The sequence below is a fragment of the Cytobacillus sp. NCCP-133 genome, assembly GCF_026011715.1.
Taxonomy (GTDB): Bacteria; Bacillota; Bacilli; order Bacillales; family Cytobacillaceae; genus Cytobacillus.
On sequence record NZ_BRVM01000003.1, the window covers coordinates 60968 to 118638 of the forward strand.

The 57671-nt window shown below is 43.8% G+C and carries 64 protein-coding genes (1 of these 64 cut by a window edge); 5 read left to right on the forward strand and 59 right to left on the reverse strand.

Going from position 1 to position 57671, the window contains the following annotated elements; genetic code table 11:
- Positions 1-41: 41 nt before the first annotated feature.
- Positions 42-497 carry a YwpF-like family protein gene (locus tag NCCP133_RS05945; RefSeq protein WP_264804022.1) on the forward strand — a complete coding sequence of 152 codons (456 nt, stop codon included), beginning with the start codon at positions 42-44 and terminating at the stop codon, positions 495-497.
- Between the two features lie 47 nt (positions 498-544).
- Here NCCP133_RS05945 and NCCP133_RS05950 read toward each other — a convergent pair whose 3' ends face one another.
- From NCCP133_RS05950 to spoIIID, 11 genes are all read right to left on the reverse strand, one after another.
- The gene (locus tag NCCP133_RS05950; protein ID WP_264804023.1) at positions 545-718 is read right to left on the reverse strand and encodes a hypothetical protein; all 174 of its coding nucleotides are present in this window, start codon (positions 716-718) and stop codon (positions 545-547) included.
- Entirely contained in the window at positions 718-1119 is a 402-nt protein-coding gene (locus NCCP133_RS05955; RefSeq protein ID WP_264804024.1) for a hypothetical protein, read from the reverse strand. Before NCCP133_RS05955 ends, NCCP133_RS05950 begins: the two co-directional genes overlap by 1 nt.
- 237 nt (positions 1120-1356) lie before the next feature.
- Positions 1357-1659, reverse strand: coding sequence for a hypothetical protein (locus tag NCCP133_RS05960; RefSeq protein WP_264804025.1), 303 nt, complete (start codon positions 1657-1659; stop codon positions 1357-1359).
- Positions 1656-1946 (reverse strand): hypothetical protein, encoded by a 291-nt coding sequence (locus tag NCCP133_RS05965; protein WP_264804026.1) that lies wholly within the window; start codon positions 1944-1946, stop codon positions 1656-1658. Before NCCP133_RS05965 ends, NCCP133_RS05960 begins: the two co-directional genes overlap by 4 nt.
- 140 nt (positions 1947-2086) lie before the next feature.
- Entirely contained in the window at positions 2087-2515 is a 429-nt protein-coding gene (gene fabZ, locus NCCP133_RS05970; RefSeq protein ID WP_264804027.1) for a 3-hydroxyacyl-ACP dehydratase FabZ, read from the reverse strand.
- A 214-nt stretch (positions 2516-2729) separates the two neighbouring features.
- Positions 2730-2999 carry a DNA-directed RNA polymerase subunit beta gene (locus tag NCCP133_RS05975; protein ID WP_264804028.1) on the reverse strand — a complete coding sequence of 90 codons (270 nt, stop codon included), beginning with the start codon at positions 2997-2999 and terminating at the stop codon, positions 2730-2732.
- 17 nt (positions 3000-3016) lie between these two features.
- Complete coding sequence (locus NCCP133_RS05980; protein WP_264804029.1) at positions 3017-3844, reverse strand: flagellar hook-basal body protein; 828 nt, start codon at positions 3842-3844, stop codon at positions 3017-3019.
- 23 nt (positions 3845-3867) lie between these two features.
- On the reverse strand, positions 3868-4707 hold the full coding sequence (locus tag NCCP133_RS05985; protein ID WP_264804030.1) for a flagellar hook-basal body protein: 840 nt from the start codon (positions 4705-4707) through the stop codon (positions 3868-3870).
- Positions 4708-5024: 317 nt separating this feature from the next.
- Positions 5025-5180 (reverse strand): hypothetical protein, encoded by a 156-nt coding sequence (locus NCCP133_RS05990; protein WP_264804031.1) that lies wholly within the window; start codon positions 5178-5180, stop codon positions 5025-5027.
- Positions 5181-5184: 4 nt separating this feature from the next.
- Complete coding sequence (locus NCCP133_RS05995; RefSeq protein ID WP_264804032.1) at positions 5185-6186, reverse strand: rod shape-determining protein; 1002 nt, start codon at positions 6184-6186, stop codon at positions 5185-5187.
- Between the two features lie 536 nt (positions 6187-6722).
- The gene (spoIIID, locus tag NCCP133_RS06000; protein WP_264804033.1) at positions 6723-6995 is read right to left on the reverse strand and encodes a sporulation transcriptional regulator SpoIIID; all 273 of its coding nucleotides are present in this window, start codon (positions 6993-6995) and stop codon (positions 6723-6725) included.
- Between the two features lie 732 nt (positions 6996-7727).
- Here spoIIID and NCCP133_RS06005 point away from each other — a divergent pair.
- Positions 7728-8381 carry a LysM peptidoglycan-binding domain-containing protein gene (locus NCCP133_RS06005; RefSeq protein ID WP_264804034.1) on the forward strand — a complete coding sequence of 218 codons (654 nt, stop codon included), beginning with the start codon at positions 7728-7730 and terminating at the stop codon, positions 8379-8381.
- A 201-nt stretch (positions 8382-8582) separates the two neighbouring features.
- Here NCCP133_RS06005 and NCCP133_RS06010 read toward each other — a convergent pair whose 3' ends face one another.
- From NCCP133_RS06010 to NCCP133_RS06035, 6 genes are all read right to left on the reverse strand, one after another.
- Positions 8583-9248 (reverse strand): 3'-5' exonuclease, encoded by a 666-nt coding sequence (locus tag NCCP133_RS06010; protein ID WP_264804035.1) that lies wholly within the window; start codon positions 9246-9248, stop codon positions 8583-8585.
- Positions 9249-9269: 21 nt separating this feature from the next.
- The gene (locus NCCP133_RS06015; RefSeq protein WP_442874243.1) at positions 9270-11174 is read right to left on the reverse strand and encodes a DUF294 nucleotidyltransferase-like domain-containing protein; all 1905 of its coding nucleotides are present in this window, start codon (positions 11172-11174) and stop codon (positions 9270-9272) included.
- A complete protein-coding gene (locus NCCP133_RS06020) occupies positions 11155-12825 on the reverse strand; it encodes a sodium:solute symporter family protein (RefSeq protein ID WP_264804037.1) in 1671 nt (556 codons plus the stop codon). Before NCCP133_RS06020 ends, NCCP133_RS06015 begins: the two co-directional genes overlap by 20 nt.
- A gap of 87 nt (positions 12826-12912) precedes the next feature.
- Entirely contained in the window at positions 12913-13215 is a 303-nt protein-coding gene (locus NCCP133_RS06025; RefSeq protein WP_264804038.1) for a DUF4212 domain-containing protein, read from the reverse strand.
- A gap of 152 nt (positions 13216-13367) precedes the next feature.
- A complete protein-coding gene (locus NCCP133_RS06030; protein ID WP_264804039.1) occupies positions 13368-13550 on the reverse strand; it encodes a hypothetical protein in 183 nt (60 codons plus the stop codon).
- Positions 13551-13870: 320 nt separating this feature from the next.
- A complete protein-coding gene (locus tag NCCP133_RS06035) occupies positions 13871-14839 on the reverse strand; it encodes a peptidoglycan DD-metalloendopeptidase family protein (protein WP_264804040.1) in 969 nt (322 codons plus the stop codon).
- 140 nt (positions 14840-14979) lie between these two features.
- Here NCCP133_RS06035 and NCCP133_RS06040 point away from each other — a divergent pair, with 140 nt between their 5' ends.
- Positions 14980-15408 (forward strand): VanZ family protein, encoded by a 429-nt coding sequence (locus tag NCCP133_RS06040; RefSeq protein ID WP_264804041.1) that lies wholly within the window; start codon positions 14980-14982, stop codon positions 15406-15408.
- Positions 15409-15433: 25 nt separating this feature from the next.
- On the opposite strand, the gene spoIID is transcribed toward NCCP133_RS06040, so the two are convergent.
- The 16 genes from spoIID to NCCP133_RS06120 all read right to left on the reverse strand — a co-directional run bounded on the left by spoIID (position 15434) and on the right by NCCP133_RS06120 (position 31772).
- Positions 15434-16465 carry a stage II sporulation protein D gene (gene spoIID / locus NCCP133_RS06045; protein WP_264804042.1) on the reverse strand — a complete coding sequence of 344 codons (1032 nt, stop codon included), beginning with the start codon at positions 16463-16465 and terminating at the stop codon, positions 15434-15436.
- A 621-nt stretch (positions 16466-17086) separates the two neighbouring features.
- Positions 17087-18400, reverse strand: a complete 1314-nt coding sequence (gene murA, locus NCCP133_RS06050) for a UDP-N-acetylglucosamine 1-carboxyvinyltransferase (RefSeq protein ID WP_264804043.1) — start codon at positions 18398-18400, stop codon at positions 17087-17089.
- Positions 18401-18433: 33 nt separating this feature from the next.
- Positions 18434-19177: a YwmB family TATA-box binding protein gene (locus NCCP133_RS06055; protein ID WP_264804044.1), complete on the reverse strand. Its 744-nt coding sequence runs from the start codon at positions 19175-19177 to the stop codon at positions 18434-18436.
- Between the two features lie 292 nt (positions 19178-19469).
- The gene (locus tag NCCP133_RS06060) at positions 19470-19724 is read right to left on the reverse strand and encodes a DUF1146 family protein (RefSeq protein ID WP_264804045.1); all 255 of its coding nucleotides are present in this window, start codon (positions 19722-19724) and stop codon (positions 19470-19472) included.
- A gap of 485 nt (positions 19725-20209) precedes the next feature.
- Positions 20210-21724 (reverse strand): NADH-quinone oxidoreductase subunit NuoN, encoded by a 1515-nt coding sequence (gene nuoN / locus NCCP133_RS06065; RefSeq protein WP_264804046.1) that lies wholly within the window; start codon positions 21722-21724, stop codon positions 20210-20212.
- Between the two features lie 6 nt (positions 21725-21730).
- Positions 21731-23248, reverse strand: coding sequence for an NADH-quinone oxidoreductase subunit M (locus tag NCCP133_RS06070; protein WP_264804047.1), 1518 nt, complete (start codon positions 23246-23248; stop codon positions 21731-21733).
- Positions 23245-25113, reverse strand: a complete 1869-nt coding sequence (gene nuoL / locus NCCP133_RS06075) for an NADH-quinone oxidoreductase subunit L (protein ID WP_264804048.1) — start codon at positions 25111-25113, stop codon at positions 23245-23247. Before nuoL ends, NCCP133_RS06070 begins: the two co-directional genes overlap by 4 nt.
- Before the next feature lie 164 nt (positions 25114-25277).
- Positions 25278-25592, reverse strand: coding sequence for an NADH-quinone oxidoreductase subunit NuoK (nuoK, locus tag NCCP133_RS06080; protein ID WP_264804049.1), 315 nt, complete (start codon positions 25590-25592; stop codon positions 25278-25280).
- Positions 25589-26110, reverse strand: a complete 522-nt coding sequence (locus NCCP133_RS06085; RefSeq protein ID WP_264804050.1) for an NADH-quinone oxidoreductase subunit J — start codon at positions 26108-26110, stop codon at positions 25589-25591. The genes nuoK and NCCP133_RS06085 overlap by 4 nt, the downstream gene beginning before the upstream one ends.
- A complete protein-coding gene (nuoI, locus tag NCCP133_RS06090) occupies positions 26107-26526 on the reverse strand; it encodes an NADH-quinone oxidoreductase subunit NuoI (RefSeq protein ID WP_026583634.1) in 420 nt (139 codons plus the stop codon). The genes NCCP133_RS06085 and nuoI overlap by 4 nt, the downstream gene beginning before the upstream one ends.
- A gap of 208 nt (positions 26527-26734) precedes the next feature.
- On the reverse strand, positions 26735-27742 hold the full coding sequence (nuoH, locus tag NCCP133_RS06095) for an NADH-quinone oxidoreductase subunit NuoH (RefSeq protein ID WP_264804051.1): 1008 nt from the start codon (positions 27740-27742) through the stop codon (positions 26735-26737).
- A complete protein-coding gene (locus tag NCCP133_RS06100) occupies positions 27742-28842 on the reverse strand; it encodes an NADH-quinone oxidoreductase subunit D (RefSeq protein ID WP_264804052.1) in 1101 nt (366 codons plus the stop codon). The genes nuoH and NCCP133_RS06100 overlap by 1 nt, the downstream gene beginning before the upstream one ends.
- Positions 28843-28845: 3 nt before the next feature.
- Positions 28846-29970 carry an NADH-quinone oxidoreductase subunit C gene (locus NCCP133_RS06105; protein WP_264804053.1) on the reverse strand — a complete coding sequence of 375 codons (1125 nt, stop codon included), beginning with the start codon at positions 29968-29970 and terminating at the stop codon, positions 28846-28848.
- A 3-nt stretch (positions 29971-29973) separates the two neighbouring features.
- The gene (locus NCCP133_RS06110; RefSeq protein ID WP_026583375.1) at positions 29974-30486 is read right to left on the reverse strand and encodes a NuoB/complex I 20 kDa subunit family protein; all 513 of its coding nucleotides are present in this window, start codon (positions 30484-30486) and stop codon (positions 29974-29976) included.
- Entirely contained in the window at positions 30477-30851 is a 375-nt protein-coding gene (locus tag NCCP133_RS06115) for an NADH-quinone oxidoreductase subunit A (RefSeq protein ID WP_264804221.1), read from the reverse strand. The genes NCCP133_RS06110 and NCCP133_RS06115 overlap by 10 nt, the downstream gene beginning before the upstream one ends.
- Positions 30852-31550: 699 nt before the next feature.
- Complete coding sequence (locus NCCP133_RS06120) at positions 31551-31772, reverse strand: hypothetical protein (RefSeq protein ID WP_264804054.1); 222 nt, start codon at positions 31770-31772, stop codon at positions 31551-31553.
- Positions 31773-32304: 532 nt separating this feature from the next.
- On the opposite strand from NCCP133_RS06120, the gene NCCP133_RS06125 reads away from it, so the two are divergent.
- Complete coding sequence (locus NCCP133_RS06125) at positions 32305-33036, forward strand: LysM peptidoglycan-binding and 3D domain-containing protein (protein WP_264804055.1); 732 nt, start codon at positions 32305-32307, stop codon at positions 33034-33036.
- A gap of 65 nt (positions 33037-33101) precedes the next feature.
- Here the strand turns inward: NCCP133_RS06125 and NCCP133_RS06130 are convergent, their stop codons facing one another.
- Positions 33102-33338 carry a hypothetical protein gene (locus NCCP133_RS06130; RefSeq protein ID WP_264804056.1) on the reverse strand — a complete coding sequence of 79 codons (237 nt, stop codon included), beginning with the start codon at positions 33336-33338 and terminating at the stop codon, positions 33102-33104.
- Between the two features lie 538 nt (positions 33339-33876).
- Between NCCP133_RS06130 and NCCP133_RS06135 the strand changes: the two genes are divergently transcribed.
- Positions 33877-34062: a hypothetical protein gene (locus NCCP133_RS06135; protein ID WP_264804057.1), complete on the forward strand. Its 186-nt coding sequence runs from the start codon at positions 33877-33879 to the stop codon at positions 34060-34062.
- 217 nt (positions 34063-34279) lie between these two features.
- On the opposite strand, the gene ftsZ is transcribed toward NCCP133_RS06135, so the two are convergent.
- From ftsZ to NCCP133_RS06260, 25 genes are all read right to left on the reverse strand, one after another.
- On the reverse strand, positions 34280-35446 hold the full coding sequence (gene ftsZ / locus NCCP133_RS06140) for a cell division protein FtsZ (protein WP_264804058.1): 1167 nt from the start codon (positions 35444-35446) through the stop codon (positions 34280-34282).
- A gap of 213 nt (positions 35447-35659) precedes the next feature.
- A complete protein-coding gene (locus NCCP133_RS06145; RefSeq protein ID WP_264804059.1) occupies positions 35660-36067 on the reverse strand; it encodes a F0F1 ATP synthase subunit epsilon in 408 nt (135 codons plus the stop codon).
- A gap of 22 nt (positions 36068-36089) precedes the next feature.
- A complete protein-coding gene (gene atpD / locus NCCP133_RS06150; RefSeq protein WP_264804060.1) occupies positions 36090-37511 on the reverse strand; it encodes a F0F1 ATP synthase subunit beta in 1422 nt (473 codons plus the stop codon).
- Between the two features lie 251 nt (positions 37512-37762).
- On the reverse strand, positions 37763-38620 hold the full coding sequence (locus NCCP133_RS06155; RefSeq protein ID WP_264804061.1) for a F0F1 ATP synthase subunit gamma: 858 nt from the start codon (positions 38618-38620) through the stop codon (positions 37763-37765).
- Between the two features lie 212 nt (positions 38621-38832).
- Positions 38833-40341: a F0F1 ATP synthase subunit alpha gene (gene atpA / locus NCCP133_RS06160; RefSeq protein WP_264804062.1), complete on the reverse strand. Its 1509-nt coding sequence runs from the start codon at positions 40339-40341 to the stop codon at positions 38833-38835.
- A 24-nt stretch (positions 40342-40365) separates the two neighbouring features.
- Positions 40366-40902: a F0F1 ATP synthase subunit delta gene (locus tag NCCP133_RS06165; protein WP_264804063.1), complete on the reverse strand. Its 537-nt coding sequence runs from the start codon at positions 40900-40902 to the stop codon at positions 40366-40368.
- The gene (locus NCCP133_RS06170; protein WP_264804064.1) at positions 40899-41420 is read right to left on the reverse strand and encodes a F0F1 ATP synthase subunit B; all 522 of its coding nucleotides are present in this window, start codon (positions 41418-41420) and stop codon (positions 40899-40901) included. The genes NCCP133_RS06165 and NCCP133_RS06170 overlap by 4 nt, the downstream gene beginning before the upstream one ends.
- Before the next feature lie 149 nt (positions 41421-41569).
- Entirely contained in the window at positions 41570-41782 is a 213-nt protein-coding gene (gene atpE, locus NCCP133_RS06175; RefSeq protein WP_009332220.1) for a F0F1 ATP synthase subunit C, read from the reverse strand.
- A gap of 75 nt (positions 41783-41857) precedes the next feature.
- Positions 41858-42571, reverse strand: coding sequence for a F0F1 ATP synthase subunit A (gene atpB / locus NCCP133_RS06180; RefSeq protein ID WP_264804065.1), 714 nt, complete (start codon positions 42569-42571; stop codon positions 41858-41860).
- A 21-nt stretch (positions 42572-42592) separates the two neighbouring features.
- Entirely contained in the window at positions 42593-42967 is a 375-nt protein-coding gene (locus NCCP133_RS06185) for an ATP synthase subunit I (RefSeq protein ID WP_264804066.1), read from the reverse strand.
- A gap of 4 nt (positions 42968-42971) precedes the next feature.
- Positions 42972-43193 carry an AtpZ/AtpI family protein gene (locus NCCP133_RS06190; protein WP_264804067.1) on the reverse strand — a complete coding sequence of 74 codons (222 nt, stop codon included), beginning with the start codon at positions 43191-43193 and terminating at the stop codon, positions 42972-42974.
- A 303-nt stretch (positions 43194-43496) separates the two neighbouring features.
- Positions 43497-45764 carry a S8 family serine peptidase gene (locus NCCP133_RS06195; RefSeq protein ID WP_309298038.1) on the reverse strand — a complete coding sequence of 756 codons (2268 nt, stop codon included), beginning with the start codon at positions 45762-45764 and terminating at the stop codon, positions 43497-43499.
- A 116-nt stretch (positions 45765-45880) separates the two neighbouring features.
- Positions 45881-46120 carry a hypothetical protein gene (locus NCCP133_RS06200; RefSeq protein WP_264804068.1) on the reverse strand — a complete coding sequence of 80 codons (240 nt, stop codon included), beginning with the start codon at positions 46118-46120 and terminating at the stop codon, positions 45881-45883.
- Positions 46121-46493: 373 nt separating this feature from the next.
- A complete protein-coding gene (locus NCCP133_RS06205; RefSeq protein ID WP_264804069.1) occupies positions 46494-47324 on the reverse strand; it encodes a hypothetical protein in 831 nt (276 codons plus the stop codon).
- A gap of 293 nt (positions 47325-47617) precedes the next feature.
- A complete protein-coding gene (gene wecB / locus NCCP133_RS06210) occupies positions 47618-48769 on the reverse strand; it encodes a non-hydrolyzing UDP-N-acetylglucosamine 2-epimerase (RefSeq protein ID WP_264804070.1) in 1152 nt (383 codons plus the stop codon).
- Positions 48770-48827: 58 nt separating this feature from the next.
- Positions 48828-49457 carry a uracil phosphoribosyltransferase gene (upp, locus tag NCCP133_RS06215; protein ID WP_264804071.1) on the reverse strand — a complete coding sequence of 210 codons (630 nt, stop codon included), beginning with the start codon at positions 49455-49457 and terminating at the stop codon, positions 48828-48830.
- A 180-nt stretch (positions 49458-49637) separates the two neighbouring features.
- The gene (glyA, locus tag NCCP133_RS06220) at positions 49638-50879 is read right to left on the reverse strand and encodes a serine hydroxymethyltransferase (protein ID WP_264804072.1); all 1242 of its coding nucleotides are present in this window, start codon (positions 50877-50879) and stop codon (positions 49638-49640) included.
- Positions 50880-51291: 412 nt separating this feature from the next.
- Complete coding sequence (locus NCCP133_RS06225; protein ID WP_264804073.1) at positions 51292-51864, reverse strand: TIGR01440 family protein; 573 nt, start codon at positions 51862-51864, stop codon at positions 51292-51294.
- 29 nt (positions 51865-51893) lie between these two features.
- Positions 51894-52334, reverse strand: a complete 441-nt coding sequence (rpiB, locus tag NCCP133_RS06230; RefSeq protein WP_264804074.1) for a ribose 5-phosphate isomerase B — start codon at positions 52332-52334, stop codon at positions 51894-51896.
- Positions 52335-52454: 120 nt separating this feature from the next.
- A complete protein-coding gene (locus NCCP133_RS06235; protein ID WP_264804075.1) occupies positions 52455-53750 on the reverse strand; it encodes a methyl-accepting chemotaxis protein in 1296 nt (431 codons plus the stop codon).
- Positions 53751-53765: 15 nt separating this feature from the next.
- Complete coding sequence (locus NCCP133_RS06240; RefSeq protein WP_309298039.1) at positions 53766-54215, reverse strand: low molecular weight protein arginine phosphatase; 450 nt, start codon at positions 54213-54215, stop codon at positions 53766-53768.
- 231 nt (positions 54216-54446) lie between these two features.
- Entirely contained in the window at positions 54447-54998 is a 552-nt protein-coding gene (locus tag NCCP133_RS06245) for a manganese efflux pump MntP (protein ID WP_264804076.1), read from the reverse strand.
- 448 nt (positions 54999-55446) lie between these two features.
- The gene (locus NCCP133_RS06250) at positions 55447-56487 is read right to left on the reverse strand and encodes an L-threonylcarbamoyladenylate synthase (RefSeq protein WP_264804077.1); all 1041 of its coding nucleotides are present in this window, start codon (positions 56485-56487) and stop codon (positions 55447-55449) included.
- Between the two features lie 176 nt (positions 56488-56663).
- The gene (locus tag NCCP133_RS06255; protein ID WP_264804078.1) at positions 56664-57110 is read right to left on the reverse strand and encodes a hypothetical protein; all 447 of its coding nucleotides are present in this window, start codon (positions 57108-57110) and stop codon (positions 56664-56666) included.
- Positions 57111-57310: 200 nt separating this feature from the next.
- On the reverse strand, positions 57311-57671 hold the 3' portion of the coding sequence (locus NCCP133_RS06260; RefSeq protein ID WP_442874242.1) for a KGG domain-containing protein. 23 nt of this gene lie beyond the right edge of the window; the window shows 361 of its 384 coding nt (coding positions 24-384); its start codon lies beyond the right edge, outside the window; its stop codon occupies positions 57311-57313.

Genomic DNA, 57671 nt, shown 5'->3' on the forward strand with positions numbered 1-57671 from the left:
CGGAAATCTTTCGCGCACAAATAACGAGATGGAGGTAAAAAATGAAGACATTTAAACTTGTTTCTCTGCAGTTAGTCGAAGAAGACGGTCTGGTGGATATTGAATTGGATGATGGGCTGATCATCAATAAAGAAGACGAAAAAAGCAACTGGCTTCTTGAGGCCTACGTTAATAAGTCATATTTTGAATATTTTCAGAAACGTGCTGACAAGGATGACGAGCTGACGATTCGGGTGGTCATCACTAAGAGAGAAAATGATCCAGCCGCTTTCCAGACGAAAATTACCTCTATCAATGAGCTGGAAGATCATATCAGCATCCTGTTCGAAGGCTCATTAAAAAGAACAAAGAACGATTATGCAGAATTGCTGCTTCAGGACTTGCTCGGCAAAGGCTTGAAAGGGGACAATCTCCTGGATGAATTCAAAGTCAAAATGCAAAGCAAACCGCGCCTTGCCTCATCTAAAAAAACAGATAAAGAAACTCCCGTTCAATAAGGACGGGAGTTATTTATTCAAATAAATCTATTTAAATTTTCCGGGCATTAATGCAGGATCGAACTTTCAAATGCTTCTTTACCTTCTATAAGCTTTATATTTAATTGCTGGATAATATATTCAATATCCTGTTTCCTGTAATTCCGAACCGGAAGTTTTTCCTGAAAAGCTTGATAATAAAGTATAGAAGCCAGTTTTAATTCGGCTTCTTCAGCTGGCATTAAGAGCTCTGTTTTTTTTTAATTTCAGCTTTAAGCTTCTCTATCACGTACTTTGCTTCCATCTTGCAAGAGTAATCATACTCTTCACCTAGCTGTTTTTGGAGCTGTTCAATCTCTTCCAGCTGTTCCTTTATAGGCTCTTCTGACAGGATTTTATTTATAATTTCATTTATCTTGGCAGCCAGCTCTTCATGAAAAGCAGCGTCCGTTTTAGTCTCTTCATTCACTTTACTGTACCAAGATGAATGATTATTAATGTATTCGCGCCATTCATTGATAAAATGATGCAGGTTAAATTTGTCTTCTTGCCAATCAATTCTGCTCATATAATTTTCAAAAGAAGTAGTTATGGAACGAGAAATACTTATTTTTATGCCTTGTGTAAGATCTTTAAATGCCATCCTTGTAAAAGTACCCCCCAAATTTATTGATACCTCTATAATCCTGTTTAAGATTAATCATAACATAAAAACATTACCATAAATAGACGATAATTGACAAAATTTTTATTGTTCACTATGTAAAATGCCATATAAGAAAAGCGCAAGACGCCTTGCGCTAGACCGTTCTCTAAGTTCAAAAGGATATATTCTGATATTATAAAAAAGGACAGGCGGCCCCGTCCTTTTTCTTCGTTATTATTGATCTTTGTTGTTTTCATCCTGCATATCAAGGTTGTCTTCTACAGCATCTTCGCCCGGCTCGTTGTTATCTTCCATCATATCACCGTCATCATCCGTGTTGATGTCATTGTCATTGCCGTTCTCATTCAGCTCGTTTGTCACGTCGCCGTTTTCGCCATTCTCACCATTCATATTGCCGTCTTCTTCCATGATTGTATCGTCTTCCGGCGGCGGCTCCTGGTCATCTGTCGCACAGCCTGCTAATAGCATAGCTGAAAGAACTGATCCTCCGATAAGTTTTAAAAGCTTTTTATTCATCGTAAAAGCTCCTTTCCTAAGATGTATTTGTTGACCTCCTTCACTGGTCTTCCTTTATATTTCCCAAAATCCGCAACAACTTGCATATTATTTCGTTTCTTTTCCTGCAAAAAAAATCCCGTACGCCATGTACGGGATTTTACTGATTCTAACAAGACAAGATCTTCGCATGAATAGAGCTGATACCCTTTTATAGCCTCTTCGTCCGCAAACCCATCTTCATCTAAAAGCCACACGTTACGTAATTGAACGTCAGCACAGACCTCATATGCAGAAATCAAAATCACCAGCAACTCCCTTAAACAGCCCGCATGATTATGGGCTGCTTAAACGTCAGCGGGAACACCTTGATCCCATCCTATAAATTTCGGCCATTTCCTGAACCTTACGTTTTGCTGAAGGGAATTGTGAATCATAATCCGGTCCTCTATCGCTCAATCGCAAATAAAATTTCTGCCTCCATTGCCACTTCATCATCCACTTTGGCAACTGCTTTCCCTTTGCCGATTCCTCTTCTGACAGAAAGCAATTCGACTTCCATGATCAGGGTATCCCCAGGACGCACTTGGCGCTTCCAGCGGCATTTTTCAACACCTGCGAAGAATGCAAGCTTTCCTTTGTATTCATCCAGAGACAGCAATGCAACAGCACCTGTCTGCGCACAAGCCTCCAGCGTCAAGCACCCGGGAAATACATTGTAATTCGGAAAGTGGCCATTAAAAACTTCTTCATTGGCACTTACATTTTTCTTTCCAACCGCTCTCTTCCCTGGCTCCAATTCCTCAATGGAATCCACAAACAAAAACGGATAACGGTGCGGGATTATCTCTTTGATTTCTTCAACGTTTAATTTCACTAAAACTCGCTCCCTTAAGGTATGTATTAATTAGCACCTGATACTAATAATAGCTTACGCTTATTTTACTAAAAAAAGCGGATTAGGGCAAAATGCCTTATTTGTTCCAATAAGAAAAGCGCAAGGCGCCTTGCGCTAACAGGTATCTAAGTTCAAGAGGATATAAATTCTGGTATATTAAAAAAAGAAGGAACCAAGCCCTCCTTCTCTATCGTTATTCCTTCTCAATTAAATCCACCATATGCATCCACGTGGATTTCGTAAATATATCCTTTACTTCCCCGTTGCCCAATACACCATATCCGACGGCTGCTCCGGCGATAACGCTCAAGAAAATGAAAAGTGCTACAATAATAACCCGAAGCCAGATCGGAATAAGGCGAATGCGAATCCGCCCTTTAAGCGGCGCTTCTTCTTTGCTGCGGTCTTTTTTCTGTTGTTCGCGCGTCTTGACTGCTTCTTGATTACTGTTGTTTACAGACATTTTATTTCCCCTTTTACCTAACGTATTCCGTTGACCAGCCCCATCATTTGATCGGCCATCGATACGGATCTTGATTGAAATTGATATGCTCGCTGCAAATTAATTAAATCCGTCATTTCCTTAGACATATCAACATTGGATTGCTCAAGGGCACCTTGAACGATTCCAATTTGTCCGCGGATGGCTCCATTCAGCTCTGTAAAAATCTCCTCGCCATCGACACCTTCCGGAAGGCCAAGCAGATTTCCGCCAATTTGCTCCAGAAATTGCGGTTTGTTCATTTGAACAACACCCAGGTTAAATTCCTGCATATCCCCATTTGCAATTTCCGCTATCAAGCGTCCATTTTCGGTCACTTTATAATGTTGAGCCTGTCTATTTATTATAATCGAATTGTTGTTTTCATCAAGAACAGGATATCCATCTCCCGTCACAAGCATGGTCTCATTTTCAGATACAGGTGTTAAGTAGAAAGCGCCATCTCGTGTAAAACGGACAGCTGCCCCTTCATTTGTCTGCTCCAATACACGGAAATACTGACCTTCTTTTGTTAAGGCCATATCAAGCGGGCGTTCTGTCGATTTGAGGGCTCCCTGTTTCATCACGATTTGAGATTGTGCCAGCTTTGCGCCAACTCCCTGCCGGATGCCTGCCGGCGTGATTCTTTCCGTTTCAAGATCCATGTTTTCTTGATTGTTGAATTGCTGAAAAAGCATGTCGGTAAAATGGGCTTCTTTTCGCTTATAGCCCGTTGTACCGATATTCGCGACATTATGGCTGACGATATCCATCTGTTTTTGCAGCTGGGCCAGTGTATTGGTGGCTGTGATCATTGTTCTGTTCATGTTTTACATCCCCCTATTGGGTGTTACCCGATCCGTCCAATTTCGTTTGCGGCTTTTTCCATGCTGCGGTCATAAGCCTGTAAAACCTTCTGGTTGGCTTCAAAAGAACGATAAGCCGTCAGCATGTCTGTCATGGTTCTTGATGCATCCACATTCGAACGCTCCAAATAGCCCTGCTGCAGCTTGAATTGCACACCTTCAGCATTATAAGCACTTTCAAGCACACTTTCCTCCGTTGCCGCGAATAGGCCGTCGCCTTCTTTTCTCAAGCTTTCGGGATTCCCGGCATAGGCAATCCCGAGCCTTGCCGTTTCACCGGCTTCACCGGTTAAAATTCCGCTCTCATTCACGGCGAAACGGTCACTTGCAAGCTGAATCCGCCCGCCTTCCTCATCCAAAATATAGAAACCGCTGGCAGTCGTTAAAAAGCCCTCGCCATCAAGTGTAAAATTGCCGTTCCTTGTATAGCGGGGCTGTCCATCTGCCCCTGCTACAGTATAAAACACCGTTCCCCTCAGGCCGCTTTCCGGATTAACCGGAAGATTTATATCCAACAGAGCGAGATCCGTATTCAATCCCGTTTCCGTCAAATCCCCCTGCACAAACGACGGCAGCGATTCCTGCATATAAACACCAGTATTTACTGTTCCAATCCGATTGGAAAAAGGAAGATTCAAGCCTTTTTCAGTTGGGATGGACTGCTGATCGATCCGCTGCAGCAGCATCTCCGGAAAAGCTCTCATACTCGTCTGGTCCGCTTTAAAGCCAGGCGTATTGGCATTTGCCATATTATTCGTCAGCACTTCCGTCCTCCGCTGCTGTGCAAGCATCCCGGAAGCTGCCGTATAAAACCCTCTAAACATCGAACTCACCTCTCCCTTCATAACAAATCCGCACACGTATTCACGATACTTCTATTATAAGAAAATTTCCGACAATAACCAGTAGAAAATTGAAGAAAAAAGTCAAAATTTGAAAAAAGTTATCCTTCTATTCTAATCGGCAGGAGTGATTGAATGTTTAACGTAACATATCGGTACTTATTGTTGAGAAATCCGTCGCGAGGCAATTTCCTTTTCGATGGGTCAGGGCATTTCGGTCCGTTTGCCATGTTTATCGGTCAGATTTACAATATATCGGTCAGATTTTTATTTTATCGGTCACTTTTTAATTTTATCGGTCACTTTCCCAATTTATCGGTCACTTGGCGCCGCATCAGTTTTTCAACAATTGCATAATCGAAATAGGATTTAAAGCCGGTGCGCGCTTTGTTAGCCTTTGCTGCGTCTAAAATATATGTTCCCACAGAAAAACCTGCCATAAAGGCAGGTTTCATTTCTTTATCCTAACTTCCTCTTAGGAAGCTTATCAATATTATCAAGCATGATGCCTGTTCCAATCGCTACACAGTCCATTGGATTCTCCGCAATCAGAACCGGCACTTTCAGCTCTTCAGCGAGAAGCTGATCAATGCCATGAAGAAGTGCGCCGCCTCCTGTTAAAATCACACCGCGGTCAATGATGTCAGCCGATAATTCCGGCGGTGTTCGTTCAAGAACACTTTTCGCAGCCTGAACAATCACTTCAACAGATTCAGCTAAAGCCCCTTGAACTTCATCAGAGCGGACAGTTATCGTTCTCGGAAGTCCGGATACCATATCCCGGCCGCGGATTTCCATTTCTTCTTTTCTGCCGCCTGGGAACACAGTCCCAATGGTCACTTTAATATTTTCTGCGGTTCTTTCACCAATAAGAAGCTTGTACTGTTTTTTAACAAACTGAAGAATTTCGTTATCAAACTTATCTCCGGCCATTTTAATCGATGAAGATGTCACAATGTCACCCATTGATAAAACAGCCACATCCGTGGTACCGCCGCCGATATCGACAACCATATTTCCGCTTGGCTGGAAAATATCCATGCCTGCACCGATGGCAGCTACCTTAGGCTCTTCTTCAAGATAGACTTTTTTGCCCCCGCTTTTTTCGGCTGCTTCTCTAATCGCTTTCTGCTCTACTCCTGTAACGTTCGTAGGGCAGCAGATCAAAATGCGCGGCTTGGACAAAAAGCCTTTTACATTCAATTTGTTGATAAAATGCTTCAGCATTGCTTCCGTTACATCAAAGTCAGCAATAACCCCATCTTTTAAAGGGCGGATGGCAACGATGTTTCCGGGTGTGCGGCCGACCATGCGGCGCGCTTCTTCTCCCACTGCCAGCACTTTATTCGTATTTTTATCAATCGCCACAACAGACGGTTCATTCAGCACAATTCCGCGGCCCTTTACGTGGATCAGCACATTAGCCGTTCCTAAATCAATCCCAATATCCCTAGCAAACATTTCTTTTCGTTCCTCCTTGCAAAATGGCCAGCTTATGTCCGCAGCTTTGAAGCTCTCTCTATTTCGGCTTTCTTTAAGCGAACTTCGCTTGTAGATTTTTCTGTAAATGTTTAAGTGATTATTATTCGCATCAGCAGTTTAAGCCGCGCAAAAAAATCAGTTCTTTTATTAAAAGAATTGATTCTTGCCCGGCGTTCATTAGGAGTCCTAGTCTATACGAACCAAGTTCTATCCTAATTTTATATTTTAACACATTCAATGTGAATGGAGTAACATTTTGACAAATAATGTGAGCCATTTTGAGGAAATTTATCGTAAAAAGAGGAATCAACTGAAGGCGGCTGAGAAAGGGGCCTAAAAGCATAAGGGAAGGCCGCTAATCTGGCCAGAAGCACATCTTATGATCTCGGAGCCCCGGGAGCCGCATTTGAGGTTTCACAGAACTATTTGGAACTGTACAGCTTTAAAGAAAGATGGCGCAGCTCGGCTTATATAATCCGTTTGAATCCTGAATCGCCTTAAGCTGGCACCCCGTCTCATTTAACTGGCTCTTCTTCCATTTCTTCTTTTTTATACTTCATTTTTGTGGCTTCACCCCCGCGCAGATGGCGGATTGATTTATGATAATCCAGTATTTCCTTTACTTCGCTTGCCAGTTCAGGATTGATTTCAGGCAGTCTTTCCGTTAGGTCTTTATGGACTGTACTTTTGGATACGCCAAACTCCTTCGCAATTACGCGAACCGTTTTTTTCGTCTCCACGATGTACTTTCCAATCTTGATAGTTCTCTCTTTGATGTAATCGTGCACACCACTCGCCCTCCCCAATTTGGATGTGAGAAGTGTGAAATGAGACTCGCCTTTTGCTATGGTTTATACTGTATTCCGCATGGCCCCTGCTTAAGCAGAAACGGGACAATGAAGATCCGTATTCATGCGGCTGAAAGACAATGCCTTCAGCTTGCGGTAATTAAACATGTCCTCAACTCATTCATTGGTTTCAGTAAAACGATCCCTCACCTCAAACGTTCTCTTTGTAAGGTTTATAACAGTTTATTAGCTTGGTTGATGTAATATGCACGAAAAACCCAATAGGGACAAGGTTTTGTGCAATTTTTTTGAAAATAGGACATCTGGAGGCTGAAAACGGGAAATGTTTTCAAGAATTTCTTTAGGGTAAAGACATATTAACAGCCTAAAGTCCAATGAAGAGATGCCTACATAATTTCCATTCATTTTATCTGCCTAGGTGAAATTCCTGTCTATTCGACAAAAGCTCGTTTTCACCCAGCGTCTTCTTTTCACGAAAAATCTGCTAGTTCAAAGGAAGAAAAGCTAAAAAATGTAAAAACAAGAGCCGAAACAGCTATGATCCTTTGGAAAAATGAGTACAAGGAATCTAATTTAACACTTAATCTTAAAGGAATTTATCCCTATTGTGATAGCCCTGCTAATTCCGTACTATTTGTTCTGAACTCATATTCATATATATGGTTACCTGCCCATAATTACCCAATATCTTAAATAGATAGGATGGTTACAATGCAAACAACAATTACACAGACACGAAAAGGAAGGATTATGAAAGAAAAAAGAAAACAAGCAAAAGCGCGAAGACTAAAAGCAGCCAGTACTGCATTTGCCGCTGCCATCGCAGCTTCAAGCTTTAACGCTGGTGCAAATGGTACCCATGCACTCACAGACACCTATACAGTCCAAAAGGGAGACACCCTATACCAAATATCCAAAGAACACAATATGACGGTCAACGAATTGAAAGCCGTTAATCAGCTGAAATCCCATTTAATTGTTCCCGGACAAAAGCTCGAAGTCCGCATAGAGAAACACACAGAAGAAACCCTTCTGCAGAATGCAGCTATCTATACCGCTGTCCCAGGCGATACATTATGGGGAATAGCCAAACGCTACAGCATGCAAGTAAGCGAGTTAAAGGCTGTAAATAACCTAAAAAGCGATATGATTCTCATTGGCCAAAAGCTTATAATTCAAGAAGACATGGCTGTTACAAAAGCAATAATTGTCGGAGCAGCCGACACCTTTACCGTTGAATTCAAGACTGGCAATGATTACTTCAGATTGCAGGTTCCCTACGGAACTGCCCAGTCTTACCAAAAGAAGGCGGGAGAAGAAGTCGTGGTTGCCCATAAAAACGGAGCTTTGATTCAGATACAGTGATCACAGAAAAAAGCCGGATTTCCAAAATAATCCGGCTTTTTGTTTCATTTTGTTGATCATTTTTTTGTTGGTCAGGCCTTCTTACTGCAAAAAGCACTTCCTCCGCATCCCATATGCAGTGTGCCCTATCCAGCCAGACAGAAACCGCCCAACCATCACCACTCACCCGCCCACCAACATTTCAACCACAGCTCCTACTGCCTAAAACTGCATGGATCTCGTCTGGCTTTCAGTTGCTTTGAGGAGCTCTCCCCATGTGATGTACCCCCTATCCCTAAATTGCAAAAGCAGTTCGACAAACAGATAGGCGGTGGTGAGCGCATCACCCACGGCACTGTGGCGGTCATATATACGGGTTCCAAAAGCCATTGCGTATCTTTCCAGATCACGCATATCGTACGAAGGGGCCATAAAGCCAATCAAATCCAGTGTGTCGATTGTGAGGAAATTTTTTAATTTCAGATTTTCCCTCTTAAACTCGCTTTTCAATGCAAGCGCATCAAAACTGACATAGTGGCCAACCAGGCAGACGGTTTCCCTCGATTCGACATAATCAAAGAAGCTTAACATCGCCTCCAGGACTTGAGGTGCGCCTTGCACCCGTTCATTGGAAATGGCGGTCAATTCTTTTATTTCCCGAGAAATTTGTCGATTTGGGTTCACGTAGGTTTGAAAAATATCCTTGCCGCAAACTTCCAGCCCCTTCACTGGAACTGCCCCTATTTCAATGATGCGGTCAGCCGCGGAAACCTGAAATCCTGTAGTTTCTGTATCAAATACGACAAAGTTCAAGTCTTCCAAAGAAGTGGATAACGGAATCGTTTCATAAGTTAAGGAACAAGCTATATTTTTTCGCCGAAAAAACATTATCAGCCTCCTGCTGGAGATCTAAACAGAGAAATGTGCAAACACTTGGCTCTGCAGGTCTCTTAATGTCTTCAAGCTTAAGATCAATTCTTCCTTTTCACGTGTAGACAATCTTGCAAACGATACGGTTGAGGTTAGAGCATTTCCCGCTTTAGCCTGCTGCCGCCGCTGAGTGACATACATGGTTAAAACGGTACTCACTGCCTCCTTCAGGTCCCATGCAAATGCCTTTGAAAAGACTTTTTCTTTTTGTAAAAAATCAATTTTTTCAATTGGTGTACCAGAGTGCTTCCCATGCAATAGTGACAGGATTTGCAGGCTATGATGGTATGGAAACAGAACCTCTTTTTTCATATCAATGGTTTTCCGTTCAAGTTTAAATAATGAACGGATTGGCTGTTCAAGGGTTGGAATCTGATTCTCCTTTTCAAGCTGGGCGAGACGGTATAAGAAAATCCTTGATCTCTTCAACTGCTCATCAATCATTCTTTCAAGCTGATCATGCAGCTTCTCACTGCCGGCAATCATCCGGTATGAGAAAAAGTTTTGCGCCAATAATAGATTCTCGTTGGTAGATTGGAGCATCCATTTGCGGACTCTATCTTCCCATTCCGCTATAGACCCGCGCCAGCTCTTTTCACTGCACATCATCAATCCCTTGCATCGTGCATACCCGGCTGCTTCCATATTCGATGTAATCTCTTCCCCCAGCTCCTCAAAGTAAGCAGATGCCTCTCCTTTTTCATAGACTAGGAAATGATCCTGATCGGTTAGCATGAATTGCTCTCCCCTGCCGCTGCTTCCCATTTGATAGAAGGCAAACTCGCAAGGCATCTGTTTTTCTTTGTCGTAAAGATGCTCAATAGCAAGCTCTACTATTCTGCCCACAAGCCGATCATACAGCTTTGTGATGATTTCTAATAGGGTTAAAATGGGCATTCTCTCTCGGTTAAGCATATCAATGACATCATAGATAGCTATTTTCACCTGTGGAAGGCTTTCCCTGTCCACTCGCTCGATCTTTTGGATGGTTTTTATGACATTCTCATTTTTCTTCCTTAACAAATCTGATAGAGTGACTATCCCCACTACTTTGCGATCTTCCACAACCGGCAAATGTTTAATCCCTTTTGAAAAGATCAGGGATATGGCATCATAATAATAAGCAGACCTGGATATGGAGACCGGATTCATCGTCATAATCGTTCTGGCTTCAGCTGACAGCTCCAATCCCCTGACAACCACCCGTTCAACCATATCCCTTTCCGTGATGATCCCTTTTAATGATTCCTTGTCTGTCACCAGTACAGAGCTTGTTCTTTTCTCATGCATCAATCGGGCAGCTTCCCGGACTGTCGCATCAGGCCTTACAGCCGCAACATCCTCACTCATGACATCCTGGACGCGGATCATCAACGCGTCATTTTCCCCATAATCCGTAGCGAGCTTCACCTGTTCAGCCAGTGAGGAATAAACATCCTTCAACCGGATGACGACCTGTGTGAGCAGATAATCATGAACGGCCGGGTCATTCCACCTTCTTGTGACCACATCAAACGGGATGAACAGGGCCTTAGCAGCACTAACTGCTTTGACTTCGACCCTCACCTCCGTTTTCACTTGCTTTGCTACACCCAGGAAGTCAGCAAGACTGGAAAATCCAATTATTTCCCCTTTTTGCACAACTTCGAGCACTTCTTTTCTGCCGTTATTCTCATTTTTCACAAAAACCTCTGAAAGACCTTCCAATACTAGCAGAAGGCCTTCCCGTGGATTATTTTTTTTCAGCATGATTTCATTTTTAGCATATTGGCGGACTTCACATAATGAGATGAGGGAAAGGGCTGTGTCAGCGTCCACCCCTCGAAAAAAGGGGTGAAACCGCACAGCCTCCAGATTGTATAAATTATACGGATTTAGATCCATCGTCATTGATCCAAACTTCTCCGTTTTTGTAGGTCATCTGCTCAGGATAGCGAAGATCCATCACTTCATCCTGAATTTTTTGCGAAGGGGCAGCTGTCATAAGCGAAACAATGATATTTGCCGCAAATGCAGCTACGGCACCAAACACGCCAGCTCCAGTATCAATAATTCCCAGGATTGTAAAGCCGCCATATTTAGCTGCGAAAATATAGGCCAGTGTCACACCTAAGCCAACGAGCAAGCCCGCAATGACCCCTTGGGAATTGGAGCGCCTCCACCATACTCCGAGTACGAGTGCAGGAAAGAACGTTCCAGTTGCAAGAGCAAATGCCCAAGCAACAATTTGCGTAATGGCCCCAGGAGGATTAAGCGCAATAAGACCCGCCAATAATGTAGCTGTCACAATCGACCAGCGAGCAACAGATAGACGCGTTTTTTCTGTAGAGTTCGGCTTTAGCACCCGATAGAATATATCATGTGCAAAGGCAGAAGAAATGGCAATCATCAGACCGCCGGCTGTTGATAACGCAGCCGCCATTGCACCTGCAGCCACTAAACCGATGACAAACAAACCAAGATTTGCAATCTCCGGTGTCGCCATAACGACAATATCGTTCGAGATTATTAATTCGCTCCACTGGAGAATGCCATCACCATTGGAATCCGCTACTTGCAGCTTGCCTGTATCCACCCAAGACTTTGTCCATCCAGGCAGTTCGGTAATTTTGCTGCCTGCAACCTTTGTCATCAGGATGAAACGGGAAAATGCTGCATAAGCAGGCGCCGATAAATATAGCAAGCCGATGAATAGCAATGCCCATGCACCAGACCAGCGCGCCGCCTTCATCGTGGATACCGTATAGAAACGGACGATGACGTGCGGAAGACCTGCCGTACCCGCCATTAATGTAAACATTAACGCAATAAACTGCCATTTTGTCCCATTCGTAAACGGCGCGAAGTATTCAGAAATTCCCAGCTCACGATCCAATTCACCCATTTTCCCGACAATCTCTCCATATGATAACCATGGGGCCGGGTTCCCTGTAATTTGCAGGGACATAAAAATAACTGGGACGATATAGGCAATAATCAGAATCACATACTGTGCAACCTGTGTCCAGGTAATCCCCTTCATACCGCCGAATGCAGCGTAAAAGGCAATAAGCACAACGCCAATCATGGTGCCAAGCTTGGCATCAATCTCAAACAATCGGCCAATCACTACTCCTGAACCGGAAAGCTGGCCAATGGAGTATGTGAAACTGATAATAATTGTACAGATTGCGGCAATCACACGGGCTGTATGGCTGTTATAGCGGTCACCGATAAATTCAGGCACCGTGTAGCGGCCGTATTTCCGCAGCTGCGGAGCCAAAAGGAATGTCAGCAGCAAATATCCGCCAGTCCATCCCATAATATAGGCCAAGCCGTCATAGCCGAGAAGCATGATTGTCCCGGCCATACCGATGAATGACGCTGCACTCATCCAGTCAGCGCCAATCGCCATTCCGTTGAAAATTGGCGGAATTCCCCGCCCTGCAACATAGAAATCCGATGTCGCTTTTGCTTTGTTATAAATGGCAATCCCAATATACAAAGCAAATGTGGCTAAGATAATGGATAATGAGACCAAAAACTGTGTATCCAAGTGCCATCCCCCTTTTTTACGTGCCATTTTTTTATGACTTTTTTTATTTCTCTTTAACCGGCTCGAACAGCCGCTCATTTTTAAGCATTAATGATCAAGCACTTTTCCGGAACTGATCTGCTTATTCTTTTCTTCGTCAATCCCATATTTCCGGTCGATTGCATCACCCAGCTTTGCATTAACAAACAGCAGAATAATAAAAGTCAGAACAGCTCCCTGTGCGCCCATGAAGTAATGGAATGGAAAACCGTTAATCGTAATCCCGCTTAAGGGTTCCGCAAATAAGACCACTCCAAAGGAAGCCAGAAATCCAACAGCAAAATAAATGATCATATTCCGTGTCTTTTCTCGAAAATAACGATCCGCTACTTTCTTATCAATTTTCTTCACAACTCCACCCCCGGTTAAAATGATTGAATTAACATGAATAAATAATGGCTGTTTAACAGACTTTCAAGGCAGGAACCACTCCTTTTGAAAATAACTGCAGCGGATATCGCCGCTATTTCACCGGGATCCGCCTAACCGGACCCGGATAACATTCACCTTAAACTAAAGATGAACTTGACTGTATCCATAAAAGGTGCGGGAACAAGGATGATTTGAAAGAGGAAGTAAGCAAAAATCGACAGGAATGGTACCGCCAGGAAGATCGGCCTTTTCTTTCTTAAAGCAAGAAAAAGGCAGACACCGGTAATCACCATCAAAGACAATAAAATAAGCAAATTTGTTTCCCCCTTTCCGGGAAAGCGCTATCATTTTTTTGCCGCTTTCCGCTTCAAGTTTTTTGATGTCCCTCTGTTCTTTCACTTTCTGACTTAACTAAATTTTAAGAAAATTTATACTTCATTATGTACAAAAATTAAATCAAGGTCAAGTACATACTGTAAATATCTTTATTTTTTTGTAAGAATGTACCATGATAGGCGGGAAACCCTTGTCAGATGGATGGCAGAATTGTCGAAAACAATCGTTCGACAACATTCGGGTGGTACCTGGTACCCCACACCAAAAAGAGCCCGCCTATCTGGCGGACTCCGAAATATTAAGCGTCAGTGGATTCAGTTGTGTTTTTGTCAACTTGGTCGTCAGTTTGACCTTCGTCTTCAGAGTTTCCAGCTGGATCTTCTTCTGTGTCAGCTGACTTGTCTTCTTCAGTGTTCCCGGCATTTTCATCTGCAGCTCCAGATTCTTCAGCAGAACCTTCGCCCTCAGTATTGCCAGACTCATCTAAAGACTTGTCCTCAGATGGAGCAGCTTCGTCGTTTTCTTCCGTTGCACCGCTGTTTTCAGCTGCGTCTGCTTTGTCAGTTGTGTCTAACTCCTGCAGAGCGCTTAGCGGCTTATTGAAGTAATCAAGCGGATTGACCGGCAGTCCATCTTTGCGGATTTCAAAGTGTACGTGTACGCCTGCTTCTTCATTAAACAAGCTTTCGCCTGCTTTCGCAAGTGCATCACCTTGTTCTACCTGATCGCCAACCTTAACATTCATCTCTGTAACAGATTGATATTGTGTTACAATTCCTTTGTCATGCTCTACTTCAATAACATTGCCCAACAGTGCATCTTCTTCTACCTTGGTAACTTTCCCGCTTAATGCAGCTAGTACATCAAACGTCTCTCCATCCTTAGTGGCAATATCAATACCTGTATTCGGATGGTATGTGTTATTGTAAAATACTAGAGCCGCTTCCTGTTCTTCCGCTTTGCCGTCATAGTCATAGAATTGTTTTTGAATAACGCTTGAGTCTGGATCCTTAACAGGCATTACGAAGTTTTCCATTGCACGGTTAACTTCCAATGCGGGCTCGTCGTACTTCTTGCCGGTAATGTCAGTGGCTTCGTAGTCGTAGCTGTCTGTGTCTGTAGCGTTGTCGCTCGATTGGTACCAAAGAACACCGGTTAGAATGATTGCTGCACTTGCAATGTAGATAGCTGGGAATGCCCACCGCTTTTTCATAAAGCGTTTAAAGCTGGAATCTTGAGAAGATTGTTTCTTTTCTTCCTCTCTCATTTATCATCACCTCAGCAATCAGTCTGAACAGATTGAGAGGATTATATACCTTTCTTAAAAAAAATTTTTTGTGTTTATTTTTCGACAAAGATTTTATTTTTATGCAGATAACAGAAAAATTTTTAAAGGAGTTTTGGAATATGTTTAAATGGGTCATTAGGATTCTTCCCTTCCTATATATGGGGCTGATCTGGACTCTCTCAGGCCTGCCCCATAACGCGGTTGTAGAACTGCCCGATTCTGCCGTTGACCGGTTTATTAAGGAATCCCTTCACCTTGTCGAGTTCGGCATTTTATATGTACTATTGGTCTTGGCGGCCTTGACTGCCGGCAAGCTGAGCCCTGCAGCAAACATTCTCTTGGCTGTCTTTGCCTGCTTTTACGGGATAGTGGATGAAATCCACCAGTCTTTCGTTCCCTATCGCTCTGCCACACTTATCGACGCTGTAAAAGACATGACAGGCGTTTTGCTGTGCTGGTACTTAATTAGCCGTGCTCTTTTTCACGGACGGTTTAAGAAACTGGCTTCCATTCTTTCTATATTTATAAGGGCAAATGGAAAAGGCTGATTCTGCTATAGAATCAGCCTTTTGATTATTTTTTCGCTGTGATTTTTGTAAGCAGCTGGTCAGAAGTCGCAATTTCAACACCTTGATAGTAATGGGACACAATTTCTTTGTAGCTCTTTCCTTCGGATGCCATTCCATTGGCGCCATATTGGCTCATGCCTACTCCATGGCCATAGCCTTGGGTATTGATGATTATAGTGTCTCCCTTGCGTTCCCAAGTAAAATCCGTCGATTTCAAGCCGAGCTTCTCCCTGATGTCCTTTCCGCTGACAACTTTCCCGTTAATATCTACCTTGGCAACCCGCTGGCCGGCTGTTCGTTCGGTCACAGTGCCAATCGTGCTTTTGTTAGGAAGCTTTACACCCAGTTTCTTTTCAAATTCCTGTACGGTGAATACCTCTCTTCCGTTAAACTTTGGAGACTGCAGATCCCATTTGCTTTCCACACTTTTCAGGTATGGAACAGAATTTGGCCAGATGGCCTCGGAATTCTCGGTAAAGCCATTGCTTGTTGAGAAAAAGGAAGCCGTAATCGGCGAGCCGTCAAATGTGAGGATTTGCCCTCTCGTTGCAGTAACCGCTTCTCTTACCTTCTCCATTTTCCACTTGTAATCTTGTTTCCATTGCTGCTTTAATTCATCATCATTTTTATAAACCTGGTGAATCACTGTATCGTATACTAATGCCCCTTCAGGGAGTTCCAGGCTATCTTTGCTCATCATTTGTTTGACAATAAACGTCCTTGCTGCCAGTGCCTGTGCCTTCAAAGCTTCTTCTTCAAATTCAGCCGGCATTTCCGATGCGACTACCCCGGCAATATAATCCTCCAGCGGAACAGTCTCCAGCTTTTTCTGTGCCAGGCGATAAACCCCTACCTCTATGGCAGGCCCTTGTGGGATTTCTGCCGCCGTCCCGGTTTTCGTCTCCTTTTTAAGCTCTTCGCCAAGCTTCCCGCTCACGTTTCCTTCTGTGAATGGAATGACAAGGAGAGCAGGAACAACAAGGGTGACGGCAAACAACAATGCGGCTAGTACGATGAAAGGTTTGAATTTTGTCATGTTTTAAGCCTCCATAGCAACAAAATAATTCTTACTCAATTCATATTTATGGCTATGGACAAGCTAATATGCTAACAGAATGGATCAGGATGATTTTTTATCATAATAGATTTTGGAATAGGTTTTGGGATTGTGTTTAACATTTACTTCTGTATTTTAATGAAAAGAAATCCGTTCGCGGAGTTTGCCAGAAGCTCAGTCTTCCACTTATCTATCATGTTTTTCCTTTTATCTCGCAGATTTTATATGTAACAGGTTCAGGATTTATCTAGCATATCCCGGAATATTTCTAACATGACACACAATTTCCGGCCTCTAAAGACTGCTTATGCACCCCTTTTGCTTTTTATGCTTCACTTTTTGAATGTATGAATCTGCTTTTAAAATTTATGCTTCTTTCTGTTCCATTTTTGCATCTCTTTTCAAATTATATGCACCACTTCCCGCCGCACCATGGGGCCAGTTATTGACCGAGCGCTCAATCAACGAAAAATAACAATACCAAAAAACCGCAGAATCGATTTGTCAGTCCTCTGACAGCTCGATTCTGCGGTTTCATTCAGGAATGCGCGCAAGGCGACTATTTACGACGACATTTATGGCCGCCTTGATAAGCATTTCTTATGCGTTCATGTCTGAAACATAGCTGGTATTTCCAGCTGGTGTTTCTTGCACTTCCGTCATGCGTTCAATATCCGCGCCTAAAGCAGCAAGCTTATCATGGAAGTTTACATATCCACGGTCAAGGTGCTTAAGCTCTGTAACGCGTGTAACGCCCTCTGCAACCAATCCAGTCAGAATTAATGCTGCAGCCGCACGGAGGTCGGTCGCAGCCACTTCTGCTCCCTGCAGGTTGCTCGGTCCGTTCATGATCACGGAACGTCCCTCAATTTTTATATCAGCGTTCATGCGGCGGAATTCCTCCACATGCATGAAACGGTTTTCGAATACTGTTTCTGTAATCACACTAGTACCTTGTGCGTGAAGCAATAGAGCCATCATTTGTGATTGCATATCGGTCGGGAACCCCGGGTGAGGCATTGTTTTAATATCAACAGCCTTCAGCTTATCTGGACCCAATACTCGAATTCCTTCTGCTTCTTCGATGAACGTAACGCCCATTTCTTCCATTTTTGCAATTAAAGAAGTAGAATGCTCTGGCACAGCGCCTTTTACTAGAACATCTCCGCCTGTAATGGCGGCTGCCACCATAAACGTTCCTGCTTCAATGCGGTCAGGGATGATGTGATGTTCTGCACCAAACAGCACGTCAACACCTTCAATACGGATCGTTCCAGTTCCTGCCCCTTTAACCTTGGCACCCATTTTATTCAGAAAGTTAGCCAAGTCCACAATTTCAGGTTCCTTCGCAACGTTTTCTAAAATGGTTGTACCTTTGGCCAAAGTTGCAGCCATCATAATATTTTCCGTAGCGCCCACACTAGGGAAATCAAGATATACTTTTGCTCCATGCAAGCGGCCTTCTGATGCTTCCGCTTCAATAAAGCCATTTCCAACCTTTACTTTCGCACCCATCGCTTCAAAGCCTTTTAAATGCTGATCGATTGGGCGGGAACCGATTGCGCAGCCCCCTGGCAATGCAACACGGGCACGGCCATTTCTTGCTAATAAAGATCCCATGACTAAAACTGAAGCACGCATTTTGCGTACATATTCAAAAGGTGCTTCTACCTTTAACTCTCGAGATGCATTTACTGTTACTGTATTATTTTCAAACTCCACTTCGGCGTTTAAATAGCGTAATACTTCATTAATAGTATATACATCGGAGAGTGTTGGGACATCACGAATTACGCTTTTGCCATCACTTGCCAACAGTGTTGCGGCGATAACCGGTAAGACAGCGTTTTTTGCTCCTTCTACTTTGACAGTACCGCTTAACCTATTTCCGCCGCGGACGATGATTTTATCCAAAGTGTATTCCCCTCCGCGTCCAATTTCTCTATATTAATATTCAATCGTTATAATGGGTGTGCCAATAACTATGTTTGTCCTGGCGCCCATTCCTTTTGTCCGTAATCCAAGCTGCATGTTCATTTCCTTGCCATTCGTCTCAATGGATTCACCCAGAAGCGGTGAATAGGCTGATGTTGAAATGAATTGGTCTTCTTTTAGCGCTTCTATTTCTGTTGCATTAAAAGCAGCCAATAACTGATTTACAGTATCAGGCAAAGACTTATTAATCTTATCATTGAATTCGCCTTGGATACAAGAGAAAATTGTGGCATTTCCACGAAAAATGTCAGAAATTTTGCTATTAAGAGCGGCAGCCAGACTCTGATCTTCATTCTTCCAACCTTGACCTTTGGCCTCATAAATTATATACGTTTGAACTTGGCCTTTTGTGGGGGTTGATAGAATTTTAACACTCTCTGACTGCGTTTGGTTATCCACTATGAAAGCTGTTGCTTCCCAGGATTTATCCGTATTTTGGAAACTCCATTCCCAATTAGGATATTTCGCCTGTAATTGATTTGTGAATGCTTTGATTTCCTGAAGGCTTTGGACATTTTCCATTTTTTCTCTTGCATGCAAAGACCATTCTTTGATTAAAATATTCTCGCCCTGCATTTTTGAGGCCAGCGTTAACAGGTCAAGCTCCCCCTTGGCTACAGTCGTTTTATTCCCACTGTTTATCAACATGAAACCAATTATGAAAATAATTGATAATAACATTGCTGCATTTTTCATATCTAAACTCCTCCCCTTAGTACCATTGTTACCAAGGAGAGAGTAAGCATACTAGGGAATTGTCGTCACTTTTTGACAAGCCGAAAGTCAGGAAACTGGCTATTAATAAAGCCTCTTTTTGCATACTTTGAAAAAGCTTTCACAAAATTGTATGTATGCATAAAAACAAGCAACAAAAAGATTTTACTCAAAAATTGTCAAAATGAAAACATGTATGAAGACCTATATTTATAAAAACTTCAACTCGGTTAGCACCGACTGCCGATTGCCCAATTCATGACAATAAGCTTTTTCATAGCCAATAATTTATATTCTGCAAAATAAGCGGAAGCTGCTGGGACCATAGAAGATAATCGAGAAAGAAATTGCTGACTACAGATCCAATCACTATAGATAGCAATACATACAGCACCCGAGCCTGAAAAACATGATTTGCCCGCAATAGCGATTCAAGCCTTAATGCCTGAAGTGCCCACCAGGCCAGCGCGATAAAAGTCAAATGAGACATAATGCTAATCAGCGCCTGTTGCCCAAAACCTGAAATCATCCTCTTCCCTCCCTTACAATTTTTACTGCCTTGCATACCTGTTTTGTGCGCATTAATACCATTTGACGTTTATACTAGCAGGTAAGTTTCATGATTGGTTATTTTTTTGAAAATTAAGTTTTCGTGCTATTTTGCAATCTATACGTCTATTATATCGAATCTTTTCTTTTTGTCGAAAAAAGACGAAGAATAGGGACCACACATCGAAAAATACCACAGTATCAACGTCTGTGGTAGTCTAAAATTATATACTTTCTTATCTTTTAAGAAAAGCGCAGGGCACCCGCCTATCGGCGACAAGCATAAGACGAACCGGCTGAAAGGTTTTTTTAAACCTTTTGGACGCATTGGCTTAGACCCGAGAGCCGATGGCGCCTGGAGCTGGATCGTTCTCTAAGTTCAAAGGGATAAAAAATCGGATATTATAAAAAAAAGAAGGGGAAATCCCCCTCCTCAATTTTTATATGCCCATCATAAAAAGCGAATTACTGAAAGAAGTCAGTGAACTGATTGAAATTTCCCTGCAGAAAATCAAACGCAATATTTGGTACGACTCCAAACAGGATGGTAGCTGCAATGCTGATGCTGATGACTGCTGTCAAAGCTGCCGGAACTTTAATCTTTCCTACATCAGCTGCCGGCCTAAAGAACATTTGCACCATGACGCCAAAATAGTAGAAGTACGATACGACTGTAGCGGCAATCATGATGGACACGAGGACATAATGTCCTTCCTGCGGAACCAATGCGCCCATAAAAATGTTCAGCTTGCCGATAAATCCGGCTGTTCCCGGAATCCCTGCAAGTGACAGCAGGAATACTGCCATCGCAATGGCAAGGAACGGTGCCCGGCGATAGAGGCCAGCAAATTGGCTGATATCCTCAGAGCCGGATTTATGCGTTACATGCTGGATAATCGCAAATGCCCCCAGGTTCATAAATAAGTATGCCCCTAGGTAAAACCACAGTGCATCAAACATGAACAAAGACATGGTGGCAATGACGACTAATAGGTAGCCGGCTTGGGCAATGCTTGAATAAGCAAACAAACGCTTAATGTTCCGCTGCCTTAAGGCTATCAGGTTACCGATAATCATAGTTGCCCCGGCCAGGAACGCTATGTAATCCTGAAGAGTCAGGATCATCGGCATACCCTCGGCATCACCCGATGGCGTATTGGCAAAGATTGAAAACAGGATCCGCACAAGCAGCGCAAAGCCAGCTGTTTTGGAAATGACACTCAAAAAGGCTGTTACTGGTGTTGGCGCACCTTGGTATACATCCGGAGCCCACATATGGAATGGGGCTGTTGCCAATTTAAATGAAAGTCCTACAACAATCATAAAGAATGCAAGGCCAAGAAGGTAAATATGCTGTTCATCGTAAACAGTTGTTAGAAACCCGGCCATTGTCTTAAGGTTAGTAGTTCCGGTCAAACCATAAACATAACTCATCCCAAACAAAGTAATCGCTGTAGAAATACCGCCGTTAATGACATATTTCATGGCAGATTCGTTTGATTGGAGGTTTCTCTTTCTCATGCCTGCCAAAATGTAGGAAGAAATGGAAAGAAGCTCGAGTCCGACAAACAGCGTGATCAAGTCACCGCTTGATGACATCATCATTGCACCAAGCAAAGCAGCCAGGAACAGGTAAAAGAATTCCCCTCTGAATTCCTCCAGCCCTTCATTCAGCTCATAGCTGATGGCAATCAGCATCACCATCGCCGCTCCAATTAAAAGCAGCAGCTTAAACGCTTTAGCAAAGGAATCCAGCCTGAAGGTATCAAATAAAATCGATTCTGTGCTGTGTCCCACAAGCCCTAATAAAGACACCAGGGCTGCCAGGATACCGGCAAATCCAATCCAGCCAAGAATTTTCCGGCTTTGCGCCTTTGGCATAAACAAGTCCAGCAGTGACAGAGCCGTTGCAACACCAAGGATGATGAACTCCGGCGCCATGATGCTCCATTCATATGATAACAATGTTTCAAGATCCATCCTTCATCACCCTCCTATCCCTAGCATGATCGTTTCAAGTGTAGATGTCAGCGGTTCGCTCAGCACGCTTGGATAAACACCAATCAGGACAATTAAGCCAACTAAAACCAGGACAGGAACAAATTCAAATTTCTTCATATCCGTAACTCCGGCAAAGTCCCTATGAGCTTGGCCGTAAGTAATCCCCAGCACCGCACGAAGCAGATAAACAGCGGTCATGATAATGCCGATGGTACCGACTGCAGCCAGTACCGGCATTTCTTTGAAAAGGCCTAGGAAAGCCATAAATTCACTGACGAACCCTGACATTCCAGGCAATCCAAGTGAGGCCATTGCTCCTGCAAGCAGGAAGCCTGCCGTAATCGGCATGCCTTTTGCCATACCGCCAAGGTTTTGGATATTGGATGTTTGTACGCGCTCATAGAACACACCCACAAGGAAGAATAATAGCGCGGCAATTAACCCGTGTGATACCACCTGGAAAATGGCCCCTTGAATTCCGGCTTCATTTAATGCCCCTACACCGATTAAAACGATTCCCATGTGGGAAATAGAAGAGTAGGCAAGCACCATTTTAAAATCTGTCTGAACGAATGCCAGGAATGCTCCGTAAAGTAAATTCACTACTCCGAGCACAGCCAGCAAAACCGCTAAGCTTTGGAATTGATCGGGAAATATCCCCATCCCAAAGCGGATTAAGCCAAATGCTCCAATTTTTAGAAGCACGCCGGCATGCAGCATAACAATGGAAGGCGGCGCTTGTACGTGAACCCTTACCATCCAGCTATGCAGCGGGAAAATGGGAAGCTTAACGCCAAATGCGATTAAAAGGGCAATCAGCATGCCCATTTTCATATTTTCAGTGATTGGCGCTACAAGCTGCGGATTGTCTGCACTCATTGCCGCCATCAAAGCATCAATATTCGATGTGCCTGTTCGGGCAAATAGCACCATAATGACAATCAATAGGACTGCTGAACCAAGTCCGTTGTAGATTAAAAAGCTGTACGCTGCTTTTTCTTTTTCAAAGTAGCCCCACTTCCCGATCAGGAAGAAAGTTGGAATGAGCGTTATTTCAAAGAAAATAAAGAATAGAATCAAATTTTCAGCTGCAAACACACCAAGCATGCCGACTTCAAGAAGAAGAAACAGCATAAAATAGCCCTTCCACTCTTTTTTAATATGAATGGAGGCAATCGCTGCAAGGGTTGATAATACAGCGGTCAGCACAAGCATGATCAATGAGAATCCATCGAGTCCAAGCTCATAGTCAATCGAGAACAGGTTTCCCAGCTGCTCGGAATAGCCGAATTGAATCCAGCTTACTTTTTCACTCAGACTCTCTAGGCTTGCACCTGCCCTGTACTGAAAATAAGCAATCAGCGACAATATCAGCGCAGGAAGGGTAGCCAAAAATCCAACCATCTTTATCAATGATTCCTGTGTTTTCGGCAGGAACGATAATACTAAAATACCAGCTAAAGGGGAGAAAACTAAAAGTGATAGAAAGTATTCAAAACTCATTTTAAGTACCCCCCTGTTACTGCATAGATGACAACTAAAATCGCGAGCCCGACAAAGGCAGCCGTTCCATATGTCTGAATCTGGCCATTCTGGAATTTGGATCCCAGTTTGCCGAGAGATGACGCAATCCCCGCTGCACCATTTACAATTCCTTCAATCAGGAAGACTTCCAGGAATCGAAGGAATGCGCTAAAAAATTTCGCGCCGTTTACGACTGTCAGCTGATAAAACTCATCGATATAGTATTTGTTGTATAAAAGGTTGTAAGTAAGCGGTGCTCTGCTTGTGAGCCAGTCACGGGACAGTGAACGTTTTCCATACATGAGCCATGCAAGGAAGATCCCCAGCAGGGAAACAATTGTGGCAACTGCCATGATCCAAGCAGGACCTTCAATATGACCATGGCCCAATGAGTGGTTCCCCTCAACAAGCCAATCACCAAGGAACGTGCCGAACCATGGAGTATTTACGTAACCCGCTACTACCGCCAATACGCCGAGTACAACCATCGGCATAGTCATGACGCTTGGAGACTCGTGGACATTCTTCATATCGCTTCTTGCTTCGCCTGCAAAAACCATAAAGAATAGGCGGAACATATAAAAAGCCGTGAAGAAAGCGGCAATCACTGCCAGCCAGAACAGAACTGTGTTTCCGTGAGCCCAGGCAGCAATTAAGATTTCATCTTTACTGAAGAACCCTGAGAATAATGGCACACCGCTGATAGCCAGTGTCCCGATCAGGAAAAGCGGACCTGTGAGGCGCAGCTTTTTCCATAATCCGCCCATATGCTCAATGTTCTGTGTATGAACGGCATGAATAACACTTCCAGCTGCAAGGAACAGCAAGGCCTTAAAAAAAGCGTGTGTCATTAAGTGGAATACGCCTGCCACGTATCCCGCTGAACCAAGCGCCAGCATCATATAGCCCAGCTGGCTGACAGTTGAATAAGCGAGTACCCGCTTAATATCTTTCTGTACCAAACCAATGCTTGCTGCAAAAATCGCTGTAAAAGCCCCAATTACAGCTACCGTCATCAGTGCCGTTTCACTTGCTGTAAAGAGCGGGAATAAAGCTGCTACCAAGTAAACACCTGCTGCTACCATTGTCGCAGCATGGATTAAAGCTGAAACAGGCGTCGGGCCTTCCATTGCGTCCGGAAGCCATGTGTGAAGCGGGAACTGACCCGATTTTCCGATCGCTCCAACAAAAATGAGAATCGCCGTTAACGTAATCATTGCCGCTGAGATAGAGCCTGCTTCTGCAGCAGCAAAAATTTCATCATATTCGAAGCTGCCGACCTGCCAGAATAATAGTATCATTCCTATCAAAAGGCCGACATCGCCAATACGGGTCATAATAAATGCCTTTTTGGCTGCCGCCTTTGCTTCTTCTTTGTAAAAATAGAAACCGATCAGCAAGAATGAGCCAAGCCCGACAAGCTCCCAGAAGAAATAGGTTTGCAGAAGGTTAGGCGAGATGACCAGGCCTAACATCGCAAATGTAAATAAGCCCAAATAAGCATAGAAAACAGGGAAACGGTCATCTCCGTTCATATAGCCTTTTGAATACGTATGTACCAAGAAACTGACGAGTGACACGATCACCAGCATCAGTGCATTTAACTGATTCACTTCAAAACCCGCTGTTAACTGAACATCCCCTATAGTCAGCCAAACGCCCTCCGCCTTGTAGGTAGGTGCGGTAAGTCGTTCAAAAAGCACCAATAACGAGTATACAAGCGAAGCTAAAGTTAACAAGATTCCTATGAAAGCACTCGCTTCTTTAAGACGTTTGCCAAATAAAATCAGGAACAAAAACGATAAAAGCGGGAAAAGCGGTATGATCCATGCATTCTCCATCATTATCACAATCCCCTTTTTTGAACACGCCCTCTTAACTTGGCAGTCCGAGTTGCCGGCGTGTCAGATTGGGACCCTTTAAAGGATCCTTCCAGGCTCTGCATTCAGCCTGTTCTTTCTATATCCTTAGCCGCCGTTTGGCAGCATTTTTCACAAAGTCCGTTTCATTAGTGCTTCATCGTATCCATTTCATCCATATTAATGGTTTTGCGGTTACGGTAAAGCGCAATTAAGATCGCTAAACCAACAGCTGCTTCTGCTGCAGCCACTGCTATGGCAAACAGTGCAAAAACCTGCCCTGTAATAGAAGGTGCAACGCCAAATTTACTAAAAGCTACAAGATTAATATTAACCGCATTTAGCATCAATTCAATCGAAATTAAAACAATCACTGTATTGCGTTTTGTCAATGCACCATAAAGGCCGATACAGAATAGGATCAAGGCCAATGCCAGGTAGGCTTGAATGGGAACAGCACTCATTCCTTCTCCGCCTCCTTCTCATCGTCTCTTTTAGCTAATACAATCGCACCAACCAGAACAGCCAGCAATAAGACAGATGTCAATTCGAATGGAATGATGTATTTCGAATAAAGCTCTATTCCAATCTGTTCTGTATTATTGACATGCAGGTCACTTGGCGTTTGTTCGATATCAAGGTTATAAATGCCGATATAAACCGCAAAAGCGAAACCAAGTACCCCGAGAAACAATAATAGTTTTCTCAAGCGGCCTGTTTTCGGCTCACTTGAGTCATTATGGCGAGTCAGCATAATTCCAAACAGCATAATAATGGTAATCGCACCGGAATAGATCAGAATCTGGACAGCAGCTACGAACTCTGCCGATAAGAGAATATAAATTCCCGCAATACTTACAAAGGTAAAGACGAGCGCGACCACCATATGCACAACTTTGGTAAGGTTCAATAAAAGCACGCCGCCGATGACCGCTACTAAAGCAAGAGACATAAACGCTAAAAACTCACCTGAAAACGTCATGCTTTGTTCACCTTCCGTATATTCTCGTCATTTTCATCAAGCCATTCGAGGTTCTTAAACAACTCATCACGGCTATATTCGGCCAATTCAAAGTTATTGGTCATAATAATCGCTTCAGTCGGGCAAACCTCTGTGCATAAATCGCAAAGGATACATATTTCAAAGTTAATGTCATACGTATCAATGATTTTCCCCTTTTTGGAAGGGTCAGGATGTTTCTTTCCTGTCAGCTGGATGCAATCTGTCGGGCAAATGTTCGCACACTGGTTGCATACGATACACTTTTCCGGATAAAACTTTTGGATTCCACGAAACCGGTCTGGAAGTGGAAGAGGTTCATTTGGATAGTCATAAGTCACTTTTTTGCGCGCCAAGTTTTTTAGGGTATACGATAATCCTTTCGCTAAACCAAGCATGTTTTTCACCCCTTGTGTTATGAAATGTGGAAGCGACTGCCCATTCAAAGAACGCAGACTAAAAGCGCCAAGTCCTGTGGCAACGTCTGCATGACCCGCATCCTCCCAAAAGCTGCCGCTTTCGGTCGTGCGATGACGATGCTGCCGAAGCTTTCCTTGTAGAGCTAGACAGTTCTCGAAGTTCATTGTTTATTGAGGGTGGCCCCCATTAAAATATATTCAATAATTCTTTTAAGATCGCTGTTAAGAAAATATTAGCAAGCGCTACCGGCAGCAGAACCTTCCAGCCAAACTCCATAAGCTGGTCTGCACGCAGGCGCGGGAAAGTACTGCGGAACCAAATTAAAATAAAGATGACAACAGTGAATTTAAGTGCAAACCATACTGCGCCAGGAATGAAATCCAGGAATGGCAGCGGCAGCCATCCACCGAGGAATAAAACAGTTGTCAGTGAAGCCATTGCAAAGAAATAAACATATTCTGCAAGCATAAAGAATGCCCACCGGAAACCGGAGTATTCAACATGGAAACCTGCAACAAGCTCTGATTCTGCTTCAGGCAAGTCGAACGGAACACGGTTTAGCTCTGCGGTGGAGGCGATGAGGAAGACAATGAAGGCAACTGGCTGCCAGATGATAAACCAGCCATTTTTTTGTACTTCCACGATTTCATTCAGGTTTAAGCTGCCTGTTAAAAGCACAATGCCCAATACAGACATTACGAGTGGAATCTCGTAAGAAATCATCTGTGCAGCAGCACGCATTCCTCCAAGAAGGGCGTATTTATTATTGGATGCCCATGCTCCAGTCACAATCCCGACTGTTGTTAACCCGGATATGGCAATGTAATATAGAAGCCCGACTCCAATGTCCGCAAACTGCAGCTTATCAGTAAAAGGAATGGTTGCCAGCACCATAAATGCAGGTGCGAAGGCAATGACGGGCGCAAGGATAAACAGCGGCCTGTCAGCAAGCTTCGGAATCGCATCTTCCTTCAATAGAAGTTTCAATACATCCGCAACGGTCTGGAGCAAGCCCCATCTTCCGCCAACTTGATTCGGCCCTTGGCGAAGCTGCATAAACCCCATTACCTTACGCTCTGCCAGAATGGCGTAAGTAACAAATCCCAAAACAACTAATAGTAAAACGGTAGCAAGCAAGAAGAAAATACCGAAATTCAGCAACCCGGCTTGGGAATATAAAAGTTCTTCTACCATTAACCGTCCACCTCCCCTAGGACAATGTCAATTGCCCCTAAAATAGCAATCAAGTTGGCAATATTTTCACCTTCAAGCAGTTTAGGGAGAATTTGAAGATTATAGAAAGATGGCCTCCGGAATTTTAAGCGGTAAGGTTCCTTTTTACCGTCACTAGCGATATAGCAGCCGATTTCTCCTCGTGGAGATTCGATTCTGACAAACGCCTCCCCTTTTGGCGCCTTGATGATCTTCGGCACTTTTGCCAATATATCGCCTTCTGAAGGGAATTGCCGGGCAGCTTGTTCAAGAATTTTTAATGATTCCTCAATTTCCTTCATCCTCACGTGATAGCGGGACCATGCATCGCCGCCTTCCTGAACTGCCACGTCAAAATCAAAGCGGTCATAGATGGAGTATGGCTCATCTTTTCGAAGATCCCATTTTTCGCCTGTGCAGCGGAGGTTTGCCCCGCTTAGCGAGTAATTAAGGGCGTCATCTTTCGTATACTTCCCTACCCCTTTAACACGGTTCATAAATATTTCATTTCCTGTTACAAGCTGATGGTATCCTTCTAGCTGTTCCCGCATATATGGAATAAATTCTTTTACTTTTTCGATCCAGCCCTCCGGAGCATCCCATTTCACCCCGCCCACACGCATGTAGTTAAACGTTAAGCGGCCTCCTGATATCTCATTCAGCATGTTTATAATCATTTCACGCTCTCGGAATGCATAAAGGAATGGACTTGTCGCTCCAATATCAAGTAAATATGTACCCCACCATACTAAGTGGCTGGCAATCCGGCCAAGCTCCATTGTAATGATCCTCAAATATTCGGCGCGATCTGGTATTTTAATGTCCATCATCGTTTCAACTGCATGCACGAGTATATAGTTATTCGTCATGGCTGCCAGATAGTCCATTCTGTCTGTATAAGGGATAATTTGAGTGTATTGCAGATTTTCAGCCAGTTTCTCCGTTCCGCGGTGTAAATAGCCGATAACCGGTTTCGCTTCTTTAATAATTTCACCGTCGATTTTCAATACAAGGCGAAAAACACCGTGCGTACTTGGATGCTGAGGTCCAACATTCAATAGCATTTCTTCAGTTCGCAGCACTGGTTACACCTCCACATCATACGGTTCATAGTCTTTGCGCAGCGGATGGCCAACCCAGTCATCCCCAAGCATGATCCTATGTAAATTCGGATGGCCCTTAAATTTAATGCCCAGCAAATCATATGCCTCACACTCAGGCCAGTTGGCGCCAGCCCATAATGGCTGCAAGGAATCGATTACCGGTTCATCGCGGTCAATTTTAACCTTCAGAGCGACTGATTGTCGATTTTTGTATGAGTATAGGTGAACATACACTTCCATATGCGTTTCAAAATCGGTTCCATGAAGCTCTGATAAATATTCAAAACCAAGCTGTTCATTATATTTAAGGAATTCTGCCAATTTATAATACGAATCTGCCTTTGCCACTAATGTCGGCACTTCCTTGGACAGATTATTAATATAGGAATCTTCCAGCACATCACTGCCGAGATTTTCTTCAATTACTTTTATATATTTATCAAGATAAGGCTGATTAACAGAAGGAGCTTTCTCTTCTTGAGGTTCAGCTTCTGCTTTAGTGCCGGCAGCTTTCGCTTTTGCGGCTGCCGCAGCGGCTGCCTTTGCTTTTGCGGCTGCAATCGCCTTCGCTTTTTCGTCATCCCCGCCAGCACCGCCTGATGCTGCCAGTTTGGCCTTTGCTGCTGCAGCCGCTTTTGCCTTTGCGGCCGCAATCGCTTTCGCCTTTTCGTCATCTCCGCCTGCACTGCCTGCTTGTTTTGCCTGTGCTGCCGCTTTCGCCTTCGCTGCTGCTGCGGCTTTCGCTTTTGCTGCCGCAATCGCCTTCGCCTTTTCATCATCTCCGGCGCCGCCCGCTTGCTTGGCCTTTGCCGCTGCCGCAGCTTTCGCTTTTGCGGCTGCAGCTGCCTTTTGCTTTGCCAAATCTGGATTTTCTTCTGGAGACTCTTCCTTTCCTTCTCCCTGCTCTTGCGCTTTCTGTTTAGCCAATGCTGCTGCCTTCGCCTTCGCCGCGGCCGCAGCTTTTTGTTTTGCCAGATCCATGTCTTCTGCAGGAGATTCTTCCTTCGCTTCTCCCTGCTGTTTAGCGTTCATCTTGGCAAGCGCTGCCTCTTTTGCTTTTGCCGCTGCCTCTTTTTTCAGCTGTTCAAGATCCTTTTCTCCGCTCATAGGTTAGATCACCTTCTTCCCAGTCTTAGCCTCATAACGGATTTTTTCTTTCAGTTTATTAATTCCATAAATCAATGCTGCCGGATTCGGCGGGCATCCTGGTATGTATACATCTACAGGCACAATCTGATCGACCCCTTTGACAACTGCATAAGACTTCACATAAGGTCCGCCCGCAGTTGCACATGAACCCATTGCAATAACCCACTTCGGTTCGGGCATCTGATCGTATAAGCGGCGAACAATAGGAGCCATTTTCTTCGTCACTGTGCCGGAAACAATCATGACATCTGACTGGCGGGGAGATGTACGGAAGAAAGACCCGAACCGGTCCAAATCATAATGCGAAGACCCCACACCCATCATTTCGATGGCACAACAAGCAAGCCCGAAGGTCATTGGCCACAATGAATTACTCCGCGCCCACGCTTTAATCTGTTCCAAAGTTGCCATAAACACATTCCGCTGCAATTCTTCCATCTCTTCCGGTGTAATATTATCCAACTTTAAATCCATTTCAGCACCTTCTTTTTCCATGCATAAACAAGTCCAATGACAAGCATAAACACAAATATCAGCATCTCAATCAATGCAAAAATACCAAGTTTCTCATACGCCACTGCCCAAGGATATAAAAACACCGTCTCTACATCGAAAATGACAAACATCAGGGCAAAAATATAATAGCGGACATTGAACTGCACCCTAGAATCATGGAACGGCTCAATCCCGCTTTCGTATGTGGTATACTTCGTATCATATGGCTTATATGGACGCAAAAGCTTGCCCAAAAACAAAGCCACCACTGGCAAAATAATCCCCAGGCACAAAAACACAAAAACGATCAAATAGTTATTTTGATATAAATTCCAAAGCTCCATGCCCATCCCCTCCAATGCTGAAACATTTTCTACAACATTTAAACATGTAACCGTAACCATTATAGCACCACAACCCCCACGTGTCGACACAACCTCATACTATTATTGGAAATTCTCTCGGCCGCCGAACAAAGATTTTGCAGCGTTTGAGAGCTCGCTCTCAAAAAGCGAAAAAAGCTTTGTTCGGCGGGGATTCAGCCTGCTGAATCCAGAGACGCGCCAGCTGCTTGCGGAGAGAGAATTTCCATAGCAGCAACCCGGTTGCCGACACGCGCCCCCCTCCCCTGAGCGACCTGCGGGATCTCCCTGAAAGACACCCTCGAAACACATCAGGAGATGACGGAAAAGCGAACCCACCCCAATCGGGGAAACCAGCCCCCACTATGTTGCACGTGATCTGGAGCGAAGCGGAAGATGACGTGCCTGGCATACAGCTTGCCCGCTTCCATCAATAGAATATATGTGCCTGCACTCTCACAATACCATCAAAATCCACTAAACTTTCACAAAAAGCCTTTCCACCTACCATTAAAAAATAAAAAACACCCTCTGTCAGTGAGAAATGTAACACCCGCTTTCTTTTTCCTCTATATAAATAAGGTTCCTATCTATTAAGAACGAAAAAAGGAGAGCTCATCTTCCTGCTCTCCTCCTCAAACCAGCAAATACCGAAGGTATTCCTAAACTAATCAAGATACTCTACTCCAACATCTCCCCATCCTGATAATTCCGCATGAAACTTTCCACCGCTTCTTCCAGTGATCCATTTGCTTCCGGCACCTGTACAAGAACTTCATTTCTCTGCTCAACCGCTTCAACCTTCACATGGTTAAAACGATTAATCTCCAGCTGCACCTGCAGATCCTCCGCTATCTCTTTAGCCTGGAACTGCTCATTCAATAAAAAACGAAAATTCTTCACAAAACTTCATCCCTTCATTACCTTAATATCACTGCCAGCCTCTCTATACTTCCTCAATTTCCCCAATAATATAAATCAATATCCCGAAGGGATGCATGATTTTAAAACTCTTTGACTCATTATGTATAACTTCTAAAATTTATGAATCATACTGCCGATTATTTGCATCACTTTTGTCTTATATGTCACAACTCCCTAAATATATGCACCACTTTCCATCATAATTGCGCCATTTCCAACTCGCCCAAAGTTCGAAGAACCGGAAAAAACTAAAACTTAAAAATAAACTCACCAATATCAGCCAACTATTTTCCAGTATTGCGAAACCATTCCATAAATAGGATGAATTATGGTTATCATTGTAAATAACTTAATCTCTTCTCACTATTTTATCAGAAAATTCTAATGAATAGACTTTTTCTCGTTATCTCCCTGAAATATGCGCAATGAATTTATTACCTTCCTGTTCTTTTTCTCAAAATCTTCTGTGTTAGCATAGAAACCATAAAACATGCTATTAGGAGGTTATTCGATGAAAAAGTACTTATATTACTTGCTAGCGGCAATAACCATCTGGAGTGCAGCTGGTGCCAGCACACAAGCAGAAGAAGCAGTGGTTAATAAGGGAGATACACTTTGGTCAATCGCACAAAAACATGAGGTATCAGTTGAAGATATAAAAACGTGGAACGGTTTATCATCTAATTTAATTCATCCAAATGATAAACTTGAAGTTTCACCCGAAAAAATTTACATAGTAGAATCTGGTGATACGCTCTGGAGTATCGCCCAAACATATGGGGTAGAGGTAGAATACCTTAAAAAATGGAATCAGCTAAACTCGGATATCATTAAACCAGGTTTAGAGTTAATTATCTATAGAAATGGAGCAGGCCAGTCTAAAGCAGCAGCACCTGCAAAAACAGTCGTAAAAGCAGCGGGCACGGCAAAGCCAATCCAATCAGAAGCCAAAGTCAAATCCCTTACTGTTACAGCAACAGCCTATACTGCCAGCTGTGAGGGATGTATCGGCATTACAAAAACAGGTCTAGATCTAAAGGACAATCCGGATGCAAAGGTCATTGCGGTTGACCCGAACGTCATTCCACTGGGATCAAAAGTGTATGTTGAAGGCTATGGGTATGCAACTGCTGAAGATATTGGCGGAGGCATTAAAGGAAATGAAATAGATGTATTTATCCCAACGACTGAATCAGCTATGCAGTGGGGCAGAAAAGATGTTAAAGTCACTATTCTAAACTAAATGATAAGAAAACAAAGAGGCACCCTACGTAAGGGGCCTCTTTGTTGATCTATTATACTGTAAAATTACTGCTCAGCTGTTGCGAAAGCCTTGTCAGAAACCTTGCCAAACGCCTTTAATAGGTTATGCATACATTGAACCCTGGCTCCTTCATGCGTGCACAGAAATACGTTAAATAATTCTGCTTCAAGCATAAAGAAGATTTTCATGACTGCATCGCCCATGGCAGAATTTGTATCGGAAAGATAATAAGCTAATTCCCGTTCATAATATTCAACCGTACCAAACAAAACAGACAACAAGGTGATCACCTCCTGGTTTCCTTATACCTTGTCTTTTAAGCACATGTTGATAATATAAGACTCTACCCCAAGACAATTCAACAAAATCTGACATTTTTAATCGAATCGTTAATTTAGTTAAATAGCAAGTTAGTTTTTAATATAATTGAAATATGCTTGTTTCCTTTGAAATTGTTTTTCATGGTACAGTAGTACTAGAGTTTATAAAGTGAAACTTCCATTAGCGGGGTATTCTTTATCCCCCAACTGATTGATAGTTAAGGCCCACAGGACAAGGAAGGCTACGGCAGCAAATCTTTTGGCACGAATAAAAAAGAGGTAGCTTTTTTTGAGGATCATTATCGCACGGCCAAAAGCGGAAGCTTTTAGGAGGAAGCGGGTGACAAAGACGTTGCCGCAGGACATCGCGTTTTAAAGTCTTTGCTTTTTTTTCGGGCCTTTACAGGCAATTTGACCCCCTTTATCCTCCATTGATTCCTCTGAGTTTTAATATGGGGCGCTTACTGCCCGTTAGACTGCGATAAATAGGAGAATTGATATGACTAAAAACAACTGTGCAGTTATTCAAAAATTTGAAGAACTAGTTAAGAAAAGCAATGAATTAAAAAGAGAGCTTGACCTGACTCCCTTTGAAGAAAAAAAGAGATTTATGAGCCTGCTTAAAAAGCTAATGAACGTACATCAAAATCTTGATCAGCTAACCTTATACGATCAATCGAAATAATAAATAATAATCACCCTTACAAAGAAGGGACAGGCATCTACCTGTCCCTTCTTGCTATCTTATTATCTATAGAACCGCATTTCCGCTCTTTCCATTCTATTATCCACCCAACAACCAACCTATCAACCAGCACATTTTAATCATTGTGCAGCTGCAAAACAGAAAGGAAGGCTGCCCTATTCTTCCGGGCAGCCTTTCCTTCAATCTTCCCTTCCTGTTAAAAACGTTTTCTGCGATTGCGTAAAAATGCCGGGATGCCAATAGATTCTTCTGAAAGATCCGGCTGCTGCTGTTCATACTCCCGAACAGGCTCCTGTCGTTCCCTCCCTTGACGCTGGCTGTGTTGCTCCTCAGAATACTGATATTGATATGTATGCACTGGTTCTCTTTCTATAGGAGGCTTGGAACTTGGCCTTGCTGGCGCTTCTTCTTGATTATTAAAGCCAGTGGCAATAACCGTGACGATGATTTCTTCCTTTAAAGATTCATTAATAACAGAACCAAAAATCATGTTCACTTCTTCATCTGATGCAGAAGCCACAATATCAGCTGCCTCTTGGACTTCATAGAGGCTTATGTTTGTCCCGCCTGTAATATTCATAATGACGCCACGCGCGCCATTAATAGACGTTTCAAGCAAAGGACTGGATATGGCTTTCCTGGCTGCTTCTGCTGCACGATCTTCACCAGTGGCAATTCCAATTCCCATTAAAGCTGTTCCTTTGTGGGACATCACCGTTTTAACATCAGCGAAGTCTAGATTGATTAAACCTGGTACAGCAATTAAATCAGAAATGCCCTGTACACCTTGGCGAAGGACATTATCCGCTTCCATGAATGCTTCTAGCATCGGCGTTTTCTTATCAATAATTTCCAGCAAGCGGTCATTCGGTATAATAATTAACGTATCCACTGCCTTTTTCATCGCTTCGATTCCGTCATCTGCATTTGCTGCACGCTTGCGCCCTTCAAATTTGAATGGACGGGTTACAACACCTATGGTTAAGGCTCCAACCTCCCTGGCAATGCGAGCAATGGCCGGTGCAGCTCCCGTTCCAGTTCCGCCGCCCATTCCGGCGGTAACGAACACCATGTCAGCACCCTTCAACACTTCACGAAGCTGGCTTTCACTTTCCTCTGCTGCTTTTCTGCCTACCTCAGGATTTGCCCCTGCTCCCAGGCCCCTTGTTAAGGATGCTCCAATTTGCATGGTCACTTCTGCTTTTGATTGATTCAGAGCTTGTCCATCTGTATTGACAGCGATAAACTCTACACCCTCTACTCCATGTTCAATCATCCGGTTAACAGCATTGTTACCCCCGCCGCCGACTCCGATGACTTTTATCGTAGCGTATTGGTCTATATTTGTATCAAACTCCAGCATTGCGGCTCCTCCTTTTCCTGAATTAGATTGCATTAATTTTTAAAAAAGAGAGTACCTGAAAAGGTCTACTCTCTTCTATTGTAAATGCGTATATAAAAGAATTCGAATGTTTTGTGTATTTTTTGAGCAGTTTTTAACAGAAAATCCCCTGGTAATTGTTGCTAAACCTAAAAACACCCCCCAGCCACAGCCAAAGGGTGTTGAGTATGTTTATTAGAATTTTCTTTCCGAAACTTCGATACGATTGATCGCACGGCGAAGAGCTAGCTCTGCTCGACGGAAATCAATGTTTTCACGTTTTTGCTCATTTAAGCGGTCTTCCGCACGCTGTTTAGCACGTACTGCACGCTCTACATCAATTTCATCTGCTTGCTCAGCAGATTGCGCCAAGATCGTTACTTGCTCCGGACGTACTTCTAAAAATCCGCCGCTAACTGCAACGAAATCTGTATTTCCGCCATTTTTTAAACGAACGGCTCCAATTTGTAACGGTGCAACCATTGGAATGTGTCCAGGTAAGATCCCAAGCTCACCGCTTTGAGCCTTTGTGCTTACCATTTCCACATCTGATTCATACACCGGGCCATCGGGAGTAACAACACTGACTTTAATCGTCTTCATTTTTTACCCTCCTGGTCCAGAATTAGACCTCTACGCCCATTTTCTTTGCACTCTCGATCACTTCTTCGATTCGGCCGACAAGTCGGAATGCATCTTCTGGCAGGTGGTCGTACTTACCTTCAAGAATTTCTTTAAAGCCTTTAACTGTTTCTTTAACCGGTACGTATGAACCTGGCTGTCCAGTAAACTGTTCAGCAACGTGGAAGTTTTGTGATAAGAAGAATTGGATACGGCGCGCACGGGATACAACTAGCTTATCTTCGTCAGAAAGCTCGTCCATACCAAGGATCGCGATGATATCCTGCAGTTCTCTGTAACGCTGTAATGTTTGCTGTACTTGGCGTGCAACTGCGTAGTGCTCTTCTCCAACGATTTCCGGCGATAATGCACGGGAAGTAGAAGCAAGAGGATCCACAGCAGGGTAAATACCCATCTCTGAAAGCTTACGCTCAAGGTTAGTTGTTGCATCCAAGTGAGCAAATGTTGTAGCCGGAGCCGGATCCGTGTAGTCATCGGCTGGTACGTAAATCGCCTGGATCGAAGTAACAGAACCTACATTAGTAGAAGTGATACGTTCCTGTAATTTACCCATTTCAGTAGCAAGTGTCGGCTGGTAACCAACGGCTGAAGGCATACGGCCTAATAGCGCGGAAACCTCGGAACCTGCCTGAGTGAAACGGAAGATATTATCCATGAAGAAAAGAACGTCCTGTCCTTGGTCATCACGGAAGAATTCAGCCATTGTCAAACCAGTCAGGGCAACACGCATACGTGCTCCTGGCGGTTCGTTCATCTGGCCGAACACCATTGCTGTTTTCTTGATAACGCCTGAATCTGTCATTTCATGATAAAGGTCATTACCTTCACGTGTACGCTCACCAACACCGGCGAATACGGAAATACCGCCATGCTCCTGAGCGATGTTATTGATAAGCTCCTGGATTAATACGGTTTTACCTACACCGGCACCACCGAATAAACCGATCTTTCCACCTTTGATATATGGAGCCAAAAGGTCTACAACCTTAATTCCCGTTTCAAGAATTTCTACCTCAGTAGAAAGCTGCTCAAACTTAGGCGCTTCTCTGTGGATGGAATCGCGACGTGCATCTGCCGAAATTGCAGGCTCCAAGTCGATTGATTCACCAAGCACGTTGAATACACGGCCAAGTGTTACATCACCTACTGGTACAGAAATAGGTGCACCCGTGTCAACAACTTCACTTCCGCGCATTAAGCCGTCAGTAGAAGACATTGCAATGGTACGAACTGTATCATCACCTAAATGAAGGGCAACTTCAAGGGTTAAGTTGATGTCAACATTAGATTCGTTACGCGCCGAATTTGTGATTGTCAATGCATTATAGATCTCAGGAAGCTGACCGCTTTCGAACTTTACGTCAACAACCGGACCCATAACTTGAAGAACGCGTCCTTTGTTCATCTTTTTCCCTCCTCTTTCATTTCACGCAATGGGAGAGTACAGGCAGCAACCCGTTCTCCGCATTTCGTTTGTATCCAGCGCAAAGCACCCTAGACCCTCTATTTGTCCACAGCCAATCCCTTCCGGAGGAAAGTACACCTTCCAGAAAATCACGTCTTATGCTTGCCCCACGATGCGGGAGAGACGCTGCCACAAGAGGTGGCGATTGTCGTCTGCGTTCCATTGGATCAAGGCACTTCTGCTTTTCGTTTTTATTCCAACGCGGCTGCTCCGCCGACGATTTCAGTAATTTCTTGTGTGATGGCTGCCTGACGTGCACGGTTGTAGCTCAAGCTTAATGTGTTGATAAGCTCTTTGGCATTATCCGTTGCGTTCTGCATAGCCGTCATCCTTGCAGCATGCTCACTTGCCTTGCTGTCTAAAAGCGCTCCGTAGATTAAGCTTTCAGCATATTGAGGCAGCAAAACTTTCAGGATTTCTTCAGCAGATGGTTCAAACTCGTAAGATGTAAGCTTATTAGAGCTGGAGATATCCGTAAGCGGAAGAAGCTTCTTCTCTGTTACATCCTGTTGAATCGCGCTGACATAATGGCTGTAATACATGTATAATTCGTCAAATGTTTCATCAGCGAACATGCCAACTGTTTTGCTGGCAATATCTTTGATTTCAGCGAATGCAGGCTGGTCGGCAACTGCAACGATATCTAGAATGACGTTCATATTGCGCTTTCTGAAAAAGTCGCGGCCAACACGTCCGATAGCAATAATTGCATAATCATCAGAAGACTTATGGCGCTTTTGAATTGTCTGGTAAACATTTCGCAAAACGTTACTGTTATACGCTCCCGCAAGTCCGCGGTCAGAAGTAATTACCAGGTAACCAGTCTTCTTGACAGGGCGGCTGGTCAGCATCGGATGTGATACATCCTTGCTTCCCGAAGCGACAGATGCAGTAACTTCCTGGATTTTTTCCATGTAAGGCACGAAAGATTTTGCATTCATTTCTGCCTTATTCATTTTCGCAGCCGATACCATTTGCATCGCTTTTGTTATTTGACTCGTTTTCTTAGTAGAAGTAATACGATTTTTTATATCGCGTAATGATGCCACAGGTTCTCACCACCCTTTTTCAAAGTTAGGCCAGCTGCAGCGCCTAGCCCTCTATGGACTAGCCAAGCCCCTTCCGGAAGGAAAGTACACCTTCCTGCAGGGCTCGTCTAATGCTTGCCCGAGGCTGGGAAAGGCGCCTTGCGCATTTTATTGTTTGACAGAACCGAATGCCAGCTGTATAGGGGGATTCGCTCCCCGCCCTTCATGCTCTATTATTCGGATACTGCGAAAGTTTTCTTAAAGTCGCTAATCGCAGATGTCATATCGTCATCAGAAGGAAGGTCTTTTGTTTTCACGATATGGTCCAACAAATCTTTGCGGTTATGGTCTAACCATGAAAGGAATTCAGATTCGAAACGACGGATATCCTGTACAGGAATATCATCTAAGAAGCCTTTAGTAAGAGCATAAAGGATTGCAACCTGCTTCTCAACTTTCAGCGGCTTGTTTAGATCCTGCTTTAGAACCTCTACGGTACGGGCACCACGGTTAAGTTTAGCCTGTGTTGCTTTATCAAGGTCAGAACCGAACTGAGCAAATGATTCTAGCTCACGGTATGAAGCAAGGTCAAGACGCAAAGTACCAGCAACTTTTTTCATTGCTTTGATCTGCGCAGAACCACCTACACGTGATACAGAAAGACCTGCATTGATCGCTGGGCGAACACCTGAGAAAAATAGGTCAGACTGCAAGAAGATTTGTCCGTCTGTGATTGAGATAACGTTTGTTGGTATATAAGCAGAAACGTCCCCTGCTTGTGTTTCAATAAATGGAAGCGCAGTAATTGAACCTGCACCTTTCGCGTCACTCAACTTCGCAGCGCGCTCTAATAAGCGGCTGTGCAAGTAGAATACGTCCCCTGGATAGGCTTCACGGCCTGGAGGACGGCGCAGCAGCAATGAAAGCTCACGGTAAGCAGAAGCCTGCTTTGTTAAATCATCATATACAACCAGAACGTGCTTGCCGTTGTACATGAACTCTTCACCCATTGTTACCCCTGCATATGGTGCAAGATATAATAATGGAGCAGGCTGTGACGCAGATGCAGTTACAACGATTGTGTAATCTAGGGCACCCTGCTTGCGCAAAGTTTCTACTGCGTTACGAACTGTAGATTCCTTCTGTCCGATTGCCACGTATATACATACCATATCCTGATCTTTTTGGTTCAGGATTGTATCAATCGCTACGGAAGTTTTACCTGTCTGACGATCCCCGATGATTAACTCACGCTGACCGCGGCCGATTGGAACAAGAGCGTCGATCGCCTTGATACCAGTTTGAAGCGGCTCGTGTACGGATTTACGATCCATTACACCTGGTGCCGGGCTTTCAATCGGACGAGTCTTTGTTGTGTTAATTGGTCCCATGCCATCTACTGGCTGTCCAAGAGGGTTTACTACGCGGCCGATAAGATCTTCACCAACCGGTACCTCCATGATGCGGCCCGTGCGGCGTACTTCATCGCCTTCGCGGATTTCTGTAAATGGTCCTAAAATGATTATACCGACGTTATTTTCTTCAAGGTTTTGTGCCATACCCATAACGCCGTTTGAAAATTCAACAAGTTCTCCAGCCATGACATTGTCGAGGCCATGAGCACGAGCGATACCGTCACCAACAGAGATAACCGTACCTACATCACTCACTTGAATTTCCGACTGATAGTTTTCGATTTGCTTTTTTATCAGCGCACTGATTTCTTCAGCATTGATGCTCATGAGTTTCACCCCTATCTACGAATCTTAGCCTAACAATTGACGTTCAAGACGCTCTAGCTTTCCTCGCAAGCTGCCGTCGAAAATCCGGTTTCCGATTCGAAGCTTGATGCCGCCGAGCAAGTTCGTATCGACTATATTGTCAATACGAAGTGATTTCTTCCCAACCTTAGCCGCAAATGATTCGGATAATGTTTCCTTTTCCGCTTCAGATAAAGGGCGGACCGAGTAGACTTTCGCTTCGGCAATCCCTTTTTTGTCATTTGCAAGGCTTATAAAATGATCTGCCACATCGGAGATATGATCTTCACGATGGCGTTCAATTAATATCATTAACGTATTTAGTACATAAATGTTCACAGATGCAAATGCACCTTTTAAAATCTCTTTCTTCTTTTCAATTGGAAGCTTTGGAGACTTTAATACTATTTTTAACTCTTGGTTATGGTTTACTACTTCTTTCACTGCACGAAGCTCTTCTTCCATTTGGTCAAGAAGCTGGTGTTCATTCGCAAGCTGGAAAAGAGCCAACGCATAGCGCCTTGCTACCGTGGAGCCTGTCATCGCTTTTCTCCCGCCTCTTGAATGTATTCATTGATCAGCTTTTCTTGATCCGCTGCGCTTAGTTCCTTCTCAATCACTTTAGAAGCAATTAGGACAGATAGTGAAGCGACCTGCTCGCGAATAGCGGCAACCGCTTGTTCTTTCTGCTGCTCAATTTCAAGCTTAGCAGATTCCTTGATGCGATCAGACTCAGTGCGGGCAGCCGCAATGATCTCCTCACGCTGCACATCGCCTTGTTTCTTCGCACTTTCGATAAGGCCTTGTGCTTCTGTACGCGCTTCTTTTAAAAGATTTCTTTGCTCTTCCAAAAGTTTTTTTGCTTCTGCACGGCTTTCCTCTGCCGCTTCAATTTCGCTTGCAATGTGCTCTTCACGCTGCTGCATAATGCCCATTAAAGGACCCCACGCGAATTTTTTCAGCAATGCCAACAAAATGATGAACATAACCAGCTGGTACAAAATGTCCCCACCGTTGAAACCGCCGCCTGCAGCGCCTAATACTAGACTGTTTGTTAACACCCTCGATTCACTCCCTTCAAGAGTTGTTCCACTTATGAAACGGAGTCATATGCATGATTCCGAATTAGTTTTACGGTAAAAAAACATAAAGGAATGGCGAAGGTTCACAGAATGATCTTCGCCATTTTGAACGATTTGTACAGTATTAATTAACCGCCGATAACCATGAACGCGATAACAACGCCGATGATCGGAACAGCCTCTACTAACGCTACCCCGATAAACATTGTCGTTTGAAGCATACCGCGAGCTTCTGGCTGGCGAGCCATACCTTCTACTGTTTTAGATACGATAAGACCGTTACCGATACCGGCACCTAGTGCTGCTAAACCGATTGCAATTGCTGCTGCTAAAAGACCCATTATTGAGTTCCTCCTTAAATTGTATAAAAAATTGTTTGTTTAACATATTTTGTCCATAAAATGAACAGGTTTATATTAATGGTCATGGCTCACTTTGTGTGCCATATAAACCATTGTTAACATACAGAAAATAAATGCCTGGATAGAACCGACAAAGATTGAGAATCCTTGCCATACGATTGTTGGCAGGATGGCTGCCAGCATTCCGCCTACACCTGCATGTGCCAGTCCGCCGACAAGCAGCGTCAGCAGGATTTCACCCGCATAGATGTTACCGTAAAGACGAAGTCCCAATGTCAGAGTGTTTGCAAACTCTTCAATGATTTTCAATGGGAACAAGAAAGGCATTGGCCTGAAAAAATCCTTGCCGTACTCTCCTACTCCCTTAAGCTTCACGCCATAGTAATGGCTAAGACCTACAACCATAGCCGCTAAAGTTAAGGTGATAACAGGATCGGCTGTTGGCGATTTCCACCATAAAGTGTGATCGTAAACGATCGCAAACGGAAGTCCGAGCATGTTTGAAATAAAGATATACATGATCAGGGTTAATCCAAGGATATGGAATCTTCCGCCTGTCTTCCAGTCCATCGTGCTGTTAATGATATTCTTAACAAAGTCCATAATCCATTCGAAGAAATTTTGCATCCCCGCTGGTTTCATGGCCATTCGACGGGTGGAAAGCAAAGCAATAATGAAAACAACAGCACTTGCCACTGTAATCATCAGTACGTTAGATAAGTTAAAATTCAATCCTAAAAAATCCACTATAGGAGCTTCATGATGCAATAGTGTTCACCTCTCTTCCCGCTATTTACGTAAATGAAAAGATTGAAGAAAATAATCTATCATAATGACAATATAAGATGTCATTAATCCAATTACCACACTGATCAGATGCAGTTTTTCAGGGTATTCCAGAGCGATCATGACAGCAAACACTGCTGTCGCCATCCTGGAAACTGTCCCGAGCGAACGCATCTTCTCGCCTCTCTCAACTGCCTCTCCAAACTGAAGCGTTTTTCTTGAAATCAGCCACAAGTTGAACAGGCTTAAAGACGTGCCAAAGATCAAACCAAGAAATATAGATTGATAAGGTGTAAATCCCCAGCCGAGAACGTATACAGACAACAAGAGAAATATGTATTTTCGCTGTCTTTGAAAAATTTCTTTAATTTCCGGCATGATGTTATTCTCCTGTGAAGAAATGTTGGATTAAGCGCAGCATGGCGTAAATCCCGGCGCCCAGTCCGATGAACAAGCCGATCAATAGGAATAACGGCTCCGTTCCCGCCTTGCTGTCAAGCCATCTTCCAGCGAAAATGCCAATGAGTGCGGAACCTGCCAACTGAGAAAGAATGGCGGACATTAAGGCCATCGCCTTAAATGGGTTGCGGTCTTTTTGACGCATAAAAACGCATCCTCTCTCGAGAGAATGGTAAGTGGGTTTTGAGGCCATAATTAATCACATTTACATCATGCAAAAGTGGGAAAAATGTCTGCACGAATATTTTGAAAACCCTATCATCTTTTACCCTTTGTAAGCATACAATAGGGCATTGTCAATGTCAATGCGTTTGGAGTGAAAAAGCTCACAAACAAAAAGGTAAGAATATGGTATGTTCACAGATTTATCACAATTAAATTTCGCCATATTGTTGAAAAAAGTGCGAGTTTCTGCTTTGGATTTGAAAACGCTTTATTTTTTCAGTTTTTACTCATTCAGTATCCCTTTATTATTTCCTGAAGGCTCCGGGTCTTCAAGCCGGCCATCAGGCTTCACAAAAAGATAGGTTTCTATCCAATCTTCTTTACCAGCCTTTTTAGCAAACACTTTTGCAAGGTACAGTCCTGGCCCTGGAAGCTTGTCTGCAGGGATCTCCTGTTGAAGCTGTCCCTTTCCTACATTTCTTTTCCAATCCAGAAACCCCATGAACCTGAGGCTTTCCGAATCGAACATTGCAATTCCAAATTCCTCCGCCCCGCCTGGCAAGTAAACCTCGTATCTATACATATTTTCTTTGTCGCCTTTCCCCAGGCCGAATCCCATTACCCTTGGATAATCAGGTTCCTCTAGCACATAGAGAAAAGGAATCCTTATCTTTTCAGCTCCGGCTATAAGCAGCAGATTCCCATCATGAATCTTCTTCTTTACCATTGTTGGATCCACCGACATCTTAATTTCAACCTTTTTCTTCTCTCCTGGCTTTAATTGGAAGGACATCGGCATTTCCCAGTTGATGCCCTGTTCCTTATATGGCAGGGAAAAGGAATAAGACTCATTGCTATCGCTAACATTTTCAATGGTTACATAACTGCTGTGCTCATGCAGCCTCTCCGCTTCCTGGAATTTACCAAACTGCAAGGAAGCTGGAATGATGATTGTGCCTGTTTTCAGTGCTTTGTCCAGCTGAATTCTTCCTGCTCCCTGCTCATATGTTCTATATGGTTTACCCTCGTGATTAATAAGAGGTTTCGCCGTATTCATAAGTGCAGCCTTTATTTGATCCGGCCTCCAATCCGGATTAGCCTGCTTGAGGATGGCACATGCTCCTGCAACATGAGGCGCAGCCATGCTGGTCCCCTGCAGCGGAAGATACCCACCCGGTATGGTACTGTTGATCGCCACTCCAGGCGCTACCACATCCGGCTTGATTTCCCATGTGGAGGTAACAGGGCCACGCGAACTAAAGTCCGCCAAAATATCCTTTTCCTCTATTATATAAGTACGGGCAAAAAGGCTCCCTTCCTTCGCAAGAGTCCTTAGTTCCTCCCCTTCTTCCTTTGATAACGCTGCGACAGGGATTGTCACCCCTCTTTCCAGGTTGCCAAAAAATCTCCCCTTCGTGTTATTAAAAATAATGACCCCTTTGGCTCCGGCTTCTAAAGCATTAACCGCCTTATCGGTAAATGTCAGTTCTCCCCGCTCCACTAAAACAATTTTGCCATCAGCATTCCTTAGTTCCTCTTTACGCCCACTGCCCCCATCGACAATTTCGCAGGACCTGTCAAATTGCCAATCCTTCGAACCCTGAAGAAGATCGAGACGGATCTTCCGTCCCGCTATGTTTAGGAACGGCACTTTCATGGTAGGGGTCGATGCGCCCACAGAAATTGCTTTCGATGCTGTACCTGGAGATCCGACTGTCCATACATTCGGACCAGAGTTGCCGGAAGATGTCACAGCTGTGATTCCTTTTTCAACTGCTTTATTAAGCGCAAGACTAATCGGTAGGTCTGGTCCGTTCACATTATTCCCTAAAGAAAGGTTCAAAACGTCGACTTTATCCTTAATCGCCTGTTCAATAGCCGCAATTACCTGTTCTGTTGTCCCGCTGCCGCCAGGTCCGAGGGCACGGTAAGCAATAATAGTAGCTTCAGGCGCTACCCCCTGAATTTTTCCGTTTGCTGCAATGATTCCAGCCACATGGGTGCCGTGCAGCGTGCCCTGGCCACCTGCAGCTTTCGTTTCCATCGGATCTTTATCGTGATCAACCAAGTCATGTCCGCCGCCATAACTTTTTCTCAAGTCAGGATGATTGTAATCGATGCCTGTATCTATTACCCCTACTTTCACACCCTTGCCGGTCAGGCGCTGATTCTTTTTGTCATAGTAACCTCTTGCGTTGATTCCGCCAATCAATTTGATATTGTCATTGAAATGGACATAATAGGTATTTACTGGGGAAACAGCAGATACTGCTTCTTTTTTTAACAAGCTTTCCAGATCGGATTGTTTCCCTTTTACCGAAAAACCGTTAATCGCATGCTTGTATACATGCCTGATATGCAGATCAGGATCGCGTTCAACCATTCTTCTAATTTCCCGTTCATCTTTATCCTCTTTCAGGACAACAATCGCCACCTTTTCAATGGCAGATGATTCTTCCGGAATAGGAGGGTGTGTAAGAGTCCGTCCTGAAACTGGAGCTTGGCCTAATATAGTTAACATCATCATAAGAATGACCCAGTATCTTTTCATCAAACAGCCCACCCTCTTTTTGTTTTAGGGTGGGCTGAATATGGGTTGAATATGCGTGTGTATTTGCGAATAAAATAGCCGCCCCTATTACACGGTGCGGCTACTCCTATATATAATTAGAATAACTGATTCGGCTCAAGTTTTCCTTTTTGTATCAGACGGTCGCGCTTTTTGTCTCTCCACATATCGGTAATCGTTGCAATTATTAATAACAGGGTAAGGATAACGCCTTTTCCCTCTGCCAGCTTAAATACCAAGGCAATAAGACCTTCTGACATAAAGGTTCCCATTAATGATCCAAGCAACACGATAATCCAGAGAATTAAAACAGCCTCTATAACAGCCAGAGCTCTCATTTTTCAACCTCCCATCAGAAAAGCGCAGGCACCCTTGCTCATCGAAGGAGCATGGCGGACTGAGGCCCACAGGAAAAGGAAGGCTTCGTCAGCCTTTACACCGCACGACCAAAAGCGGCCGCATTTGGTCGTGCGGTGTGGATCACTCAGACGCCGCCTCAGGACGCAGCGCTCTTAGTCTGAATTCATTCACTTGAAATAAAGGAAACATGAAGAGCGACAGCGATTCGATGTTGACTTATCGCAGACAGATGAGGGATGCATGCCGAGTCGATAGGGTGCCGGAGCTAGACAATTTTAGTATTTAAAATCACTATGCCAATACCCTGTTTGTATGAGATTAAACGAAAATTTGCCAAAACAATAACTGCCATTACTTTCCAAATATTTTATGCCAAATGCTTTTGTTCTTTTCCGCTTCCACTGTACTTGCCACTTCTTCCACTGATTTCTGCGTTGCCATGAGCTTTTCATAAAGGGAAGTGACTTTTTCGCTCTCTTTTTCATTTCCTTGTTCGTGTGCTTTTCTCAGCTCTTCAATCGTCTGTTTGAGCTCTTGAACTTCGTAAATCAGCTGTTTGTTCTGCTCTCTGATTTTATTCTGCGATAGGCGGGATTGTTCATTTTGCTGAACCAAAAAGCTGACTAGCTTCTTCATATCGGTGAGCTCATGGTTCACATTCATCAGTGAGGTGCTGGTGCTCTCTTCCTCATCATCCACTGTAATAATGACCGGGATTCCGGCTTCCTCAAGCTTAGCTGTTACCTCTTCTTTCTTTAACCCATCTGAATATAACTTTCTGATGAACTTTAGCTTTTCAATTTCTGAGGCCTGTATTTTATAACGATTATGCTCTTTCTTAAAATTTATGTATTCTGCATGCTCCTGCAAATAGCGCTTCAAACTATTTTCAGGTATGTCCGGAAGTGTTTCTTTGAGCTCCTTCATTGTCAAATACTGATTTGCCAACGTCCTCAGCACCTTTCTTGGTTTCTTGCGGATCCCCAAAAGCAGCTGATGGGCACTGCCCATGACCAGCCGCCTAACCGCCAACAAAACCGCCACACTTATTTTTGGCCGCCTATTCCCGCCTATTGAGTCACCTGCAATCACCTTTACTTCACCCGTGAAACCAATTGCTCTACTATTTAACCGTCCAAAAAATACTGATATATCAACAATTTCTCTAAAAACCATCTTCAACCAACCAACCACCAACATACTAACCACTGCTAACAGATGAGATAAACTGCTTCCATTTCTTCTATACCCTATCATAACTTTTCCAGCTCTCCAGGAAAAGAGTCTTTTAACTTAAAACTCTATTAAATTAATTTAACGTTTTCCGCTGAACGTTCAATCACCTAACCACCAACCTATCAACTACTCAATTTTTGCTCATCATTTTCTCCACCCCTCCCCTTTTCTGAGTGAATAATAAAAAAAGCACCTATCAAAAGATGCTTCAGGCAAACATTTTAATAGGTGCATCCTTATTAATTTTGCGGTTTGTATCCTTCCGGACGTTCACTTGCCTGTTTGAAATGATAGCGGATCGCTTCACAGATTCGTTTTGATGCATTGCCGTCCCCATATGGGTTTACAGCTTTGGCCATTTTTTCATAAGCATTCTGGTTCGTCAGAAGCTCTTTTGCCATTTCATAGATTGGCTGTTCTTCAACCCCTGCAAGCTTTAGGGTGCCCGCTTCAATTCCTTCAGGTCTTTCCGTTGTATCACGCAGTACCAGAACAGGTACACCAAGTGATGGTGCTTCTTCCTGCACTCCGCCCGAGTCTGTCAAAATCAGATGGGCTCTGGAAGCAAAGTTATGGAAATCAATGACATCCAGCGGCTCAATTAAATGAATACGGCTGTCATCACCCAGGATTTCAGAAGCGATTTCCCTGACTGCCGGGTTAAGGTGTACAGGATAAACAACCTGGATGTCCTTCTGCTCTGCCACAAGCCTCTTAATGGCATTAAACATGTTTCGCATCGGTTCTCCAAGGTTCTCACGCCGGTGCGCAGTCAGGAGCACGAGGCGGTCGTCGCCGACTTTTTCAAGCACTTCATGGTGATAGGTGTCCTTAACCGTCGTGTTAAGAGCATCAATCGCCGTATTCCCTGTAATGAAAATGGCTTCGTTCTTTTTGTTTTCATTCAATAGATTTTCCGCTGATTTCGCTGTTGGCGCAAAATGAAGATCAGCCATTACCCCTGTCAGCTGGCGATTCATCTCTTCAGGGAATGGAGAATACTTATTCCATGTACGCAATCCTGCTTCAACATGGCCAACCTCAATCTGATTGTAGAATGCAGCCAGGCTCGCAATGAAAGTAGTGGTCGTATCACCATGAACAAGCACGATGTCAGGCTTTACTTCCTTCATAATTTTATCAAGACCTTCGAGGCCGCGTGTTGTAACATCCACCAATGTTTGGCGTTCTTTCATGATATTCAGGTCATAATCCGGCGTGATCTGAAAAATATTTAATACTTGATCCAGCATTTCACGGTGCTGTGCCGTTACTGTCACAAGGGACTCAAAATGATCAGGATGCTTTTGCAGTTCAAGGACAAGCGGGGCCATCTTGATGGCTTCCGGCCTTGTCCCAAAAATGGTCATAACTTTAATCGGACGATTCATTCGAAGCACCTTCCTTTTTAAAAGATATCAGCTCTTTTTGTCCGTACCTGGCTGCTCATTACTTTGTTCCGAATAAACGGTCGCCTGCATCTCCAAGCCCTGGAACAATGTAGCCCTTTTCGTTCAATTTTTCATCTAATGCAGCAATATAGATGTCTACGTCAGGGTGTGCTTCTTTTACTGCCTCTACCCCTTCTGGAGCTGCAATTAAGCACATGAATTTAATGTTTCGGCCGCCGCGTTTTTTAAGAGAGTGGATGGCTTCTACTGCAGAGCCTCCAGTAGCAAGCATAGGGTCCACTACGATGAAATCTCTTTCTTCCACGTCGCTTGGAAGCTTCACATAGTATTCAACCGGCTGCAATGTCTCCGGATCACGGTATAGGCCGATGTGTCCTACCTTGGCAGCTGGGATCAGCTTCAAAATTCCGTCAACCATCCCAATCCCCGCACGCAGGATTGGGATGATCCCTAATTTTTTCCCGGATAAAACGCTGGATTTCATCGTACTAACAGGCGTTTCAATTTCTACCTCTGCCAAAGGCATATCGCGAGTGATTTCAAATGCCATCAGTGTTGCCACTTCATCTACAAGCTCGCGGAATTCCTTTGTTCCTGTTTTTTTTTCACGAATGTATGTAAGCTTATGCTGAATTAATGGATGGTCAAAAACGTAAACCTTTGCCATAAGTATCTCTCCTTTTCAATATGCAGAATGAGTCGAACCACACTTCGTCTAATTTTACAGAAAAACAATTCCAACGGCAACTATGATTCGCTTTTGTAAAAGAAAAGTCATTTCTTTAAGATTCCCTATTTTTATTTTCCACATGCAAAAACCGGTCCCGCATAGAGACCGGCGTATAAATTATCTTTCAGGATATAAAGTGAAGTTTCCAGTTAAAGTTTCAACACGCTGTGCTGCTTCTTTGAGCTTTCCTTCATCTTCATGATTTTTCAATGTAAAGGCAATGATGGATGCGATTTCTTCCATCTCTTTTTCACCGAAGCCGCGGGATGTTACAGCCGCTGTACCGATGCGGACGCCGCTTGTTACAAAAGGACTTTCAGGATCGTAAGGAATGGTATTTTTGTTGACCGTAATGCCAACCTCATCAAGCACCTTTTCTGCAACCTTTCCTGTTAAGCCAAGGGAGCGAAGATCAACTAATAACAAGTGGTTGTCTGTCCCGCCGGAAACAAGGTCAATTCCTTCAGCCTGCAATGCTTCAGCCAGCTTTTTGGCATTCGAAATGATGTTTCCTGCATAAGTTTTGAAATCTTCCTGAAGCGCTTCTCCGAAGGCAACAGCTTTTGCAGCAATAACATGCATTAATGGACCGCCCTGGATGCCAGGGAAAATGGACTTATCAATCTTCTTTGCATACTCTTCTTTGCAAAGAATCATGCCGCCGCGCGGTCCGCGTAATGTCTTGTGAGTAGTAGTTGTCACAAAGTCTGCGAACGGGACTGGATTCTGATGAAGACCAGCAGCTACAAGGCCTGCAATATGGGCCATATCAACCATCAGCATCGCGCCAACTTCATCCGCAATTTCACGGAAACGTTTGAAATCAATTTCACGCGGATAAGCACTTGCACCCGCTACAATTAATTTTGGCTTAGACGTGCGGGCTTTTTCAAGCACATCCTCATAATTGATGCGTTGTGTTTCCTGATCCACGCCATACTCTACGAAATTATACTGTACACCGCTGAAGTTAACAGGACTTCCATGTGTCAAATGTCCCCCATGGGAAAGATTCATCCCAAGCACGGTGTCACCCTGCTCTAAAACAGTGAAATAAACGGCCATGTTCGCCTGTGCGCCTGAATGCGGCTGAACGTTCACATGCTCAGCTCCGAAAATTTGCTTCGCGCGGTCGCGGGCCAAATCTTCCACTACATCCACATGCTCACATCCGCCATAATAGCGTCGGCCAGGATAGCCTTCAGCATATTTATTCGTTAAAACCGAACCTTGTGCTTCCATAACCGCTTCACTGACAAAGTTTTCAGAAGCGATTAATTCAATCTTTGATCTCTGGCGTCCCAACTCTTCTTGAATCGACTTGAAAACCTGCTCGTCCTGCTGTGCTAAATGCTTCATAAGAATCCTCCCTTTTCCTCAACACACTTTTTAATAGGCAAGAGATTTCATTTCTGGAACTGAACACTCTTCACACTCCAGACCCTATTTGACCCTGGCCATTTCTATGTATCGTTCTTTTGTGAAAATTCTTTTTTATTTTAGCATGTTTTTTGAAAAAGTGACAGGTGCCTATACCTCTTTCTCCAATTGGTATAGGTGCCTGGCAGCAGCAATCCCAAAAACGGAAAGGAAGCGCCTTGAACAGCCCTGACAGGCATAAGCCGATTTCTGTAAGAAGGCGTATTTCCTACTGGCAGGGATCGGCTTATGACATCGAGGGGGTAGGCGCCTGGAGCTAGACAGTCCTCTAAGTTCAAAGGAATATAAATTCTGATAATATAAAAAAGTCCCTTCACGTGAAGGGACTTTTTTAACAGGATTCATTTTCCGGTTTTCGTTCATAGATGGCCCTGGCTCCGCCAATTAGTTTCGGCCTTGTTTTGGCCATGGTGACGTGGGCATTGCCGACTGATTTTTGTGAAGTGCGAATCGGAACCGCTACATGCTTCAAGTGCATGCCGATGAGCGTGTCTCCGATATCGATGCCGGCATCTGCCTTGATAAACTCAACCATAACCGGATCGCGGAAGTGCTCATATGCATATGATGCCATCGCGCCGCCGGCCGTGCGGTGTGGAATGACAGTAACCTCATCCAGATTCTTCGCAGTTGCTGTTTCCCGTTCCACTACCAGTGCGCGGTTCAAATGTTCACAGCATTGGAAAGCAAGGGAAACACCCGTACCTTTACGCAGCTTGTCCAGCTGCTCAAAAATCAGTTCAGCCACTTGCTCCGTGCCGGCTGTACCAATCCGTTTGCCCGCCACTTCACTGGTGCTGCAGCCCACTACAAGAATTTGGCGCTCATTTAAAGGGACTTGTTCACTAAATTCCTGAATGATGTTATTCAGCTCTTCCTTCCATTGATCAATCAAAGAGCTCACCCTTTCGGAAGCTTTAATTAGTTTAACGCTTATTTCGTTTCGTATGCCGTAATCTTTCCTACACGATTTGCATGTCGGCCGCCTTCAAACTCAGTTGAAAGCCAGACTTTTGCTATTTCCCGGGCCAAACCAGGGCCAATAACGCGTTCTCCCATGGCCAGGATATTGCTGTCATTATGCTCACGAGTCGCTTTTGCACTGAACACATCATGAACAAGCGCACAGCGGATCCCTTTTACTTTATTGGCCGAAATGCTCATGCCAATGCCTGTTCCGCAGATCAAAATGCCTTTGTCAAATTCTCCATTAGCCACTTTTTCAGCTACCGGCAGTGCATAATCCGGGTAATCTACAGACGTTTCGCACTCACAGCCAAAATCTTCGTATTCAATCCCCATTTCATCCATCAAAACTTTGATTTCTTCGCGGAGGTTAAGTCCGCCGTGGTCTGATGCAATTGCAATTTTCATCTGAAACCCTCCTGTTTGAAAAAGCGCGCATTATAGTAAAATCCTTCTCTTATTTTGACATAAAAGCAGGAAATTATAAAGAAAGGGAACCTTGAATTCGCCGGTTTCTTTTACGATGGATCAAAGTTTGAATTTAGTGATGGTGCCATTTAATTTTTCTGCCTGCTCTTTCAGTTCGAATGCCAGCTTTTCTACATTCGCAATAACATCCGTTTGATGCCGGGTCGCCGTTGCAACCTCCTGGGCACCAGCCGACGTTTCTTCTGCGATTGCTGCGACCTCCTGCGATTGTGTTGAAGTATGCTGGATTCCCTCCATCTGGTTGTCAACCAAGCCGGAAATAGCCGAGACAGAAGAGGCCATTTGATTAACTGTTTTTGCCATCTCCTCAATCGCTTCATTCGTTTGCGTTCCTTTTTTCACTTCATTGTTGGCCGTTTCTACTTGAAGTGAAATTTGCTTCACAACATTGCGGACTTCTTCCTGAATGTTTTTAATCAATTCGGAAATTCCCTGAACTGCCTGAGCACTTTCATCAGCCAGCTTTCGCACTTCTTCTGCAACAACAGCAAACCCTCTTCCATGGTCGCCTGCACGGGCAGCTTCTATCGATGCATTTAAAGCAAGCAGATTTGTCTGTGCCGCGATATCGCCGACCAATTGAATGATCTGCTCCACTTTCACTGCATTTTCTTCAAGCCTCTTAACAGTCTGAAGGGATTCCTCATTATCATGCGCCAGTTTATCAATTCCCGAAATGAGTGAATGGATCACCTTTGTTGAATCCATTAAATCTTGAACCATTTCCTCGGAAACTTTTTCAGAAGCTTTCGCTTTATTCTGCACCTCTTCAGCAATGCGGCTCACATCCTCCATCGATTCTGCGGTAGATTGGATGGAAACGGCAGAGTTGTCCGCTCCCAGTGAAATCTCGCTAATGGTTCTCGCAATGGAGTCAGCCTGTTCGGCAGCAGCGGAGGATTCCGTCGAAATGGCTATTACTTTCTCATTTGTTTCTTTAAAATTTTCATCTATCTTTTGGACCATTTCTCTTAAACTTGAAAGCATGTGGTTAAACGCAATGCCAAGCGAGCGGATTTCATCATCCGATTTGGAGAGTTCGGCATCTTCACGGATATCCCCCTGGGCAGCCATTAAAGCTGTTTTTTCAAGCCTCTTCAAAGGCTTGATGATAAACCCAGCTGCAAAAAATGCCAGAATTCCTGACCAGATAACCCCCATACTCAGCGTTAAGCCACTAAAAACGATCTCTCCAAATGGAAGTGAATCCTCGATGTTAGGAAACAAAACATATAGAAAAATGGCGCTTGTTGTGTATGTAATAATGGCTAAGGACGTGATAAATAAAACCAGCTTTTTCCTCAAGCCAAACCCATAACTCTTTTTCTCCCCCATTACTGTGCCCCCTGATTATTTTTTATCTGTTTTTAAACGGTCCAAAATCTGATCGATGGTTTCTGTCATATCTGTGCAGGTATTTCTGTAAATCTCAACCGGCCCTCCATATGGATCGATAATATCACCTGTTCCTGTCCGGCCTGCAAATTCTTTAAGGGTGTACGTTTTCTCTTCTGCTGCAGGAAACATAGCCAGAACTGTATTTTTATGTCCAGCTGTCATGGTTAAAATATATGTCGCCCACTTCACTAAACATTCTGTTATCCCGGAAGACTTATGATCGAGGGGAATTCCCTGCTCTTCCAATACCTTTTTTGTGTTCACAGAAGCATCACTGCCATCAGCTGCAAACACGCCAGCAGATTTCACTTCGACTCCCGGCAAAGCCTTGCTTTTTAAGATAGCCTCCGCCATCGGACTTCTGCACGTATTTCCTGTACAAACAAACAACACATTTGTCACAGATTGGCCCTCCTTATTTATATCGGTTTCAAACCGCTAATCTTTATTAAAATGAACAATCCGCATGTTTCTTACATTATAAGGCAAATTCCCCATTTAACCTATCATCTCAGGGCAAAAAAAGAATAAGGGTGTCTGTCACCCTTTACATTTATCACAAAATATGAACCTATAAACCCGCTTAAGGCCGACCTCTCTTGCACTCGACAAAATCCGGGCGGTGCCTGGCACCTATAAGAATAAAAGTTTGACACCAAAGGCAAGCAGAATAGCGCCGCCAAGGGCTTCACTATAGGAGCCCAGCCAGCCCTGCACCTTTCTTCCGGTAAGGAGGCCCAGCCATGTTAAGATGGTTGCTCCGATACCGAAGAAGGTCAGTACTGCGACTGTTTGGGCACCGTAGATGCCTAGGCTGAGCCCAACGGAAAAGCTATCAAGGCTCACACTCAAGGCAAACAGCAGCAGTCCAATTCCGACTGGCGTGATTAAACGATCTTCATCTTCCCTGAAGCTTGACCAAATCATCTGCACACCTAATATAAGAAGCAGTCCTCCGCCAACATAGCCGGCGATGGCTCCAAATGTATTTGAAAGGAATCTGCCCGCAGCCATTCCAAGCAAGGGCATCCACACATGGAAAAGACCGATTGTCATTCCAATTTTAAAAATTTGCCTCAAGCCGAGTCTGTACATCCCCATGCCCAGGCCGACCGAAAAGGCATCCATCCCCAACGCGAATGCCATTAAAGCCAGTGTCAATATTTCCCCGATCATCGCTGACATTTTTACGCCCCCTTGGACTTGCTAATTCAGCATATGCACGTCCAAAGAGTTTTAGAATGGCATTGTATTTTTTAGGAAAACTCTGGATCTGGGTACTTTTTCACTAGTTGAAGCTCCAGATGAAAACATTGCGCTGCTTATTTTAATCGCTTTTTAGCCATTCCTATAACTATATTGAGGTGTTCTCTGAAAATTCTGCAGGCGTCCTTCTTATTTGATATCACTTTTTAAAGTTGAATACTCATCTTTCCCTTATATGCGTCACTTTTGAAATATATCGCACGACTTTGCGATTTTATGTGCCACTTTCATTTATTTATCGTTTAACTTTTCGAACTTATGCGCCACTTTCCGAACTTATGCCAAGCTTCCCAGTCTGAAAGGATCTGCCGCGCCGTTTTAACGCAAAAAAGCCGGCCTCATGCGAAACGGCTTTTTTCCTCTTGTATTACCTTATGACCCGGTGCCCGGCTGCTTTCATTAGACGGTTCATGATGGCCTGGCCTACGCCTTCATCCGGAAACATTTCGCTATAGATAATATCTGCATCGGTATGATTAAAATGCCTTAATGCTTCGTACAGTGAACTTGCCACAGTTTCCAGGTGTTCCCGCTGGCCGCAGGCAAATACAAAATCAGCATGATAAAACTCTCGATTTTCTGCAGTTGTCAGGACGCCTACAGAATGCCCTTCCTGCCTTTTCTCATCCACTAACTGCTGAATTTTTTCTCTCGTTCCTTCGACCAAATAAAGAGGAGCATCCGGTGCATAATGGCGATACTTCATCCCGGGAGATTTTGGAGCCTGGCCTTGATCAGCCAGAGCTGGATCGATATGAACATTGGCGATTACCGCTTCAATCTGCTCCTTCGTAATTCCGCCTGGCCTTAAAATAACCGGAGTTGCATCTGTACAATCCAGCACCGTTGATTCAACACCAACACCTGTCGGACCTCCGTCCACTAAACCAGCAATTCGGCCATTCAAGTCTTCCCACACATGGTCAGCTGCTGTGGGGCTTGGCCTTCCTGAACGATTGGCACTTGGGGCGGCAATTGGAAGACCAGTTGTTTTGAGCAGAGATAACGCTACAGGATGATCCGGCATCCGTACTGCGACTGTGGATAACCCTGCCGTCGCATAATTCGACAAAATGCCCTCTTTCACATTAAAAATAAGCGTAAGCGGACCAGGCCAGAATAGATCCATTAGAGACTTCGCTTTTTCTGGGATCTCCTGTACAAAGACGTCCAGCTGCCTTTTATCAGCAATGTGGATAATCAGGGGATTATCGCTCGGACGGCCTTTCGCAGCAAATATTTTCTTTACCGCCTCATCATTTTCAGCATTTCCGCCCAATCCATATACCGTTTCAGTTGGAAAAGCAACCACTTCATTATTCTTTAAAAGATCGGCAGCCTGCGAAAGTTGTGGATAACTCTCTTCTTTATCCACATTTTTATCCACCGACCATCTTTTTGTCATCATTGTTATCCACCTTCATAAAAAATGTTTTTAAGCTGTCAAAATTCCTTTGTTTTCGACATTTTTTTGAACTTTCCTTTGGAAAGTATAGTAGAAGAAGCTGGATAACTCAAGTTTTATCCACAAATTGTGTATAAATAAAGCTAATTTGTGGATAAGTTTGGCAACATACCCACAATTCACATGGATAATTTCAAAAAGAAAGAGTTATCCACAGTCAGGATGTGTTTTACATGCTCTGATTCAAATAACACTTCCGGCAACTCTTTTCTATCTTCCTTTTTAAACCCAAGCAGATGGAAAAATTCAAGTGAATTTCTTTTATTTGAAGCCAAATACAGTGAATGCAAATCGCGATCCCTGGCCAGCATTAAGATTTGTTCAAACAAGATGAATAGATCCTTTTCAGATGCCGATGCTGACATAACAAGTGACCTTAGCAAACCAACTTCTCCAAGGGGCTCAATTCCCAGGGTAGCCTTAATATCCCCCGAATCATTCTCCATAATCAAAAAATATCCGATTGATTCCTTAATCCCATCCGCACTTAAGTTTGCTGCTTCCAAAAAAGCGGTTAGCCTTTCAGCATCTTTCAATTTTGCACATCGTACTACACCTGTTTCCATTTCTTCACCCCATTTTTGTTATTGTCATTCTATGAATATGAAAAAATAGAAAATGTAGAACAAAAAATACTAGATTAGAAAGAAATGCATCCAGGTTGAACACAAGACCCCTATATTTTTTAACAAACAAAAACACGGCAGCTACAATTCTTCACTGCCGTGTTTATTTTAAAATCGTATTGAATTGCTGCGGTACATCATCAGTCGTTAGAGTTGCCGCCTTTACGTCCGATTTCTTCATAGAAATCTCGGTCATGATTTTCACTAGTTGCTTCTCCGCCTTTGCGTCCAATTTCCTGATAGAATTCTTTATCGTGGCTTTCGGCTGTAGCCTCGCCGCCTTTTTGGCCAATCTCCTGATAGAATTCTTTATCATGGTTTTCAGCTGTCGATTCTCCGCCTTTTTGGCCTATTTCCTGGTAGAAGTCCTTATCATGGTTTTGGCTTGTAGCCTCGCCGCCTTTTGAACCAATCTCCTGATAAAACTCTTTATCATGATTACGGCTTGTTGCTTCTCCGCCCATGCGTCCTCTTTCCTCGCGAGACATATGATCATTGTTA

Bases quoted from the DNA above. Each gene is read 5' to 3' on its own strand.
- NCCP133_RS06165 (WP_264804063.1), bottom strand. From the start codon at position 40,902: ATGACAGGCTCCACGGTAGCAAGGCGCTATGCGTTGGCTCTTTTCCAG.
- NCCP133_RS06115 (WP_264804221.1), bottom strand. From the start codon at position 30,851: ATGGAGCTTTGGAATTTATATCAAAATAACTATTTGATCGTTTTTGTG.
- NCCP133_RS06200 (WP_264804068.1), bottom strand. From the start codon at position 46,120: ATGAGAGCTCTGGCTGTTATAGAGGCTGTTTTAATTCTCTGGATTATC.
- atpE (WP_009332220.1), bottom strand. From the start codon at position 41,782: ATGGGTCTTTTAGCAGCAGCAATTGCAATCGGTTTAGCAGCACTAGGT.
- NCCP133_RS05990 (WP_264804031.1), bottom strand. From the start codon at position 5,180: ATGAAACCTGCCTTTATGGCAGGTTTTTCTGTGGGAACATATATTTTA.
- nuoI (WP_026583634.1), bottom strand. From the start codon at position 26,526: ATGCTTGGTTTAGCGAAAGGATTATCGTATACCCTAAAAAACTTGGCG.
- NCCP133_RS06185 (WP_264804066.1), bottom strand. From the start codon at position 42,967: ATGCCGGAAATTAAAGAAATTTTTCAAAGACAGCGAAAATACATATTT.
- NCCP133_RS05950 (WP_264804023.1), bottom strand. From the start codon at position 718: ATGCCAGCTGAAGAAGCCGAATTAAAACTGGCTTCTATACTTTATTAT.
- NCCP133_RS06040 (WP_264804041.1), top strand. From the start codon at position 14,980: ATGTTTAAATGGGTCATTAGGATTCTTCCCTTCCTATATATGGGGCTG.
- NCCP133_RS05960 (WP_264804025.1), bottom strand. From the start codon at position 1,659: ATGAATAAAAAGCTTTTAAAACTTATCGGAGGATCAGTTCTTTCAGCT.
- NCCP133_RS06055 (WP_264804044.1), bottom strand. From the start codon at position 19,177: ATGAAAAATGCAGCAATGTTATTATCAATTATTTTCATAATTGGTTTC.
- nuoN (WP_264804046.1), bottom strand. From the start codon at position 21,724: ATGGATCTTGAAACATTGTTATCATATGAATGGAGCATCATGGCGCCG.
- NCCP133_RS06190 (WP_264804067.1), bottom strand. From the start codon at position 43,193: ATGCGTCAAAAAGACCGCAACCCATTTAAGGCGATGGCCTTAATGTCC.
- nuoH (WP_264804051.1), bottom strand. From the start codon at position 27,742: ATGGTAGAAGAACTTTTATATTCCCAAGCCGGGTTGCTGAATTTCGGT.
- NCCP133_RS06015 (WP_442874243.1), bottom strand. From the start codon at position 11,174: ATGGATCTAAATCCGTATAATTTATACAATCTGGAGGCTGTGCGGTTT.
- NCCP133_RS06105 (WP_264804053.1), bottom strand. From the start codon at position 29,970: ATGAGCGGAGAAAAGGATCTTGAACAGCTGAAAAAAGAGGCAGCGGCA.
- NCCP133_RS05955 (WP_264804024.1), bottom strand. From the start codon at position 1,119: ATGGCATTTAAAGATCTTACACAAGGCATAAAAATAAGTATTTCTCGT.
- NCCP133_RS05985 (WP_264804030.1), bottom strand. From the start codon at position 4,707: ATGTTTAGAGGGTTTTATACGGCAGCTTCCGGGATGCTTGCACAGCAG.
- atpA (WP_264804062.1), bottom strand. From the start codon at position 40,341: ATGAGCATCAATGCTGAAGAAATCAGTGCGCTGATAAAAAAGCAAATC.
- NCCP133_RS06005 (WP_264804034.1), top strand. From the start codon at position 7,728: ATGCAAACAACAATTACACAGACACGAAAAGGAAGGATTATGAAAGAA.
- upp (WP_264804071.1), bottom strand. From the start codon at position 49,457: ATGGCAAAGGTTTACGTTTTTGACCATCCATTAATTCAGCATAAGCTT.
- wecB (WP_264804070.1), bottom strand. From the start codon at position 48,769: ATGAATCGTCCGATTAAAGTTATGACCATTTTTGGGACAAGGCCGGAA.
- NCCP133_RS06235 (WP_264804075.1), bottom strand. From the start codon at position 53,750: ATGGGGGAGAAAAAGAGTTATGGGTTTGGCTTGAGGAAAAAGCTGGTT.
- NCCP133_RS06255 (WP_264804078.1), bottom strand. From the start codon at position 57,110: ATGGAAACAGGTGTAGTACGATGTGCAAAATTGAAAGATGCTGAAAGG.
- NCCP133_RS05945 (WP_264804022.1), top strand. From the start codon at position 42: ATGAAGACATTTAAACTTGTTTCTCTGCAGTTAGTCGAAGAAGACGGT.
- nuoL (WP_264804048.1), bottom strand. From the start codon at position 25,113: ATGATGGAGAATGCATGGATCATACCGCTTTTCCCGCTTTTATCGTTT.
- NCCP133_RS05995 (WP_264804032.1), bottom strand. From the start codon at position 6,186: ATGTTTGCTAGGGATATTGGGATTGATTTAGGAACGGCTAATGTGCTG.
- NCCP133_RS06250 (WP_264804077.1), bottom strand. From the start codon at position 56,487: ATGATGACAAAAAGATGGTCGGTGGATAAAAATGTGGATAAAGAAGAG.
- NCCP133_RS06010 (WP_264804035.1), bottom strand. From the start codon at position 9,248: ATGTTTTTTCGGCGAAAAAATATAGCTTGTTCCTTAACTTATGAAACG.
- ftsZ (WP_264804058.1), bottom strand. From the start codon at position 35,446: ATGCTGGAGTTTGATACAAATATAGACCAATACGCTACGATAAAAGTC.
- NCCP133_RS06070 (WP_264804047.1), bottom strand. From the start codon at position 23,248: ATGAGTTTTGAATACTTTCTATCACTTTTAGTTTTCTCCCCTTTAGCT.
- atpD (WP_264804060.1), bottom strand. From the start codon at position 37,511: ATGAACAAAGGACGCGTTCTTCAAGTTATGGGTCCGGTTGTTGACGTA.
- NCCP133_RS06135 (WP_264804057.1), top strand. From the start codon at position 33,877: ATGACTAAAAACAACTGTGCAGTTATTCAAAAATTTGAAGAACTAGTT.
- rpiB (WP_264804074.1), bottom strand. From the start codon at position 52,334: ATGAAAATTGCAATTGCATCAGACCACGGCGGACTTAACCTCCGCGAA.
- NCCP133_RS06085 (WP_264804050.1), bottom strand. From the start codon at position 26,110: ATGACGTTTTCAGGTGAGTTTTTAGCGTTTATGTCTCTTGCTTTAGTA.
- NCCP133_RS05980 (WP_264804029.1), bottom strand. From the start codon at position 3,844: ATGAACAGAACAATGATCACAGCCACCAATACACTGGCCCAGCTGCAA.
- NCCP133_RS06035 (WP_264804040.1), bottom strand. From the start codon at position 14,839: ATGAGAGAGGAAGAAAAGAAACAATCTTCTCAAGATTCCAGCTTTAAA.
- NCCP133_RS05975 (WP_264804028.1), bottom strand. From the start codon at position 2,999: ATGTCTGTAAACAACAGTAATCAAGAAGCAGTCAAGACGCGCGAACAA.
- NCCP133_RS06245 (WP_264804076.1), bottom strand. From the start codon at position 54,998: ATGTCAGCGATGATCGGGGAAATATTGACACTGGCTTTAATGGCATTC.
- NCCP133_RS06195 (WP_309298038.1), bottom strand. From the start codon at position 45,764: ATGAAAAGATACTGGGTCATTCTTATGATGATGTTAACTATATTAGGC.
- spoIID (WP_264804042.1), bottom strand. From the start codon at position 16,465: ATGACAAAATTCAAACCTTTCATCGTACTAGCCGCATTGTTGTTTGCC.
- NCCP133_RS06060 (WP_264804045.1), bottom strand. From the start codon at position 19,724: ATGATTTCAGGTTTTGGGCAACAGGCGCTGATTAGCATTATGTCTCAT.
- NCCP133_RS06110 (WP_026583375.1), bottom strand. From the start codon at position 30,486: ATGGATTTAAAGTTGGATAATATTACACCGGAAGAGATGGAAGAATTG.
- NCCP133_RS06125 (WP_264804055.1), top strand. From the start codon at position 32,305: ATGAAAAAGTACTTATATTACTTGCTAGCGGCAATAACCATCTGGAGT.
- glyA (WP_264804072.1), bottom strand. From the start codon at position 50,879: ATGAAGCATTTAGCACAGCAGGACGAGCAGGTTTTCAAGTCGATTCAA.
- nuoK (WP_264804049.1), bottom strand. From the start codon at position 25,592: ATGAGTGCTGTTCCCATTCAAGCCTACCTGGCATTGGCCTTGATCCTA.
- NCCP133_RS06145 (WP_264804059.1), bottom strand. From the start codon at position 36,067: ATGAAGACGATTAAAGTCAGTGTTGTTACTCCCGATGGCCCGGTGTAT.